The sequence below is a fragment of the Rhizobium sp. G21 genome (assembly GCF_014158035.1).
Lineage (GTDB): Bacteria > Pseudomonadota > Alphaproteobacteria > Rhizobiales > Rhizobiaceae > Rhizobium_E.
Window position 1 is genome coordinate 2,770,865 of record NZ_JACFXW010000001.1, and the last position, 54,136, is coordinate 2,825,000.

At 62.6% G+C, this 54,136-nt stretch carries 42 protein-coding genes and 10 pseudogenes (2 of these 52 cut by a window edge); 27 read left to right on the forward strand and 25 right to left on the reverse strand.

What is annotated here, in order from left to right; genetic code table 11:
* Positions 1 to 280 carry the start of a SixA phosphatase family protein gene (locus H2O14_RS14095; protein WP_182828152.1) on the reverse strand. Its footprint begins 293 nt before the window's first position, so only the first 280 of its 573 coding nucleotides appear in the window; it begins with the start codon at positions 278 to 280; its stop codon lies off the left edge, out of view.
* Between the two features lie 145 nt (positions 281 to 425).
* On the opposite strand from H2O14_RS14095, the pseudogene H2O14_RS14100 reads away from it, so the two are divergent.
* The 7 genes and pseudogenes from H2O14_RS14100 (at position 426) to H2O14_RS14130 (ending at position 9,195) form a co-directional block, all read left to right on the forward strand.
* Positions 426 to 1,255: pseudogene (locus H2O14_RS14100) on the forward strand (aldo/keto reductase).
* A 443-nt stretch (positions 1,256 to 1,698) separates the two neighbouring features.
* A complete protein-coding gene (locus tag H2O14_RS28495) occupies positions 1,699 to 2,220 on the forward strand; it encodes a calcium-binding protein (protein ID WP_182828153.1) in 522 nt (173 codons plus the stop codon).
* A gap of 115 nt (positions 2,221 to 2,335) precedes the next feature.
* On the forward strand, positions 2,336 to 4,618 hold the full coding sequence (locus H2O14_RS14110) for a rhamnan synthesis F family protein (RefSeq protein ID WP_182828154.1): 2,283 nt from the start codon (positions 2,336 to 2,338) through the stop codon (positions 4,616 to 4,618).
* Positions 4,608 to 5,861: a hypothetical protein gene (locus H2O14_RS14115; RefSeq protein WP_182828155.1), complete on the forward strand. Its 1,254-nt coding sequence runs from the start codon at positions 4,608 to 4,610 to the stop codon at positions 5,859 to 5,861. The genes H2O14_RS14110 and H2O14_RS14115 overlap by 11 nt, the downstream gene beginning before the upstream one ends.
* Positions 5,862 to 6,047: 186 nt before the next feature.
* Positions 6,048 to 7,190, forward strand: a complete 1,143-nt coding sequence (locus H2O14_RS14120) for an ABC transporter transmembrane domain-containing protein (protein WP_182828156.1) — start codon at positions 6,048 to 6,050, stop codon at positions 7,188 to 7,190.
* Positions 7,175 to 7,801: an ATP-binding cassette domain-containing protein gene (locus tag H2O14_RS14125; RefSeq protein ID WP_246697392.1), complete on the forward strand. Its 627-nt coding sequence runs from the start codon at positions 7,175 to 7,177 to the stop codon at positions 7,799 to 7,801. Before H2O14_RS14120 ends, H2O14_RS14125 begins: the two co-directional genes overlap by 16 nt.
* On the forward strand, positions 7,801 to 9,195 hold the full coding sequence (locus H2O14_RS14130) for an HlyD family type I secretion periplasmic adaptor subunit (RefSeq protein WP_182828157.1): 1,395 nt from the start codon (positions 7,801 to 7,803) through the stop codon (positions 9,193 to 9,195). The genes H2O14_RS14125 and H2O14_RS14130 overlap by 1 nt, the downstream gene beginning before the upstream one ends.
* Here H2O14_RS14130 and H2O14_RS14135 read toward each other — a convergent pair.
* Positions 9,170 to 9,943, reverse strand: coding sequence for a hypothetical protein (locus H2O14_RS14135; RefSeq protein WP_182828158.1), 774 nt, complete (start codon positions 9,941 to 9,943; stop codon positions 9,170 to 9,172). The genes H2O14_RS14130 and H2O14_RS14135 overlap by 26 nt on opposite strands.
* Before the next feature lie 78 nt (positions 9,944 to 10,021).
* Between H2O14_RS14135 and H2O14_RS14140 the strand changes: the two genes are divergently transcribed.
* Both H2O14_RS14140 and H2O14_RS14145 read left to right on the forward strand, forming a co-directional pair.
* On the forward strand, positions 10,022 to 11,263 hold the full coding sequence (locus H2O14_RS14140) for a glycosyltransferase family 2 protein (RefSeq protein ID WP_246697604.1): 1,242 nt from the start codon (positions 10,022 to 10,024) through the stop codon (positions 11,261 to 11,263).
* Entirely contained in the window at positions 11,260 to 12,540 is a 1,281-nt protein-coding gene (locus H2O14_RS14145) for a glycosyltransferase (protein ID WP_182828160.1), read from the forward strand. Before H2O14_RS14140 ends, H2O14_RS14145 begins: the two co-directional genes overlap by 4 nt.
* Before the next feature lie 4 nt (positions 12,541 to 12,544).
* Here H2O14_RS14145 and H2O14_RS14150 read toward each other — a convergent pair whose 3' ends face one another.
* Together H2O14_RS14150 and H2O14_RS14155 are read right to left on the reverse strand one after the other, a co-directional pair.
* Positions 12,545 to 13,747 carry a glycosyltransferase gene (locus tag H2O14_RS14150; RefSeq protein WP_182828161.1) on the reverse strand — a complete coding sequence of 401 codons (1,203 nt, stop codon included), beginning with the start codon at positions 13,745 to 13,747 and terminating at the stop codon, positions 12,545 to 12,547.
* Between the two features lie 64 nt (positions 13,748 to 13,811).
* The gene (locus tag H2O14_RS14155) at positions 13,812 to 14,129 is read right to left on the reverse strand and encodes a hypothetical protein (RefSeq protein WP_182828162.1); all 318 of its coding nucleotides are present in this window, start codon (positions 14,127 to 14,129) and stop codon (positions 13,812 to 13,814) included.
* A gap of 77 nt (positions 14,130 to 14,206) precedes the next feature.
* Here H2O14_RS14155 and H2O14_RS14160 point away from each other — a divergent pair, with 77 nt between their 5' ends.
* Positions 14,207 to 14,434, forward strand: a complete 228-nt coding sequence (locus H2O14_RS14160; protein WP_182828163.1) for a hypothetical protein — start codon at positions 14,207 to 14,209, stop codon at positions 14,432 to 14,434.
* On the opposite strand, the gene H2O14_RS14165 is transcribed toward H2O14_RS14160, so the two are convergent.
* The 9 genes and pseudogenes from H2O14_RS14165 to H2O14_RS14210 all read right to left on the reverse strand — a co-directional run bounded on the left by H2O14_RS14165 (position 14,412) and on the right by H2O14_RS14210 (position 25,712).
* Positions 14,412 to 15,215, reverse strand: a complete 804-nt coding sequence (locus tag H2O14_RS14165; RefSeq protein ID WP_182828164.1) for an exodeoxyribonuclease III — start codon at positions 15,213 to 15,215, stop codon at positions 14,412 to 14,414. The two genes, H2O14_RS14160 and H2O14_RS14165, sit on opposite strands and share 23 nt — an antisense overlap.
* Before the next feature lie 110 nt (positions 15,216 to 15,325).
* Positions 15,326 to 15,972, reverse strand: a pseudogene (locus tag H2O14_RS14170) (outer membrane lipoprotein carrier protein LolA).
* Between the two features lie 78 nt (positions 15,973 to 16,050).
* A pseudogene (locus H2O14_RS14175) lies at positions 16,051 to 18,731 on the reverse strand (DNA translocase FtsK 4TM domain-containing protein).
* 119 nt (positions 18,732 to 18,850) lie between these two features.
* A pseudogene (locus H2O14_RS14180) lies at positions 18,851 to 20,226 on the reverse strand (FGGY-family carbohydrate kinase).
* Between the two features lie 8 nt (positions 20,227 to 20,234).
* Positions 20,235 to 21,248: an ABC transporter permease gene (locus H2O14_RS14190; RefSeq protein WP_182828166.1), complete on the reverse strand. Its 1,014-nt coding sequence runs from the start codon at positions 21,246 to 21,248 to the stop codon at positions 20,235 to 20,237.
* Positions 21,249 to 21,264: 16 nt separating this feature from the next.
* Positions 21,265 to 22,224, reverse strand: a pseudogene (locus H2O14_RS14195) (ABC transporter permease); the annotation flags it as partial.
* Positions 22,221 to 23,723 carry a sugar ABC transporter ATP-binding protein gene (locus H2O14_RS14200; protein ID WP_182828167.1) on the reverse strand — a complete coding sequence of 501 codons (1,503 nt, stop codon included), beginning with the start codon at positions 23,721 to 23,723 and terminating at the stop codon, positions 22,221 to 22,223. The gene H2O14_RS14200 and the pseudogene H2O14_RS14195, both read right to left, overlap by 4 nt.
* A gap of 143 nt (positions 23,724 to 23,866) precedes the next feature.
* Positions 23,867 to 24,859, reverse strand: a complete 993-nt coding sequence (gene rhaS, locus H2O14_RS14205) for a rhamnose ABC transporter substrate-binding protein (RefSeq protein ID WP_182828168.1) — start codon at positions 24,857 to 24,859, stop codon at positions 23,867 to 23,869.
* A gap of 49 nt (positions 24,860 to 24,908) precedes the next feature.
* On the reverse strand, positions 24,909 to 25,712 hold the full coding sequence (locus H2O14_RS14210; RefSeq protein ID WP_182828169.1) for a DeoR/GlpR family DNA-binding transcription regulator: 804 nt from the start codon (positions 25,710 to 25,712) through the stop codon (positions 24,909 to 24,911).
* Positions 25,713 to 25,897: 185 nt separating this feature from the next.
* On the opposite strand from H2O14_RS14210, the gene H2O14_RS14215 reads away from it, so the two are divergent.
* The 4 genes from H2O14_RS14215 (at position 25,898) to H2O14_RS14230 (ending at position 30,167) form a co-directional block, all read left to right on the forward strand.
* Positions 25,898 to 27,997, forward strand: a complete 2,100-nt coding sequence (locus H2O14_RS14215) for a bifunctional rhamnulose-1-phosphate aldolase/short-chain dehydrogenase (protein ID WP_182828170.1) — start codon at positions 25,898 to 25,900, stop codon at positions 27,995 to 27,997.
* A 20-nt stretch (positions 27,998 to 28,017) separates the two neighbouring features.
* The gene (rhaI, locus tag H2O14_RS14220) at positions 28,018 to 29,307 is read left to right on the forward strand and encodes an L-rhamnose catabolism isomerase (RefSeq protein ID WP_182828171.1); all 1,290 of its coding nucleotides are present in this window, start codon (positions 28,018 to 28,020) and stop codon (positions 29,305 to 29,307) included.
* A gap of 95 nt (positions 29,308 to 29,402) precedes the next feature.
* Positions 29,403 to 29,660 (forward strand): GlsB/YeaQ/YmgE family stress response membrane protein, encoded by a 258-nt coding sequence (locus H2O14_RS14225; RefSeq protein ID WP_182828172.1) that lies wholly within the window; start codon positions 29,403 to 29,405, stop codon positions 29,658 to 29,660.
* A gap of 78 nt (positions 29,661 to 29,738) precedes the next feature.
* Entirely contained in the window at positions 29,739 to 30,167 is a 429-nt protein-coding gene (locus H2O14_RS14230) for a metallopeptidase family protein (protein WP_182828173.1), read from the forward strand.
* Here H2O14_RS14230 and H2O14_RS14235 read toward each other — a convergent pair whose 3' ends face one another.
* Positions 30,168 to 31,064 (reverse strand): LysR family transcriptional regulator, encoded by an 897-nt coding sequence (locus H2O14_RS14235; RefSeq protein WP_182828174.1) that lies wholly within the window; start codon positions 31,062 to 31,064, stop codon positions 30,168 to 30,170.
* Positions 31,065 to 31,164: 100 nt separating this feature from the next.
* Between H2O14_RS14235 and H2O14_RS14240 the strand changes: the two genes are divergently transcribed.
* On the forward strand, positions 31,165 to 32,160 hold the full coding sequence (locus tag H2O14_RS14240; protein WP_182828175.1) for an NAD-dependent epimerase/dehydratase family protein: 996 nt from the start codon (positions 31,165 to 31,167) through the stop codon (positions 32,158 to 32,160).
* Between the two features lie 23 nt (positions 32,161 to 32,183).
* Here H2O14_RS14240 and leuD read toward each other — a convergent pair.
* Positions 32,184 to 32,788: pseudogene (gene leuD, locus H2O14_RS14245) on the reverse strand (3-isopropylmalate dehydratase small subunit).
* A gap of 128 nt (positions 32,789 to 32,916) precedes the next feature.
* Between leuD and H2O14_RS14250 the strand changes: the two are divergent.
* The gene (locus H2O14_RS14250; RefSeq protein ID WP_182829383.1) at positions 32,917 to 33,795 is read left to right on the forward strand and encodes a LysR family transcriptional regulator; all 879 of its coding nucleotides are present in this window, start codon (positions 32,917 to 32,919) and stop codon (positions 33,793 to 33,795) included.
* Here H2O14_RS14250 and H2O14_RS14255 read toward each other — a convergent pair.
* Both H2O14_RS14255 and H2O14_RS14260 read right to left on the reverse strand, forming a co-directional pair.
* Positions 33,792 to 34,127, reverse strand: a complete 336-nt coding sequence (locus H2O14_RS14255) for a type II toxin-antitoxin system RelE/ParE family toxin (RefSeq protein ID WP_182828176.1) — start codon at positions 34,125 to 34,127, stop codon at positions 33,792 to 33,794. The genes H2O14_RS14250 and H2O14_RS14255 overlap by 4 nt on opposite strands.
* The gene (locus H2O14_RS14260) at positions 34,124 to 34,411 is read right to left on the reverse strand and encodes a type II toxin-antitoxin system ParD family antitoxin (RefSeq protein ID WP_182828177.1); all 288 of its coding nucleotides are present in this window, start codon (positions 34,409 to 34,411) and stop codon (positions 34,124 to 34,126) included. Before H2O14_RS14260 ends, H2O14_RS14255 begins: the two co-directional genes overlap by 4 nt.
* 310 nt (positions 34,412 to 34,721) lie before the next feature.
* Between H2O14_RS14260 and H2O14_RS14265 the strand changes: the two genes are divergently transcribed.
* The 5 genes and pseudogenes from H2O14_RS14265 to H2O14_RS14285 all read left to right on the forward strand — a co-directional run bounded on the left by H2O14_RS14265 (position 34,722) and on the right by H2O14_RS14285 (position 41,153).
* A complete protein-coding gene (locus H2O14_RS14265; RefSeq protein WP_182828178.1) occupies positions 34,722 to 35,201 on the forward strand; it encodes a formate dehydrogenase subunit gamma in 480 nt (159 codons plus the stop codon).
* Positions 35,198 to 36,754 carry an NADH-quinone oxidoreductase subunit NuoF gene (locus tag H2O14_RS14270; protein WP_182828179.1) on the forward strand — a complete coding sequence of 519 codons (1,557 nt, stop codon included), beginning with the start codon at positions 35,198 to 35,200 and terminating at the stop codon, positions 36,752 to 36,754. Before H2O14_RS14265 ends, H2O14_RS14270 begins: the two co-directional genes overlap by 4 nt.
* Before the next feature lie 262 nt (positions 36,755 to 37,016).
* The gene (gene fdhF, locus H2O14_RS14275; protein ID WP_182828180.1) at positions 37,017 to 39,899 is read left to right on the forward strand and encodes a formate dehydrogenase subunit alpha; all 2,883 of its coding nucleotides are present in this window, start codon (positions 37,017 to 37,019) and stop codon (positions 39,897 to 39,899) included.
* A gap of 172 nt (positions 39,900 to 40,071) precedes the next feature.
* Positions 40,072 to 40,930: pseudogene (fdhD, locus tag H2O14_RS14280) on the forward strand (formate dehydrogenase accessory sulfurtransferase FdhD).
* The gene (locus H2O14_RS14285) at positions 40,920 to 41,153 is read left to right on the forward strand and encodes a formate dehydrogenase subunit delta (protein ID WP_182828181.1); all 234 of its coding nucleotides are present in this window, start codon (positions 40,920 to 40,922) and stop codon (positions 41,151 to 41,153) included. The pseudogene fdhD and the gene H2O14_RS14285 overlap by 11 nt, the downstream one beginning before the upstream one ends.
* 104 nt (positions 41,154 to 41,257) lie before the next feature.
* Here H2O14_RS14285 and H2O14_RS14290 read toward each other — a convergent pair whose 3' ends face one another.
* Together H2O14_RS14290 and H2O14_RS14295 are read right to left on the reverse strand one after the other, a co-directional pair.
* The gene (locus tag H2O14_RS14290) at positions 41,258 to 41,695 is read right to left on the reverse strand and encodes a type II toxin-antitoxin system VapC family toxin (RefSeq protein ID WP_182828182.1); all 438 of its coding nucleotides are present in this window, start codon (positions 41,693 to 41,695) and stop codon (positions 41,258 to 41,260) included.
* Positions 41,692 to 41,958 carry a type II toxin-antitoxin system Phd/YefM family antitoxin gene (locus tag H2O14_RS14295; protein ID WP_182828183.1) on the reverse strand — a complete coding sequence of 89 codons (267 nt, stop codon included), beginning with the start codon at positions 41,956 to 41,958 and terminating at the stop codon, positions 41,692 to 41,694. Before H2O14_RS14295 ends, H2O14_RS14290 begins: the two co-directional genes overlap by 4 nt.
* Positions 41,959 to 42,095: 137 nt before the next feature.
* Here H2O14_RS14295 and H2O14_RS14300 point away from each other — a divergent pair, with 137 nt between their 5' ends.
* Together H2O14_RS14300 and H2O14_RS14305 are read left to right on the forward strand one after the other, a co-directional pair.
* Positions 42,096 to 42,599, forward strand: coding sequence for a hypothetical protein (locus tag H2O14_RS14300; RefSeq protein WP_182828184.1), 504 nt, complete (start codon positions 42,096 to 42,098; stop codon positions 42,597 to 42,599).
* A gap of 110 nt (positions 42,600 to 42,709) precedes the next feature.
* Positions 42,710 to 43,138, forward strand: a pseudogene (locus H2O14_RS14305) (chemotaxis protein CheW); the annotation flags it as partial.
* A 241-nt stretch (positions 43,139 to 43,379) separates the two neighbouring features.
* Here H2O14_RS14305 and H2O14_RS14310 read toward each other — a convergent pair.
* Together H2O14_RS14310 and H2O14_RS14315 are read right to left on the reverse strand one after the other, a co-directional pair.
* Positions 43,380 to 44,625: pseudogene (locus H2O14_RS14310) on the reverse strand (AGE family epimerase/isomerase).
* Between the two features lie 35 nt (positions 44,626 to 44,660).
* Positions 44,661 to 45,829 (reverse strand): annotated as a pseudogene (locus H2O14_RS14315) (M20 aminoacylase family protein).
* Positions 45,830 to 45,982: 153 nt separating this feature from the next.
* Here H2O14_RS14315 and H2O14_RS14320 point away from each other — a divergent pair.
* Both H2O14_RS14320 and H2O14_RS14325 read left to right on the forward strand, forming a co-directional pair.
* On the forward strand, positions 45,983 to 47,077 hold the full coding sequence (locus H2O14_RS14320; RefSeq protein WP_409526953.1) for a D-alanyl-D-alanine carboxypeptidase family protein: 1,095 nt from the start codon (positions 45,983 to 45,985) through the stop codon (positions 47,075 to 47,077).
* On the forward strand, positions 47,077 to 48,252 hold the full coding sequence (locus H2O14_RS14325; RefSeq protein ID WP_182828186.1) for a CobW family GTP-binding protein: 1,176 nt from the start codon (positions 47,077 to 47,079) through the stop codon (positions 48,250 to 48,252). Before H2O14_RS14320 ends, H2O14_RS14325 begins: the two co-directional genes overlap by 1 nt.
* A gap of 15 nt (positions 48,253 to 48,267) precedes the next feature.
* On the opposite strand, the gene H2O14_RS14330 is transcribed toward H2O14_RS14325, so the two are convergent.
* From H2O14_RS14330 to H2O14_RS14345, 4 genes are all read right to left on the reverse strand, one after another.
* Positions 48,268 to 48,903: an exopolysaccharide biosynthesis protein gene (locus H2O14_RS14330; RefSeq protein WP_182828187.1), complete on the reverse strand. Its 636-nt coding sequence runs from the start codon at positions 48,901 to 48,903 to the stop codon at positions 48,268 to 48,270.
* 11 nt (positions 48,904 to 48,914) lie between these two features.
* Positions 48,915 to 49,226 carry an ATPase inhibitor subunit zeta gene (locus H2O14_RS14335; RefSeq protein ID WP_182828188.1) on the reverse strand — a complete coding sequence of 104 codons (312 nt, stop codon included), beginning with the start codon at positions 49,224 to 49,226 and terminating at the stop codon, positions 48,915 to 48,917.
* Between the two features lie 44 nt (positions 49,227 to 49,270).
* Positions 49,271 to 49,582 carry a hypothetical protein gene (locus H2O14_RS14340; RefSeq protein WP_182828189.1) on the reverse strand — a complete coding sequence of 104 codons (312 nt, stop codon included), beginning with the start codon at positions 49,580 to 49,582 and terminating at the stop codon, positions 49,271 to 49,273.
* Positions 49,583 to 49,698: 116 nt separating this feature from the next.
* Positions 49,699 to 49,863: a hypothetical protein gene (locus H2O14_RS14345; RefSeq protein WP_182828190.1), complete on the reverse strand. Its 165-nt coding sequence runs from the start codon at positions 49,861 to 49,863 to the stop codon at positions 49,699 to 49,701.
* Between the two features lie 861 nt (positions 49,864 to 50,724).
* Here H2O14_RS14345 and H2O14_RS14350 point away from each other — a divergent pair.
* The gene (locus tag H2O14_RS14350; RefSeq protein WP_210275452.1) at positions 50,725 to 51,387 is read left to right on the forward strand and encodes a hypothetical protein; all 663 of its coding nucleotides are present in this window, start codon (positions 50,725 to 50,727) and stop codon (positions 51,385 to 51,387) included.
* A 203-nt stretch (positions 51,388 to 51,590) separates the two neighbouring features.
* Positions 51,591 to 54,136, forward strand: partial view of an ATP-dependent chaperone ClpB gene (clpB, locus tag H2O14_RS14355; protein WP_182828192.1) — the 5' portion only. The gene runs 58 nt beyond the window's last position; 2,546 of the gene's 2,604 nt are visible here — the first part of the coding sequence; the start codon lies at positions 51,591 to 51,593; the stop codon falls past the right edge of the window.

Sequence of the window (54,136 nt, forward strand, 5' to 3'; positions counted from 1 at the left end):
TCCGTGCGCCCGCAACGCCCGGCAGCAGTTTTCGCACCAGCGACCAGGTGTCCTCCGTGCGCCGCGCCGGAGAGACGAGGATGCGGTCCGGCGCCAATCGACGCTTGGCGAGATAGGCGCCGATCAGGGGCGCGGCCCGGCGGCCGCGATCGGCCAGGGGTCTGGCGCTATCCTCGACGCCATCGGGCCAAGCGGATTTCGCGTGGCGCAGAAGAATCAGGCGCTTTTCCGGGCGACCCGCACGAGCGAGCGGCGATGTTTCAGCGGGAACCTCGGTCATGGGTCGATCGTTTGTCGCTGCCACTGGTTGGTTTGCCGGAAATAAAGCCTATATCGTGACGCGCGGCAAGGCGGGCGCGCTCGCGCCGCCGAGATCCGCTTTCCCGGCGGCGGACAGGTCCGGCGCATGAGGCAAGGAGAACGAGATGACGCACAATCCCCTTATGACATTGAATGACGGCGCGAAGATCCCGCAGATCGGGCTCGGCGTCTGGCAGACGCCGAACGACGGCGCGGCGGACGCGGTGCGCACCGCCATCGAGGCCGGCTATCGTCATGTCGATACCGCGGCGATCTATGAAAACGAACAGGGCGTCGGCGACGGCATACGCCAATCCGGTCTGCCGCGCAGCGAGCTCTTCCTCACCACCAAGCTCTGGAACGACCGGCAGGGCTATGACAGCGCGCTCCGCGCCTTCGACGAAAGCCTGAAGCGGCTGAAGACCGATTATGTCGATCTCTATCTGATCCACTGGCCGTCGCCGCATCGCGGTCAATATGTCGAGGCCTGGAGGGCGCTGGCGCGCCTGAAGGAAGAGGGCCGGGCGCGCTCGATCGGCGTTTCCAATTTCGCAGCCGAACATCTCGACCGCATCATCGCCGAAACCGGCGTCACCCCGTGCTCAACCAGATCGAGTTGCATCCGGATTTCCAGCAGAAGGCGTTGCGCGAAAAACACGCCTCACTCGGCGTCGCGACCGAATCCTGGAGCCCGCTCGGCCAGGGCGCACTGCTGGATCATCCCGTCATCGCCGCGATCGCCGAAAAGCACGGCCGCAGCGCCGCCCAGGTAATCATCCGCTGGCACATCCAGTCCGGGCTGATCGTTATCCCTAAATCCGTCACGCCGAGCCGAATCGCTGAAAACATTCAGGTCTTCGATTTTGTCCTCGATGATTCGGACGTGGCGAAACTCCTCGATCTGGATTCGCCGGCGGCGCGAATCGGTCCCGATCCGATCACTGCGACGTTTTGACGAATTTTAGCCTGAGAGCAGCCGGGCAGGCCCGTCGAAAGGCGGCGTCTGCCCGCGTCTTTCCGGAATTCGGAAACTTTGCGAGACGTCGCCTTACGCCTTCGCCTCGTGTTGGCCGGGTGTCAAAGCTCGGGGCGAGACGCCGTTTCCGGGAATGAGCCACGCTCGGTTTTGTGCGGTGCATAAGAAAAATTGGCTGTTGTTGCAGACGCACAACAGTGCGCCAATTGACCGGTCTCTTCTTCAGTGTGTTCAAGTTCATTGCTGAATCTACTTGCTTTTCTATGCTTCAGGTAGACGCTTCGCAAATAGTAGGGGCGCGGATTGGGAAAGCATTAATTTTCAGTTTCAAAGATCCTATGATTTTTGCATTTGCATTTTAGGGATACCTATGCAACTTTCGGCCTGCGTAAACGGCGCTCAAGCAGGAAAAGGGGGCAACGATGGCCACACTTAAGGGTAACAACAAAGACAACAAGCTGAACGGCACCAACAAAGACGACAAGATCTGGGGTAAAGGCGGCAAGGACATCATCAAGGGCAAGGCCGGCGATGACAAGCTGTACGGCGACTCCGGCAATGACCAACTGTCCGGCGAAGGCGGCGATGACCGGCTGTTCGGCGGTTCCGGCAATGACAAGCTGTTCGGCGGCGACGGCAATGACGTCCTCGTTGGCGGCTCGGGCAACGACACCCTCAACGGCGGCGCAGGCAAGGACGATTTCGTCTTCGGCAAGAAGGGCGGCAACGACACGATCACCAAGTTCGAACTTGGCAAGGACGTGATCCAGATCGCCAAGGGCGTGGCTGGAATCAAGAAGGTCGGCGACATCCTCAAGCTCGCCAAGGAAACCAAGGGCGGCGACGTCGTGATCAACCTCGGCAAGGATGGCAAGATCACCATCAAGGACACCGACCTTAAGAAGCTCAAGGACAATCCGGACAAGTTTTTCGACGTCGTCTGAGAACGCCGTCAATTCTCGTCTTGTAAAAGGGGCTCTGCCCCCTTTTTTATTGTGACGGTATTTTATAAATTTCCGTCGGCTTGTGCCCAAGGAAAGCGGAGGCGAGTGAATCAGCATGGCGGGTGAAGACCAAGGCGACGATCTCGCAGCGCAGACCGGGAACGCATTCCTGGACGCCCGCGCCCAGTCGCGCAGATATCTCTTTCTGTCGTCTTCGGAGATTTCCGCCCTCTTTCAAGGCGGCTTCATCGATCCCGCCTTTTTTCGCCGCCGTTACAATCTCGCGCTCTCGGATGATGCTGTGCTTGACCATTTCAAATGGCGTTCGTCCAGCGATGGTCGTTCCTATTCCGCCAAGATGAATGTTCGGGCCTATCTGGACGCCTATCCGGAGGTGGAAGAGAGCGGAATGTCGCCTATCCTGCATTACCTCCGCGAGGGTCAAGCGAAGGGATTCGGCATCGTCGCCCATCCGGAAGCCGAAAAGCCCGGTCCAATGACTCTGCGTGTCAATAAAAAAGGCCTGAAGCGCCTGATTTCATCAGGGCACATCAACTCGAACTACTATCGAACCCGGTACGGCGCCGGCATTTCCGACGATGAAGTCGTCTCGCATTTTCTCAACCGGTCCGCCTATGACGGCCGCTCATATTCGGCGAAATTCGATTCGATCGGATATCTGCGCTCACACCCGGACGTGATCGCCGCCGAGCATTCGCCGCTCTGGCACTATGCGTCAAAGGGCCAGGATGAGGAGCGCGGGATTGCCGACGCCTGGCGCGAGTTTTCCTGGATTCCGGACGACATCGAATATGCCGAGCCTGACGATGCCGCGCAATCGGACGCTTCCCCGCATATCGCCATCCATCTGCACATCTTCTACCGCGATTACCTCAAGCGGTTCTTCGACCTCTTGAGCAATGTCCGCTTCGAATTCGATCTGTTGATCTCGACGCCGTTCGAGGACATCGAAGAGTCCAGTCGTCTCTTCTATGACCTGCCGAATGTTCGTCTCGTCGAATGCCGTGTCGGAGAAAATCGTGGTCGGAATTTCGGGCCGATGCTGGTCGATTTTCGAGAAGACTTGCAAGAATACGATTACGTTCTTCACCTGCATTCGAAAAAATCGCTCTATGCTGGCGGCGAACAGGCGGGTTGGGCAAGTTATGCGCATACGTTCCTGCTGGGCGATCATCACGTCGTCTATCGTCATCTTCAACTCATGCAGAACGATCCCTCCATCGGTCTGCTGGCCCTGACGCCGTTCCACAAGCTCCCGCACTGGGCAAATCATACGCTGAAGAACAGCCAATCGGTTCGAGATCTCTCCGCGCGCCTGGGATTTGAGCCCGAATTCGGCTTTCACAGCTATCCTATGGGAGGTATGTTCTGGATGCGTCCGTCTGCGCTGAAGTCTTTGCTGGACTATCCCTGGAGTTATTCCGATTTTCCTGCGGAACACGGCCAGACCGATGGTGCGCCGCAGCATGCGTTGGAGCGATGCGTCGGCTCGATCTGCCGATCGTCGGGTTCGAACCTGCTCTATTACGAGCCGTGGTCGAACCGCTACGGGCTCGATCGTTACGACGAACTGGCGATTTACAAGAAGGAAAACAAGGCGAACCTCATTCGCCTCGCCTCCCACGCCGATGTCGTTTCGAGCGACGTCTTCGACACGATCGTCTATCGGCGCAGCATGGATGTCGAAGTCGGCAAGCGCGCGGTCGGTCGACGTCTCGTCGATCTCGGGCTGATCGGCAGCGTCGACGATTTTGTTTCCCTCCGCAACAGCACCGAACTGGAGCTCCGCCTGGAGCAGAATTTCGTCGGCGACGTCGGACTGGAGCAGATTTATCATCGGCTCGTCGCTGTTCTGGGCGTCGGCAGTCCAGACCCGGCGGAGCTCTCTGAGTCCGAATTCGAGGCTGATCTGGCCGACCAAAAGCCTCGCCTCTCCATCGTCGACGCCCTCAACACGATCGGCCGGCGCACGAGGCTCATCTTTACCAGCGATTCCTATTACACCCGGGAACAAATCGGGCGCCTGATCACGAAAGCAGGCATTCATGCGGCGCACGAGGTCTTCGTGTCGTCGGCTTTGCAAGCGCGAAAGGACACCGGTCGCATATGGGGTCATGTCGCGCGCGCGATGAATGTCGAGTCGAACCAGATCCTGCACCTCGGCGACAATCTCGTCTCAGATGTCCAGATCGCGACCGACCACGGTGTGGGAACCTATGCCGTCCTGCATCCGCTCGACAAGTTTCGCGCTTGCACCAACCGCCGGATCGACCTCGAGCAGATGAGCGGAGCCTTGAGGGCGCATTGGCTGAGGATCGCCGAAGCCGTCGGCTGCGATCCATTTTATGACCACGAGGTTCCGATCCATGTTGACTGACGACGGCTTGCAAGATCTCGAAAATTACTTCGTTTTTTCTCTGGCACCTCTCCTCAACGCTTATTTCGCGGCCTTGGCGACCGAGGCGTCTTCCCTCGCGGACGAGACAAGCGATCAACCGACCATCTTCTTCATCTCTCGGGAAGGTCAGTTTCTGTCTCGCGCCTTCACTGCTTTCTGCGAGGCGCGCGGCCTGTCCCTGCGGTCACGGCCGTTGATCGCGTCTCGGACGCTGTTGATGAAAATGGTCTTTTCGGATGCGATCGGCGAGTTGTCGGCAGGTCTCAGCTATCATGGCTCGGTATCGGGATTTTTCAGCGATCGACTATCGATCACGTCCGGACAATTGGAGCGGATCGGCGTCTCCCCGGCCATCGCTGCCGGGCAGTTGTCGCTTCCCGCCGATGCCGACTGGTTGGCGCATATTCTGGCGAACCATGCTCCGGGCCTCGGTGATTTCCTCAAGGGCCGCCGCGAGGCCTATACCGCTTATCTCAAAGAATCGGGCTACTTTGACGGACCTGGATTGATCGCGGATGTCGGCTATAGCGGCACGATCCAAAAGCTTCTTCACCGGCTCACCGGCCGGAACTGCGCCGGTTTCTACTGTATCGGTTCCGACGCGCTGACGTCGCCGCAGTCGAATTTCGATGGACGCAGGAAAGCCCTGTTCGAGCGGCAAGGGCGATTCGGCGACGGCAATCCCTTTCTCGACAGCACGCTGATCTTCGAAGTGCTGATGTCCGCCGACTATGGCCAGGTCGACGACATCACACCGACCGCCACGGCGCCGGGATACCGCTTCGAATTCGGGGCGAAGAGCAGATCGCAGCATCTCTTTCCCCTGCTGGCGCTTGGACAAGAGGCCGTTTGTCGTGAACTGGGCGCCTGCGGAGATATCTCGCTCGATGACCTTCTCTCGGACGACTTCAAGGAGAACGTCCGTGTCCTGTTGCTGACTCTGCTGACCAATCGTCAGTTGGCCCCGGTGATGATCCAGCAAATCGCAGAGGTCGACGATCGCATGGGCGGCGAAGGCTTCATCAATCCCTGGACATTGCTGCCGCCGCTCCGGAAAAAAGTAGAAACGGGATCGTTGAGGCTTAATTTTATCGCTTTTATGAAGACAGAGACGGGATCGGAAGTATGTTCTTGCGAACGAACAAGCTTTTATCGTCGCAAGTCGCCGTCTGCGCAACGCTTTGACGAATATGCTCACATAGACGGAACTTTTGTGGTATGAACTTTGCGGTTGCCCGTCGCACATCGTGGTTTGGGGCAGCTTCGCGATCGATGAGAGGCCCTGTTCTAGGGCTGTTGGGAATTCCGATGGCGCGCCTGCGGGCCGGCATCGGTTGAATGGCAGAAAGAACGTCAGGACTTCGATGATGCGGCCTTCGTCGAACCTGCACAGGGTTTTGAGGCGTTTATGAAGAGTTTGAATCCGAAGACCGACGCTGCGTCGATGTTTCACTATGTCCGAAGCAATATGTTGCGCGGATTTCTCTATGCGGCCTTCGTCAGTTTCTTCATCAACTTCACGATGCTGATCGGTCCGCTGTTCATGATGCAGGTGTATGAACGCGTCATCCCGTCACGCAGCTACGAAACGCTTTATGGCCTCATCGTCATCGGCGTGTTCGGCGTGATTCTGTTCGGCGTCCTCGACTTCATCCGAAGCTGGACCTACGCCGTCATGGCGGATGTCTTCGCGCGTCGCCTCAATCTTCCCGCCCTGCAGGCCGGGGTTCTCCGATCCATTCAGGGCGGCGCCGGAGAGGGCGGCGCGGTCATCAAGGACATCGCCGAATTACGCGCCTTCATACAGGGCGGCGCGATCTCTGCGCCGATCGATGCGTTCTGGTCGATCGTTTTTCTGATCGCGCTCTACTTTCTTCATCCCGTCTATCTTGCGGTCGCCATCATCTATATTCTGGTGATGCTGTTTCTCAATTTCATCACCGACCGGGTGACGCGTCAGGCTATTCAGGACGCAAGCAAGGCGCAGCAACGACATCTTCAGGACGTGGCGAATTCACTTCGCCATGCCGAAGTCATCGAAGCGATGGGTATGTTGCCTGCGCTGGTGCGGACCTGGCGTCGATCGCAGGAAGAAATGCTCGACATGGGACATGTCTCGAGTGTTCGCAACCGGATCGTCGTCGCCATCACCAAGAGCCTGCAGAAGAGCTTGACCATGATCGTGGTCGCCACCGGCGCCTTTCTCACGCTCGCCAACGCCGTCGGCCACTCGGTGCTGTTCCCTGCGATGATCATGACGTCGCAGGCCGTCAGCCCGTTCGTCAACATGATCGAATCCTGGCGTTCCTGGGTGAACGCCTTCGATTCCTGGGGTCGCATCCGCTTGCTGATCGAAGGTTATGAGAACGAGCGGCAGACCATGCCGGCGCCGGCAGGCGACGGCGATCTCGATATCGACAACCTCGTCTATATGCCGGATGGGCGGGACACGCCCGTTCTGCGCGGAATCTCTTTTTCGATAGCCCCGGGCGAAGTTCTGGCATCGTCGGTCCGTCGGGCGCGGGCAAATCCACCTTGGCCCGCTGCTTGACCGGGATCATCAAACCCAGCATGGGCGGCGTCTATCTCGATGGTCACTCCACCTATCTCTGGGAGCGCGGCTCCTTCGGTCGAGCGATCGGTTATCTGCCGCAAAACCTTTCTCTTCTCGACGGGACCGTGCGCCAGACGATCGCGCGGATGCGCGACAGCGACCCAAGAGACGTGATTCGCGCGGCGCAGCTCGCCGGCATTCACGAACTGATCGGTCGGCTCCCGTTCGGCTATGACACGCCCGTGGCCGAGACAGGCCATCTGATGTCGGGCGGACAGATGCAGCGGCTCGCCTTGGCCCGCGCCCTCTATGGCGACCCAAAACTCATTATTCTCGACGAGCCGAATTCGAACCTCGATTCCGTCGGCGAGCAGGCTCTGATCCGCGCCATTCAAACCTGCAAGGCCCGGGGCGCAATCGTTGTCATCATTGCGCATCGGCCTTCGGTCATGGCGGCCACCGACAAGATGGTCGTGATCGAAAACGGCGCGGTGACGCAGTTTGGCCCGCGCACGGAAGTCATCGCCATGATCACGCCGGATGCGCGCTCGCGGGCGGAATCGCGTCGCCGCGAGATCAGCAATTCGAACATGCCGGGAGAAGCCTGATGTCGTCAGCCTCCATCACCATCGATAAGACGGAATATCGTGTGCTCGGCCATCAACCCGCCTCCAATCTCAGCGATTGGGACGATGTGGTGCTGGAAGAATCCGTCAAGAAATCTTCGCTGCGGGGCCCTATCGTTTATGGCGGGCTGACGCTGCTGATCGCAATCGGAGGATTTTTTGGCTGGGCCAGCTATGCCGAGATGGCGCAAGCATCCGCCGCCTCCGGCAAGATCATCGTCGAGGGCAAGACGAAGACGATCACCCATCTCGAAGGCGGCACGCTGCAGTCCCTCGTGGTGAATGATGGCCAACATGTGCGCCAGGGCGACCTTCTGGTCAGGCTCGACGTCACGAGAAGCGTCGCCCAACTCGTTCGCCTCAAGCAGGATCTGGTCGTCCAGACCATCAAGCTGCAGCGTCTGTTGAGCGAGAAGGACGAAAAGAACGATTTCGTCTTTTCCGCTGCGCTGCCGGCCGGCGTGGAGCGAACGGTCATCGACCAGATGATCAGCGTCGAACAGAAGCTGTTCAAGGAACGGCGCGATCAGTTCCTCAATCAGTTGGCCACCGACAGATCGATGGTTCAGCAGCTTCAGAGTCAGCGCGTCGCTCTATTGGCCCGCAAGGAAGCGCTGGCGAAGCAGCTGGATTTCGTCACCGCTGATTTCAAGGCGCTGGAGAAGCTGCAAAAGAACCAGTTGGCGACCCGCACCAACGCCAATGAGAAACAGTACCAGATGCTGGATCTCAAGACGCGGCTTTCGGACAACGACTTCGATCTCGCCGACAATGTGCAGCGCGAAATGCAGGCTGAACTCGGCCTCTCGAATCGCCGCATGGAGTATTTCAAGATCATTTCCGAGCAGATCCAGGAAGCGCAGGCCGAGATCGCTCGTATCCGCCAGGAAATTGTCTCGGCGGAAGACGTCGTCGCAAAAGCGGAGATCCGTTCGCCCCAAGACGGCATCGTCGCCAATATCAAGGTCAGAACGCCGGGCTCCGCGGTCCCTGGCGGTCAGCCGATCCTCGATGTCGTTCCTGACGATCAGCTGATGCTGGTCGAAGGGCGGGCGCGAGCCTCCGACATCGATTCGCTGCGGGTCGGGGCCAAGACCGAAATCCGGCTGTCGGCGTTCGGGGCAGCCGAGACGCATCCTCTGGTGGGACGTATCACGTATATCGCGCCGGACAGTATCGTCGACGAGAAAACCAGCGAGACCGTCTATGTGGTGCAAGCGGTCATCGACAAGGAATCGATGGCGAAGCAACCTAACCTGTTTCTCTATCCCGGCATGAACGCGGACATGTACATCGTCAACGGGACGAGAACCGCGATCGCCTATCTCACCGGTCCACTGATGCGCGGTTTCAACAAGGCTTTCCGTGAGCAATAAGGCCTCCGCCGACCCCGGGACCAATGCGCCTGCCGAGGTGATGCGCATCGGGGAGCGTGTCCTGCTCTTCCCGAGCGCAGGTGCTTTGACACCCGTGCTGGAAACACTGTCCGAACGCCTTCTCGAGCTCAGGGCAGGAGCTTGCGCGTTCACCGCCGCAGTTCTTCGCTCGCCGCTGCAAGACGATCACGGATCCGCTATCCGCCTCTGTGCCGATTTTCGAAAATTTTCCGCGTTGATCGGTCTCGCCGACCATGAAACGGCGAGCCTGTTGAGATCCGTTTTCGGATTTGCCGGACCAATGCTGCAGCTCGACCGCGACCCATGCTTCAAGGCGCTCTTCGAAGGCCTTCTCGCCGGTGAATTGCGGAAAGCCACGCTCGCCCTCGATGTCTTCGGCGAGCAGGATTACGGGATCGTGTCTTTGCCGGGGCGGCTTGACGTTGAAGACGGAGCTCTCCTGATTGCCGTCGATGACGGCTTGGAAATTCTGCGGCTCGGCGCGCCGGAACGACGTTTGTCCGCGCCACAGTCCGACAAGCGCATCGCCGCCATTCAACGACGCCGGTCTTTTGCGGAAGGCCGCTACTTGTTGATCGGGTCGAGGGAACTGTTCGACGCCACGGTCAAGACACAAGTTTATCCGGATTTTCCAGCGCAGACGGAGCCTTGGCCGAACGGCGATCTCGATAAACTCGCTTTGCTCCAGGCTGCGGACGAGACTCTTGCCGGCGAGATCGATCTTCATCGCGGCCGCACGACCAGGAGCGGCCAGGCGACGGATTGGGGCGCGAGTCTGGCTTTCACGCTGGAGGCGTGCGTGTCGATGCCGCATGGGCTTCTGATCGCCGGCTGGTGTTTTGATCCGGAAGAGCAGATCGAGGACGTCGTCGCCATCGATTATTCACTCGCGGATCCGGTTCTGTCGGATCAATGGCTCCTCACATCCGGGTCGGAAAAGATTTTCGGCGCCGAACGTGAGGGTAAACATGTCTCGGTCTTCGTCGGTCGGAAAGACGGCGCGCCCGCCTGTCAGGCCGTCACATTGCGACTTGGTCTCAAAAATGGCGGCGCCGTGTTCGTCAGCCCGGCATTGTTCGCGCGCGATCTCTCGACCCAGCGCGCGGCGGCGCTAAGCGTTCTGGCCAAGCAAGGCAGGAATGCGCGCGCCCTGTTCGACCATGTTTATCATCCGGCGCTCGCGCCGTTGCAGCAGACGCTGCTCGAGCGGCAGGAGGTGCTGGATATCTTGGATTTCGGGCGACGGTCTTCACGAAAAGCATCGCTGCTGATTCCGCTTTATCGCGACCTCTCCTTTATGCGGTCGCAATTGATGGCTTTCGCCCGAGACGCGGAGCTGGCGCAATCGGCCGAGATCATCTTCGTCGTCGACGATCCCCCGCTCGCCGATAGGGTGGCCGCCCTGATCGAAGGCGCGGCTTTCGTTTACGATCTCGACCTCAGAGTGGTGACGCTCAAGCAGAACGGCGGCTATGCGCAAGCCAACAATATCGCCGCTTCCATCGCCGAGGGCGAAACGCTCGTCCTGATGAATTCCGATGTCGTGCCCGATAAAGCGGGCTGGCTGGACCTGCTGCGAGACAAATTGGAGCCTATGCCGGCCTATTCGGCGGTCGGACCGAAACTTCTGTATGCAGACGGGTCGATCCAGCATGTGGGCATGCGTTTCAAACGATTTTCCGACGGCCTTTGGCGTAATTTTCACGATTGGAAAGGCTTTGCGCGTTATTTCCCGCCAACGCTGGTCGAGCGGCGCGTCGATGCGCTTACCGGCGCATGCCTGGTGATCCGAAAGAGCGACTTCCTCGCCGTCGGCGGCTTTTCCACCGATTATATCGGCGGCGACTTCGAAGACAGTGATCTCTGCCTGTCGCTCACCGCGCGAGGCGGTGAGATGGTCTGCGTTCCACGAGCCGAACTCTTCCATTTCGAACGGCAGTCGATCGGAGCGGAAGGTCCGTCCGAAAGGCCGGAAAGCGTCTACAACCGCCTTTTGCACACGCATCGCTGGAACGATGTCCTCGAAACGCTGGGAGCCGACGCATGAGCGCCCAAACGCTCCGTATCCTCCAGATCGCCCACAATCACCCGCTCTTTCCGGCGGGCGGCACCGAGGCGGTTGCGATGTCGCTGCATCGGCAGGCGCTCGCCGAGGGGTTGGACAGCTGGTTCCTCGGTGCGCTCGACAAGGATCTCGCCGTCCCGCACCCGGGAACGCATATGATGGCGCTGAGCGACGATCAGCGGGAAGCGGCGTTGTTCACCGACAGTTTCGATTATTTCATGCTCGCACAGCCCGATCACTTCGGCTTCCTGCGTGAGTTCGGCGATTATCTGGAAGCTCTCCAGCCCGATGTCGTCCATTTTCACCACGTCATCAATTTCGGCCTCGAGGCGCTGTTCGCGGCGCGACGGCGGCTCCCGACCGCCCGGATCGTCCTGACGCTGCACGATTACTATTTGATCTGCGCCAACAACGGCCAGCTCTTCAAGCATCATGACCAGACCCGATGCGACGGGCCGAGCCTGATCCAATGTCGCAAATGTCTGCCGTCGATCAGCCCAGAGCGACTGAAGCTTCGGCAAATCGATGTCGCCGCGGCGCTGTCGGTCTGCGACGCGCTGGTGTCGCCGTCGATGTTTCTCAAGGACAAGATCGAAGGCGTCTTCGATCTCGCCCAGCCGGTGACGTTCATCGAAAACGGCTATCTCGGTTCGGCGGACGTCCCGGACTCGCCGGAGGCGAAGGGTGGGACGACGGTGTTCGGCTATTTCGGCAATGTCTCGGCGATCAAGGGGCTCGATCATCTGCTCGAGGCGCTGGCCATGCTCAAGGCCGCCGGCGTGACAGGCTTCCGCCTGCACGTGCATGGATCCCAGCTCTACAAGGATCCTGACTTCCAGGCGCGGCTCGACGCGGCGTTGGCCGAGATCAAGGGTGACGTCCGGTTCTTCGGCGCCTATCGTCCCGAGGACCTGCCCATGCTGATGGCGGATGTCGATTGCGTGGTCTTCCCGTCCATCTGGTGGGAAAACGCGCCGCTGGTGGTCTATGAAGCTTTGCACCACGCCAGAGAGATCATCGCCTATCCCCACGGCGGCGCCGCGGAAATTCTCGCCCGGCATCAGGCCGGCAGGTTGGCCCGCAGGTCCGACGTCGCCTCGCTCGCTGCGGCGCTGCGGGCGTTTCTCGACCGCGGGACCGAAGCCGTTTCGGTCGCACCGCGCCGCCTCCCCGGACCGGCGGATCTTCTCCACGCGCATCTGGCGCTTTATCGCGACGGCGCTTCCACCGAAAACAGGCTGTCGACCGCCGCCCTGTGACGATTCAAGGCATGGTCGGCATCCCACCGCGCGAGGATCGTCTCGCGCGCTTTGCGGCGCATACGGTCGACGCCGTCACCGCCGTCCAGCGCCCGCAGCGCCGCGCCTCGGCGATCGCCGAGGGATCGAAGAAATCCGCCAGAAACCCGTTCTCCCCGTCGGTGACGAATTCGCGCACCGGCGCCGTGTTCGAGCCGATGAAGGCGCAGCCCGTCGACAGCGCTTCGAGCGCCGACCAGGACAGCACGAAAGGCACGGTCAGGTAGATATGCGCGGCCGAAACCTGCAGCACCCGCCGATAACTGTCATAGGGCAGGGAGCCGACGAAATGCGCGCGCGCCATATCGAGATCGGCCTCGGCCATCACCTCGTCGAAATGCGCTTCCGTGTCGTGCCCCGAGCCGTAATAGACCGTGCGGTCGCCCACCACGATCGCCTCGACCCGCCGATCCCGTTTCTGAAGCTTTTCTAGAGCGCCGATGAACGGCTTGAAGCCGCGAAATGGATCGGATCCCCGCGCCACATAAGTGACGACGCGGTCGCCATGTCGGAACGTCCGGCCGGCTGGCGTCGTGTAGGTCGCATCGGGATCGGGCTTGAGAAGGTCGGTGTCGACGCCGTCGGGGAGCACCTGGATCGCCGATCGGATCGCTGCCGGGAATTGCGACCTCTGCCACTCCGTCGGCGATATCATCAGGTCCGCCCGCATCAGATCCGACAAGATCGGCATATTGAGAAGGCTGGTCAGGAAGCGGTTCACGTAGCCGCGATCGCCCTCCAGAAACTCCGTGCTCTCGGCGTTGTTGTTGTAGAACCACTCGCAATATTTGACATATTTGGCGTCGGGAAACACATCCTGCACGAATGCGCCGGTGCCCCAGCCCGTATGGCCATAGACGATGTCGGGGATCCAGCCATCGTCTCGAAGCATGAGCGCCCGTTTGACGACGCTCGCCGATTCCCGGATATATTGTTCGGTTTCGAACAAAGAATGATGTTCGGGGCGATCGACCTCGACCTCCTGCCCATATTCGACCATCCGCACGCCGTCGACCGGCGGATTGCTCCGCCCGTCCTTCAGTCCGCGATGAAGCGCGATCACATCATGGCCGCGGGCCACGTAATCGCGCGCGATCCGCGCGAACTGCCCCGGAAAATAGTGATGGATGAACAGGATCTTCATGGCGATCGCCTTGTTGGCAGTCATCTGGGGCGGCAATTCTCCCGGTCTTCACGCTTCGTCCAAAGGCGCGCTCGAGACGAAACGACCGTCAGAAAATGCCGAACAGACGCTTGCGCTTCTTCGGGCTCATCTCAGCCGTCAGCTTGCGCAGCGACTCGTCGATGCGCATGATGAACACTTCCGTGGCGTCCAGCCGGCTTTCGATGGCGATCAGTCGGTCGGCGACATTATCCGGCAGATCTACAGAAGCCGCAGGACGGGCCTGATGCGCTTCGATCTGCTCCGCGACCTGCTCCGACAGCGAGTCGATCTCCTCCTTCAACTGCTGGATCGCCGCGTCATACTGCTCTCCGAAGGCATGCAACAGCGTATCGATCTTGCGATCGTCGCTCGACGCGATCGGCAAAGGCGCCTCCCCGAGCGGACCGATTGCGCAATCACCATCAAGCCGTCCAAAGAGGTGATATGCGGCGCGAGCACGACATGAAACGCGTGATCGCCCTTGCCGATCTCCGCGTCGACCAGATCGACGCGCTCGATATTGGCGACGCCGCTGCCGACCACCTGCTGGCCGTACATGACCCGGATGACGAGATGCTCGTCCGGGTTATCCTCGTTGAACGCCCAGCCAACCAGCTTCCCATCAACCAATTCGTCCGCGCGGCCTGTCAACATGGCGTCGCTCTCCTCAGAATGTCAGATTTGCAATGACCGGCACATGATCCGACGGCTTGTCCCAGCCGCGGGCGTCGCGCAGGATCTCGACGCCGGTCAGGTGCGGAGCGAGGTCGGGGGACGACCAGACATGGTCGAGCCGGCGGCCACGGTCGGAGGCGGCCCAGTCGGCGGCGCGGTAGCTCCACCAGGTGTAGAGCTTGGCGGGTTCGGGCATATGCCGGCGCATCAGGTCCACCCAGCCGCCCCGAGCGATCACGTCGAGCAGGCCTTCGGTCTCCACCGGCGTGTGGCTGACGATCTTCAGCATCTGCTTGTGCGACCAGACGTCGTGTTCGAGCGGCGCGATGTTGAGGTCGCCGACGAGAATGCTGGAGACGCCGGGCTCGCCATCGGCCCTCATCCCCTTCATCTCCTCGATATAGTCGAGTTTGTGGGCGAATTTCGGATTTTTCACTGCATCCGGTTCGTCGCCGCCGGCCGGCACGTAGAAATTATGCAGCCGGATGCGTTTGCCGCCCGCCTCGAACAGCGCCGAGACATGGCGCGCATGGCCGACATTGCCGTGGTCGCGGCGATCGATCTCCGACAGCGGCAGTTTGGAGATAATGGCGACGCCGTGATAGCCCTTCTGGCCATTGATCGCCTGATGTCGATAGCCACGGGCGTTAAAGGCCTCGGCGGGAAACAGCTCATTGGCGCATTTGGTTTCCTGAAGGCAGAGAATGTCGGGATTCTTCTCGTCGAGCAGTTTCTCGACGATCGGCAGTCTCAGTCGGACGGAATTGATGTTCCAGGTGGCAAGCGTCAGCGTCATAAAGATTCGTCCGTTTGTTTTGGCCGGACACTAAACGAACGGCCCGAAAATCCCAATCGATTTTCAGGCCGTCGACGCGATATGCTTCGTCACATCAAGTAAGAAGGCGTTCAACGTTGCTTGGCGAGGATTTCCGGCGGCATGCGGAACACGCGATCGTCGAAGGACAGGCCCGTCTGCACATTGAAGATCATCACGGACGTGTCCTTGCCCTGATTGTCGGTGATGGTCCACTGCCGGAGGTCATAGGTCTTGGGATCGAACATCATGGTGATGGTCGAGTCGGCGAAGAGAGAGCGGTCGCCGAGCTTGATGGTGATGAGATCGGGCTCTTCCTTGACGCCGCGCACCATCTTTCCGGTCAGGTCGATCTTGTTGTCGAGCAGCAAAGCGAGCGGTGTCTTCGACAGCGGATAGAGATCCCAGGTCTTCAATTTGACATTGCCGATCGCCACGTTGCGGCCGTCGGAGATCACCCGCATCGGCGAGGGGTTCTCATAATTGAAGCGGATCTTGCCGGGCCGTTCGAGAAAGAACTTGCCGCCGGTCTGCTCGCCGCGCGGGCCGAACTGCACGAATTCACCCCCATGGTCTTCACCGAGGAAAAGTGGTCGGCGATGGTTTGCGCGACCGACTTGGATTGGGCGGCGGCGAAATCGACAGGCGACAAAGCCAGCAAAGCCGTAAAGCCCAGGCTCGCCAGCACGGAGCGGCGGCTGGCGGTCTTGAGCGGCGTTTGAAGCGTCTTGCGCGTCATTCTGGTCTCCTTTTTGGCCTTTTCTCCATAGAAAGTGCGGCGCCTTCAAGGCGTTCCGCACAGGATGCGAAAAAGCGCCTAGCGTGCGAGGACGTCGTCCTCGGTGGGCACGAGGATCTCGCGCTTGCCGGCATGGTTGGCGGGTCCGACGATGCCCTCCTTCTCCATTCGTTCGATGATCGAGGCGGCGCGGTTGTAGCCGATTCCCAGGCGACGCTGGATATAGGACGTCGAGGCCTTGCCGTCGCGCAACACCACGGCCACCGCCTGGTCGTAGGGATCGTCCGATTCCGCCATATTGCCGGTTCCGGCGGGTCCATGGCCGCCCTCGCCATCCTCGTCCTCGTCTTCGGTGATGGCGTCGAGATATTGCGGCGACCCTTGAGTCTTCAGGAAGGCGACCACATCCTCGACCTCGCCGTCGGAGACGAAGGGGCCGTGAACGCGCTGAATGCGTCCGCCGCCGGCCATATAGAGCATGTCGCCCATGCCGAGCAGCTGTTCGGCGCCCTGTTCGCCCAAAATGGTGCGGCTGTCGATCTTCGACGTCACCTGGAAGGAGATGCGAGTGGGGAAGTTGGCCTTGATCGTGCCGGTGATCACGTCGACGGAAGGACGCTGGGTGGCCATGATGACATGGATGCCGGCGGCGCGGGCCATCTGGGCCAGCCGCTGCACGGCGCCCTCGATATCCTTGCCGGCCACCATCATCAGGTCGGCCATTTCGTCGATGATCACCACGATATAGGGCAGCGGCTTGAGGTCGAATTCCTCACTCTCATAGATCGCCTCGCCGGTCTGGCGGTCGAAGCCGGTCTGCACCGTGCGGGTGATCTGCTCGCCTTTTCGTGCGCCTGGGTCACGCGGGCGTTGAAGCCGTCGATATTGCGAACGCCGATCTTGGACATCTTCTTGTAGCGCTCTTCCATTTCGCGCACCGTCCATTTCAGCGCCACGACGGCCTTCTTCGGATCGGTGACGACGGGCGAGAGCAGATGCGGAATGCCGTCATAGACGGACAGTTCGAGCATCTTGGGATCGATCATGATCAGGCGGCACTGTTCCGGCGTCATCTTGTAGAGCAGCGACAGGATCATGGTGTTGATGGCCACCGACTTGCCCGAGCCGGTGGTGCCGGCGACGAGCAGATGCGGCATCTTGGCGAGATCGGCGATCACGGGTTCGCCGCCGATCGTCTTGCCGAGCGCGACGCCGAGCTTGGCCTTGGAGCCGTCGAAATCGCGCGAGGCGAACATTTCGCGAAGATAGACCATCTCTCTGTTGCGGTTCGGCAGTTCGATGCCGATGGCGTTGCGGCCGGGCACGACGGCGACGCGGGCGGCGATGGCGCTCATCGAGCGGGCGATGTCGTCGGCCAGCCCGATGACGCGGGAGGATTTGATCCCCGGCGCCGGCTCGAGTTCATAAAGCGTCACCACCGGGCCGGGGCGGACATGGATGATGTTGCCCTTGACGCCGAAATCGTCGAGCACGCCTTCGAGAATGCGGGCGTTCTGCTCCAGAGCGTCGGTCGACAGCGTCGCGTCGCGCGCCACGTTCTTCGGCTCTGCGAGCAGACCGATCGGCGGCAGGTCGAAGCCGTTGTCGGTGCGGGGCGCGGGCTGGATGGAGCGCGCGGCCATGCGCGGCTGCGGCGCACGGGCGGCTTGCGGCTGCGGGGCTGGCTGTATCGGCGCCGGGCGGCGGGCGCCGCGCGGTTCGGCCTTCACAGTCCAGTCGCCGTCGTCGTCGTCCTCGTCGTCCGCCAGCAGGCCGGCGGGACGGTGGCGGTCGAGCTCCAGCGCGTCGTCGTCCTCTTCCTCGTCGTCATCGTAACCGGCGTCGAGCGGCGGCGAAGAGATGATGCGGCGGAGATAGGGGCGCTTGTCTTCGCTGAGATCCGGCTCCACCCGTCCGCCCGCCGATTGCAGGCCGAATTCCTCGTCGTTGAGATCGAAGGGATGCTCGATGTCGCGGCGCGATTGCGGGCGTCCCTGCTTGCCGGCCATCCGGCGCATCCGCGCCTTGAGCGAAAACATCGCATGCGCCGCATAGCCGCGGATGAAGGCGAAGGCGCTTTCGCGCTCGTCGTCTTCCTCGATCAGGCTCGCCTGTTGCGACGCGCGGGCATGCCGGATCGGCATCACGGCGCGGGCTTCGTCTTCCTCGTTTTCTTCCGGCTCTTCGGTGACGATCAGATTGGCGGCGAAGGCGAGCAGGCCGAAAGCGGGCGCGGCGCAGATCGTTCCGATCACGGCGGCGAGGGCGCCTTGCGGATAGGCGCCGATGAACAGGCCGGGAAATTTCAGGATCATGTCGCCGAACACGCCGCCGAGCCCGTTGGGAATCGGCCATGTCGCCGGCGCCTGGAAGCACGACAGGGCCCCCGCCGCCAGCACAGAGCCGGCGAACCAGGCCGCGCCGCGCTTGATCAACCGGTAGACCGGCACATTGAGGATCATCATCAGCGCCCAGGCGAAAACGGGCAGCAGCGCCATCACCGAGGCCAGGCCGAAGAACTGCATCATCATGTCGGCGAAATAGGCGCCGCCGGAGCCGAGCAGATTGGTCGGCTCGCGGGACGTGGCGTTGGAATAGCTGGGGTCCAGCACGTCCCAGGTCGACAGCGCGGTGACGGCCAGGCCGAGAAGGCCGAGCAGCGCGAAGCCCGACACCGCCTTGGTCTGTCGCCAGAGGAAGGAGGTCAGGATAAAGCGCAGGGAGCGGTTTTCGTAGTCCGCCGGGATGCTTCTCGCCATGGATGTCGACTCGCCGCGTTCGCAAATGCCGTTCACGGCCGCTGAGAAACGCGGCCAGATTGCTCGAACTTTAGCGGCAGAGAGTTAATCGAGCATTAACCATGGGTGTTCGGCGGGCGTTAACCCTCATGCTTGTCCACGGTTTCGCGCCAGCGGCGGGCGTATTCGACAAGGCGCGGGTCGGGGGCGGGCGCCGTCTTGCCTGCCGCCTTCATCCGACCGGCGCGACCGAGCGCGAGCGCTGCGGCGCCGGCGCTGGTGCCGGTCGCGCCGGCGCCGCCGGTTTCCACCGCACGGCCCGTCGCCGCGCCGAGCATGTCGAGATAATCGGCGTTGGCGGCAAACGGGCCCTCGACGATGCTCGGCCCGTCCGCGCCGATCAGCTCCAGGCAGACGCCGGTCATCAGGCCGAGATAGAGCGAGGCCGCATAGAGCCGGGCTCCGGGCGTGAGCGCCTCGACCGGATGCGTCCAGCCGCCCTTGCGGCCGATGAAGGGGCCGGTGTCCATCGGCTTGGAGGGCAGGAACATCAAGCCGCCGTCGAGCACGGCGCGCTTGTCGTCGTCCCCCACCTTCGCCTGCGGATCCGCCTCCAGCGCAGCGAACGCCCGGCCGCCCATGAAGCGGGAGGAGGGGACCGGGTCGCCATAGGCGTTGACATTCATCAGCGTGTCGCGCGCGGGGTCGAGCTCAATCTTTCGTCCGCCGATCGCAAAGCAGATCACCCAGGTTCCGGTCGACACCACCGAGAAGGGCGCGGCCCGCGCCTTGAGATGGGTCAGCAGCGAGGCGTTGGAATCATGCAGGCCGCCAAACACCGGCAGACCCTCGGCGAGCCCCAGCTCGGCGGCGGTCTCGCGCGTCAATCCGCCCACCGGCTCGAAGGCGTCGCTCATCGGCGGCATCATCAGGCGCCAGTCCATTTTCTCGACCAGCGAGGAATAATCGCGCGCATGCGGATTCCAGAGATCGGTATGGGCACCGAGCGAGGTCATTTCGCTGACGCGTTGGCCGGTGAGCCTGAAAGCCCAGTATTGCGGATAGGGGATGATCGTCGCCACCCGTGCGAAGTCTTCCGGATAGCGCGTCTGCTGCCAATAAAGCTGCGCGCCGACATTCAGCCCCGCCGCCAGCCGGGGCGAACCGGTCTCGTCGAAGCCGGGGCGGATCGCGTCATAGTCCGCCGCCGTCTCGTCGACGCCGTGATGCTCGTAATCCAGCATCGGCAGCGCGAGGTCGCCCTTGTCATCCAGAAGGATGATCGAGGCGCCATGGGCGCTGATCGAGATCGCATCGATCCGATGGTTCCGCGCGAGCTCAGTCAGCGCTTCCTTGATGAAGCGCCAGAGCCCGTCGATGTCGTGATGCGGGTAGGGGGCTCGTCGATCACCCGGTTGGGCGCGCGCCTGACATCGCTTTCCCTGCCTTCCACGAGATCGAACAGCGCCAGTTTGGCGTTGGTCTTGCCGATGTCGATGACCGCGATATACCGCATGGCTGACCTCAGGCTTTGGCGCGGCGCCGGCCGAGCCGAGCGATCAGCGTCGGCATGGCGATCACCAGGATCAGCATCAGGCCGATGAAGATCGACATCACGATGCCCGGCACATTGAGCAGGCCGAGGCCGAATGTCACCAGCCCCATGATCACCGCGGCCAACACCACGCCGAGGATCGAGCCCGAGCCGCCATTGATGTTGATCCCGCCGAGCACCACCATGGTGATGGCTTCGAGTTCGAGGCCGGTGGCGATCGACGGCCGCGTCGAGCCGAGCCGGGCGGTCAGGCAGACGGCGGCGAGGCCCGCCATCAGCCCGGTCAGCGCGAACAGGATGAATTTCACACGGTTCACCTTCACGCCCGAAAACATCGCCGCCGTCTGGTTGTTGCCGATCGCAAAGACGGTGCGGCGAAAACTCGTCCGGTGCAACAGGACATGGAAGAGGATGGCGAGGCCGACGAACAGCACGAGCTCGAAGGAGAACACCCACCAGACATAGCCCTGGCCGAACCAGGAGAATTCTTCAGGATAGCCGGTATAGGCCTTGTCGCCGAGAATGATGAAGGAGACGCCGCGAAACAGGCTCATCGTGCCGATGGTCACCACGATCGAGGGCAGGCCGAGGCCGGTGACCAGATAGCCGTTGATCATGCCGCAGACCAGGCCGGCGGCCAGTCCCACCGCCACGAGTTCATAGGGACCGGCGCCCGCCTTGAGCGCTGCGCCCATCAGCGTCGAGGCGACCGCGATGATCGAGGCGACAGACAGGTCGATTTCGCCGGAAATGATCACCAGCGCCAGCGCCAGCGCCACGATCGCCTTTTCGGTGAAGTTGAAGGTGGCGTCCGACAGGTTCCAGGGATCGAGGAAATAGGGCGAGGCGAAGGAATTGACGATGAAGATCGCCGCCATCACGGCGAACAACAGGCTTTCCCAGCTCCTGACCGCTCGTTGCCCCGGCGTTCTCAGCCGGTCGGGAATAGTCCGTGGCGTCATGGTTTCGGCAGCAGTGCTCATGCGACGACCTCCGCGCTTTTAGGATGACGCGCCCCTTCTTGCGTTCGGCGCGGGCGTTGAAGGCGACGGCGAGGATGATCACGGCGCCGGAGATCGCCAATTGCCAGAAGGGCGAGATGTTGATGACCGGCAGCGCATTCTTGATCACGCCGAGAAACAGCGCGCCGAGCACCGCGCCCGCGACCGAGCCGATGCCGCCGGCGATCGAGACGCCGCCGATCACGCAGGCCGCCACGACGTCGAGTTCGAAGCCGAGCGCGATATCGACATAGGCGACCGCATAGCGCGCGATCCAGAGATAGCCTGCCAGCCCCGACAGCGCGCCCGCGACGATGAAGGCGATGAAGCGGGTGCGGCCGGGATCGATGCCGGCATAGATGGCGGCATTGGCGTTGCCGCCCACCGCATAGAAGGCGCGGCCGGTGGTGGTGCGGCCGAGCATAACCGTTATGATGGCGATGACGACGAGCGACGACAGGCTGAGCAGCGACAGGCCGAACAGATGGTCGCGCGGCAGCGCCTTGAAGGCGTCGGTCATCTCATGCGCATTGATCCATTTGCCGTTGGTCAGGAGGAAGATGACGCCGCGATAGACGGTCATGGTGCCCAGGGTCACGACGATCGGCGGCATGTCGAGTTTCCAGACCAGGAGGCCGTTGACCGCGCCGAGCGCTGCGCCGAGCGCAATCGCGATCAGCACGATCACCGGGATCGGCAGGCCGGGAAAGGCGTTGTTGAGCATGGCCGCGACCATGCCGGTCAGCGCCAGCGTCGCGGCTGTGGAGAGATCCACGCATCTGGTCAGGATCACCGCCATCTGGCCGAGCGCCAGGATGATCAGGATCGAGGTGTCGGCATAGACATTGCCGAGGCTCGCCGGCGAGATGAAGGAGGGAAAGCGGGCGGCGATCAGCAGCGTGAGCGCGGCGATGGCGATCATCAGCTGAATTTCGCGCTGGCGGAGCAATTTGATCATGCCGCGTCTCCAATGCCGGCGGCGGCGCGCACCAGGGCTTCGGCGGTCAGTCCCTCACGGGCGTATTCGCCGACGATGCGGCCTTCGCGCATCACGATCACCCGGTCGGCCATGCCGAGAATTTCAGGAATCTCCGAAGACACCATGATCACCGACAGGCCTTCGGCGGCCAGCTCGCTCATGAATTCATGCACGGCGGCCTTGGAGCCGATGTCGATGCCCTTGGTGGGTTCGTCGAGAATGATGACTTTGGGTTTGGTGGCCAGCCATTTGGCGATGACCACTTTCTGCTGGTTGCCGCCCGACAGCGTGCCGACGGGCTGGTCGAGCGAGGCGGCGCGCAGATCGAGCCGCTGGGTGTAGTCGCGCGCCAGCTTGAACTCTTCGGCGAGCCGCAGGAAGCCGCGCCGCGAGGTGCGCGACAAGGACGGCAGCGTCACATTCTCGAAGATCGGCATGGCGGTGATCGCGCCCTGGCGGCCGCGCTCCTCCGGCACATAGACGATCCCCTTGGCGATCGCCTCGTCGGGGCTGCGGATCACGGCGACATCGCCATCGATGCGGATCGCGCCCTTGGATGGTTTGGTCACGCCGATCAGAGACTGCATGAATTCCGAACGGCCGGCGCCGACCAGCCCGTAAAAGCCGAGGATCTCGCCGCGCCTGAGTTCAAAGCCGATGCCGTCGAATTCGGTCGGATGACAATAGCCGGCCACCGTCAGCACCGAAGGGCCTGGTTCGACCGTCTTCTTGGGAAAGACCTGGCCGATGTCGCGGCCCACCATCATCCTGACCAGCTGGTCCTGGCTCGCGTCGCGGATCAGCCCTTCGCCGACCATCTGGCCGTCGCGAAAGACGGTGTAGCGGTCGGCGATCTTGAAGATCTCGTCGAATTTGTGAGTGATGAACAGGATCGCCTTGCCGTCGGCCTTGAGACGCTCGACCAGCTCATAGAGCTCGTGGATTTCCTTATGCGACAGCGCCGCCGTCGGCTCGTCCATGATCACCACGCGCGCGTCGACCGACAGCGCCCGCGCAATGGCGACCAGATGTCTTGAAGCGATGGAGAGATCGCGGAGCCTGACGCGCGGATCGAAACTCGCGCCGGCGCGGCCGAGCAGCGTTTCGGCCTCGGCATACATCTTCTTCCAGTCGATCAGGCCGAAGCGGTTCTTTGGCGCATGTCCGAGAAAGATGTTTTCGGCGACCGAGAGTTCGTCGAACAGCACGGTTTCCTGGTGGATGGCGGTGATGCCCTGCCTCAACGCCGCAAACGCGCTCGGCAGTTCAGTCGGCATGCCGTTGATCTCGATGGCGCCGTCGTCGGGCTGGTAGATGCCGGTCATCACCTTGACCAGCGTCGATTTGCCGGCGCCGTTTTCGCCGATCAGCGCCGTGACCTGGCCGGGATGCAGCGCGAGATCGACATTGGAAAGAGCGCGCACGCCGGGAAAGGATTTCGAGATTCCCTTCAGCCGGACCGTCGGTGTGTTGAGCATGGCGACGACATTCATGAGAGCTGAACCGAAAGAGAAAGAGCGACCGGCGCGGCGCGCAATCAAGCCCGCCGTCGTCTTGGGATCAACCGTTCCCGCTGGGCTCGAAGGCCCGGCGAGAACAGCGTCTTGGTGAGGTTGCCGGATCAGAAGATCTTGGCGAATTCCTCGACATTCTTGGCGTCGTAGACGAACGGGTCGGCCATCGCACCTTCTCTGTTGTCGTCGAGCTTGACATTGCCCATGCGGCCCATCGGGATTTCCGCGCCGGCGTCCGCCTTGGCCTTGCCGGTCACGAGATTGTAGGAAATCATCGTGGCGGCGTAGCCGAGATCGATCGGGTTCCAGATCGCGAAGGACTTGGAGGCGCCCGACTTCACATGGCCGGCCATTTCCGAGGGCAGACCGAGGCCGGTGACGTTGATTTTGCCGGTCATGCCGGCGTCTTCCACGGCCTGGGCCGCGGCGACGATGCCGACGGAGGTCGGCGCGATGATCGCCTTGAGGTTGGGATAGGCTTTGATCAGGCCTTGCGTCTCGGTGTAGGACTTGTCGGTCTTGTCGTCGCCATAGACGGTGGTGACGATGTTGATGCCCTTGTAGTTCGGCAGCACCTTCTTCATTTCCTCGATCCAGGTGTTCTGGTTCGTGGCGGTGGCGGTGGCCGAGAGGATCGCGACATCGCCGCCCTCGGGCAGATTGTCGGCGGCCATCTTCACGCACATATTGCCGATCAGGGAATTCGACGACGGATTGAGATGCATCATCCGGCCCTCGGGCGCGACGCCCGAATCCCAGGAAATCACTGTGATGCCGCGATCCATGGCCTTCTTCAGCGCCGGCGCCACGGCGTCACGGTCATTGGCGGAAATGGCGATGGCGTCGACCTTCTGGGCGATCAGCGAATTGATCACTTCGATCTGGCCTTCGGCGGTGGTGTCGGTCGGGCCGGTATAGATGATGTCGACATCGCCGAGTTCCTTGGCCGCTTCCTGCGCGCCCTTGTTGGCGGCGTCGAAGAAGCCGATGCCCAACGCCTTGACGACGAGAGCGATCTTCTTGTTTTCGGCATGCGCGACATTGGCGATGAGGGCCGTGGAAATGGCCGCCGTCACCAGCAGTTTCTTCAGAATACCCATGATGTCTCCTCCCTTGGGTTTCAGTTCCTCCTCCGCGCGCGCCGTCTCCTCACGACGCGGCGGATGATTTCTCGTTCGATCTCTCCTGCGCCACGATCAGCGTGACGCCCGCCTGCTCCAGCATGGCGGCGTGGCGGTCCTCGATGCCGGCGTCGGTGATCACGGTGGCGATCCGCCTGAGATCGCAGAGGATCAGGCTCGACCGTTTGGCGAATTTCGAGGAATCCACCAGCACGATCAGTTCGTCGGCCTGGTCGATCAGTTTCTGCTCCGCCTGGATCAGCAGCGGATCGGCCTCCATCAGGCCGAGCGCGCCGAGCCCCTGTGCGCCCATGAACATGCGCTGGGCGTAGAAATTGCGGGTCACGTCATTGTCGAACGGCGAGAGAATGATGTTCTGCTCGCGATAGATCACGCCGCCCGACAGCATCACCGTGTTCTTGGAGTTCTTCAGCAGATGCTCGGCGATCGGAAACGAGTTGGTGAACACCTGCAGCCGCCTGTTGACGAGGAAATGCACCATCTGGAACGTCGTTGTGCCGCCATTGATGATGATGGCGTCGCCATCGTCGCACAGCGCCACCGCTTCGCGGGCGATTGCTTGCTTCTGACGGGAATTGATCGTTTCGTTGACGCTGAAGGGGCGTCCGGCAAGACCGACGAATTGCGGCGGATGCAGCGCTTCGGCCCCGCCGCGCACCCGGCGCAGCTTTTTCTGGACATGCAGGGCGGCGATGTCGCGGCGGATGGTCGCCTCGGAACTGTCCGTGAGTTCCACGAGTTCCGGCACGGTCACCACGGGCTTTTCCTGCACCGCTGACATGATGATCCTGTGGCGTTCCTTCTCGTGCATCGGCTCTCCCCTTCCCGGTTAAGTTTTCATTGATTGTCGTCAGTGTCAATCATGTTCGATCATATTATTTCATTGTGCGACGCAATATGACTGTAAATGATCATTTTTGATTGACAAATCGACCGAGGTCCTGTGAATTCGGCGCAAACGATCCGCGCCGGCGCGGACCTAGTGGAGGAAACATCATGAGCACACAAGCAGGCGGCGCGCGCCTCGCCAATCTTTGGGACAAGGCCAAGGCGGAGGCGATGAGCGAGCCGGAGCGGTTGATCTATCGCTCCAACCTCCTGGGGTCGGACAAGCGCATCACCAATTACGGCGGCGGCAACACCTCCGCCAAAGTGATGGAAAAGGATCCGCTCACCGGCCAGCTGGTGGAAGTGCTCTGGGTCAAGGGCTCGGGCGGCGATGTCGGCACCATCAAGCGCGACGGCTTCGCCACGCTCTATATGGACAAGCTCGAAGCCCTGAAGGGCCTCTATCGCGGCCTCGCCTTTGAAGACGAGATGGTGGATTACCTGCCGCATTGCACCTTCGCGCTCAATCCGCGCGCCGCCTCCATCGATACGCCGCTGCACGCCTATGTGCCGAGAAAACATGTCGATCACATGCATCCCGACGCGATCATCGCCATCGCGGCGTCGGAAAACTCCAGGCAGTTGACCGAGGAGATTTTCGGTGGCGAGATCGGCTGGCTGCCCTGGAAACGGCCCGGCTTCGAGCTCGGCCTCTGGCTCGAAAAATTCTGCCGCGAGAATCCGACGGCGCGCGGCCTGATCCTCGAAAGTCATGGCCTGTTCACCTGGGGCGATACCGCGGAAGAGTCCTATCTGACCACGGTGGAGATCATCAACAAGGCGATCGCTTGGCTCGAAGCCAGGATCACCGGCCCGGTGTTCGGCGGCGCGAAAAGCCAGCCGTTGCCAGCCGACGAACGCCGCAAGGTCGCCGGCGCCCTGATGCCGGTCATCCGCGGCATGATTTCGGCCGCCGAGCCCAAGATCGGCCATTTCGACGATTCGCCCGCCGTGCTCGAATTCGTCTGCTCGCATGAGCTCGATGCGCTCGCCGCACTCGGCACATCCTGCCCCGACCACTTCCTGCGCACCAAGATCCGGCCGCTGGTGATCCACTTCGATCCCGCCAATCCGGATGTCGCCGCAGCTCTCGCCGGCCTCGACGGCGCCGTCGCCGCCTATCGCGAGGATTACAAGGCTTACTACGAGCGCTGCAAACATGACAATTCGCCCGCCATCCGCGATCCCAATGCGGTGGTCTATCTGGTGCCCGGCGTCGGCATGCTCACCTTCGCCAAGGACAAGGCCACGGCGCGCATTTCGGGAGAATTCTACGTCAACGCCATCAATGTCATGCGCGGCGCGTCGTCTGTCTCCACCTATGTCGGTCTGCCCGAGCAGGAAGCCTTCGACATCGAATACTGGCTGTTGGAAGAGGCCAAGCTGCAGCGCATGCCCAAGCCGAAATCGCTCGCCGGCAAAGTCGCGCTGATCACCGGCGGCGCGGGCGGCATCGGCAAGGCCACCGCCGAACGCTTCCTGAAGGAAGGCGCCTGCGTGGTGCTCGCCGATATCGACCGGACCGCGCTCGACGCCGCGCAAGCCGATTTTACCAGCCGGCACGGCAAGGATCAGGTGCGCAGCGTGTTGATCGACGTCACCACAGAAGCGCAGGTCGCGGCCGGTTTCGCCGACGCCGTGGCGGAATTCGGCGGGCTCGACATTCTCGTTTCGAACGCGGGTCTGGCGTCGTCGGCCTCGATCACCGAGACCACGCTCGATCTCTGGAACAAGAATATCGACATTCTCGCCAAGGGCTATTTCCTGGTGTCGCGGGAAGCCTTCAAACTGTTCGAGACCCAGAAGATCGGCGGCAACATCGTTTTCGTCGCCTCCAAGAACGGGCTCGCCGCCTCGCCCAACGCCGCCGCCTATTGCACGGGCAAGGCCGCCGAGATCCATCTCGCCCGCTGCCTGGCGCTCGAAGGGGCCGAAAAGGGCATCCGCGTCAACACCGTCAATCCCGATGCTGTGCTGCGCGGCTCCAAGATCTGGACGGGCGAATGGAAGGAGCAGCGCGCCGCCGCCTACAACATGTCGACCGATGATCTCGAGGCGCATTACCGCGCCCGCTCGATGCTGAAACTGTCCGTCTATCCCGAAGACATCGCCGAGGGCATATATTTCTTCGCGTCTTCGGCATCTTCCAAATCAACTGGTAATATATTGAATGTAGATGCTGGTAACGCCCAGGCGTTTACGCGCTGAGGGGATCGGGAGACAGGCGGATGGGAATCTTGGCGTCCAATGTCGTTGACAGCGACAATCACAAATATGTCGGCGCGCTCCGCCGCGAATACAATCATCTCGGCGAGCTGCTCGCCCGTCGCGGCATCGACATCGACTGGGTGAAGAGCAAGGTCGCCGCTTATGGCGTCGCCGTGCCCTCCTGGGGCGTCGGCACCGGCGGCACCCGCTTCGCCCGCTTCCCCGGCCCCGGCGAGCCGCGCGGCATCTTCGACAAGCTCGAAGATTGCGCCGTGATCCACCAGCTCACCCGCATCACGCCCACGGTGTCGCTGCATATCCCCTGGGACAAGGTGGAGGATCTCGCGGCCCTCAAGCAGAAGGCCGACGAGCTCGATCTCGCCTTCGACGCGATGAACTCCAACACCTTCCAGGACCAGCCCGACCAGGCGCGGTCCTACAAATACGGCTCGCTCAGCCACACGGACGCCTCGACCCGCGAGCAGGCGATCGAGCACAATCTCGAATGTATCGAGATCGGCAAGGCGCTCGGCTCCAAGGCGTTGACCGTGTGGATCGGCGACGGCTCGAATTTTCCGGGCCAGGTCAATTTCACCCGCAGCTTCGAGCGCTATCTCGACTCGATGAAGGCCATCTATGCCGGCCTGCCGGACGACTGGCGGCTGTTCACCGAACACAAGATGTTCGAACCCGCCTTCTATTCGACGGTGGTGCAGGATTGGGGCACCAATTTCCTCATCGCCCAGGAGCTCGGCCCCAAGGCGCAATGCCTCGTCGATCTCGGTCACCACGCGCCCAACACCAATATCGAAATGATCGTCGCCCGGCTGATCCAGTTCGGCAAGCTCGGCGGCTTCCATTTCAACGATTCGAAATATGGCGACGACGATCTCGACACCGGCTCGGTCGATCCCTACCGGCTGTTCCTGGTGTTCAACGAACTGGTTGACGCCGAAGTCAACAAGGTCAAGGACTTTCGGCCGGCGCATATGCTCGACCAGAGCCACAACGTCACCGACCCGATCGAAAGCCTGATCGCCAGCGCCACCGAAGTCAGCCGCGCTTATGCCCAGGCGCTGATGGTCAATCGCGACACGCTGTCCGCCTGCCAGGACAACAACGACGCGATCATGGCGACGGAAACGCTGAAGAGGGCCTTCCGCACCGATGTCGAGCCGATCCTCGCCATGGCGCGGCTGGAGCGCGGCGGCGCGATCAACCCGATCGGCGCCTATCGCGCCTCCAACTATCGCGCCAAGGTGGCGGGGGAGCGCCCTGTGGTCACGTCCGGCGGCGGCGGCATCGTCTGACCCCTGTTTTTCCGGCTTTTGGTCGACCGAAGCCTGATTGACAGCGGCTTCGGGACGCGCCACCTATGATCCATCGGGATCATGGGAGGGCGCGCATGGGCGTCGGTAGTCTTCTGGTTTTCCTCATCATCGGCGCGTTGGCCGGTTGGCTCGCGGGGCTTCTCGTCAAGGGCGGCGGTTTCGGCCTGCTCGGCAATATCGTGGTCGGCGTCGTCGGCGCGGTCATTTCCGGCTTCCTGCTGCCCTATCTCGGCTTCGGCATGGGCGGCGGCTTCTTCTGGTCAGTGATCCACGCCACCATCGGCGCCGTGATCCTGCTGGTCATCCTCAGGATCATCCGCACGGGAACCTGAGCCGAGCGCCGAAACTGACGATTTTCATACTCGCAAAAGCGAAAGCCTGGCTTTATATACGGGCCGACAGGAGTGATCATGGCGAGTATAGACCAGACGGATATTTGGCGGGACGCCTATGCCCCGTCGCTGGAAGCGATCGAACAATTGGCGCGCGAGGCCTATGGGCAGTTGCCCGACGATTTCCGCGCGCTCTGTCAGGATCTGATCATCCAGATCGCGGATTTCCCGTCCGACGATATTTTCGAGGACATGGCGCTGGAGACGCCGTTCGACCTGCTCGGCCTGTTCGAAGGCCGCGGCGTCACCGAACGGTTCTCGGTCGAAAACGGCGAATTGCCCAATCGCGTCACCCTCTATCGCCGTCCGATCCTCGATTACTGGGCCGAGAACGAGGAGACTCTGGGCGACATCATCGCCCATGTGCTGATCCACGAGATCGGCCATCACTTCGGCCTGTCCGACGAGGACATCGAGGAGATCGAGGCGTCGGTTTCCGAGGCGTGATCACGGCTCGGCGCATTCGGCCGCATAGGCCTTAAGTTCTCCTTGCAGGAAATCCAGTGCGCGGCGGATGCGCCGGTTGGTCTTCAGTTCCTGATGCGCCGCCAGCCAGAGCGGCAGGCGCGGAAGCGGCAGATCGGTAAGAAGCCTTTGGAGATCGGCGTCGCGGGCGGCGATCGCCAGTTGCGCAAAGCCGATGCCGCCGCCGGCGCGCACCAGTTCCCATTGCGCCACTTCGTCATCGGTGCGGAAGCCGAAATCGCTCCTGTTCATCGTCAGACCGAAATGACCCATCGCGTCGAGAATGCGGGTGACGCGGTCATAACCGACCAGATCATGCTCCCCGAATTCTTTCAGCGATACGGGCGCGCCGCGCCGCGCGACATAGTCGCGATGCGCGAAACAGCCCAGAGCGAGGTCGCCGATCTTCTGGGCGATCAGGTCGTTCTGCGCCGGCCGCGCCATGCGGATGGCGATGTCGGCGTCGCGGGCCAGAAGATTGGCGATGGCGTTGTCGGACGCGAGTTCGATGTCCAGCCCGGGCTCGGCCTGTTTCAGGCGCGCCAGCATCGGCGGCAGCACATAGGTCGCCATTACCTGGCTTGCGGTGATCCTGACTGGTCCGCTCACCCGGTCGCTCTGGCCCGCCGCCCGCAAGAGGAGGTGATCGACGTCGCTGCGGATCGAGCGGGCGTCTTCGAGCAGCGCCATTCCGGCTTCCGTCAGCCGCATGCCGGCGCGGCCGCGGCTGAACAATGTCAGCCCGAGCTGGCGTTCCAGTTCGTCGATATGCCGGCCGAGCGCGGGTTGGCTGACGCCGATCCTGCGCGCCGCCGCAATCAGGCTGCCGCTTTCCGCCACGGTGACGAAGCTGCGGATCAGATTCCAGTCGAGATCCATCTATTCACTTTCGAATAGAAACTATAGTTTTCTATTGATTTAATATAACACAGCCGATCGCTATCTTCCAGTCGTCACGCACCGACCAGGAGAAAACATCATGCGCGTCGCCGTTCTCGGAGCCAATGGAAGAATAGCCCATGCCGTAGCCCGCGCCTTTCTCGCGCATGCCCATCAGGTCATCGCCGTCACCCGTTCCGGCGTCTGCCGCGGTCTGGTCGGCAGCGTCGATTGCCGCGCCGCCGATGCGATGGTGGAGGACGATCTGATCGCCGCCACGCGCGGCGCCGATATCATCTTCAACGGCCTCAATCCGCTCTATCATCAATGGCCGCGCTACGCCCTGCCGATGGCGCGCAATGTCATGGCGGCCGCCCGCGCCCATGGCGCGCGCCATCTCTTCGTCGGCAATGTGTACAATTACGGCTATCGCATTCCGATGCAGGCCGATGAGCAGACGCCCTTTTCACCCGACACCGAGCATGCGCGCATCCGCATCGCCATGGAGACGTTGTTCGCGGAAGAGGCCGAACGGTCCGGCGTCCAGACGGTCGTCCTGCGCGCCGGCGATTTCTACGGAACGGTCGGCGAGGGCGCGTGGTTCGACCAGGCCCTGATGGCCAGGATCCGCAAGGGCGTGCTGCAATGGCCGGGCGACATGGATATTGCCCACGCCTTCGCCTATCTGCCGGATCTCGCCGAAACCTTCGTGCGGCTCGGCGAACGCATGGCGGAATTGCCCGCCTTCGAGACCTTCAATTTCGAAGGGCATACGCTCACCGGCCATGCGTTTCACGCGCTCACGCAGCAGGCGCTCGGCCGGCCCGTGACGTTCAAGCATATGTCCTGGCTGCCGATGCGGCTCGTCGCGCCCTTCACGCCGGTGGTCAAGGCGCTGCTGACGATGACCTATCTCTGGCGCCGACCGCATTCGCTCGACGATGGCAAGCTCCGGCGTTTCCTCGGAGCCATTCCGAGCACCGAGCCCGTCGAGGCCATCCGGCAGGCGCTTCTCGACCAGGGAATCACGGTCGCGTCAGACGCAAAAACGGCCCGCCTCAGCGAGCCGTCTCCGGTTCTTCAAGCTATGCGCTAGAGCAAACCCAGCGGAAAGCGCGTTTACGCCCAGGGGCGCGAAGCGGCGTTCGACTTTTCGAAAGCGTCGATCGAGGCGGCCTTTTCGAGCGTCAGCCCGATGTCGTCGAGACCGTTCAGCAGGCAATGCTTCTTGAAGGCGTCGATGTCGAACTTGATGACGCCGCCGTCGGGACCGCGGATTTCCTGGGCGGCCAGATCGACCGTCAGCGTGGCGTTGGCGCCGCGCGAGGCGTCGTCGAGCAGCTTTTCCAGTTCTTCCGGCTTCACCACGATCGGCAGGATGCCGTTCTTGAAACAGTTGTTGTAGAAGATGTCGGCGAAGCTGGTGGAGATCACGCAGCGGATGCCGAAGTCGAGCAGCGCCCAGGGCGCATGTTCGCGCGAGGAGCCGCAGCCGAAATTGTCACCGGCCACCAGGATTTCGGCCTTGCGATAGGCCGGCTTGTTCAGCACGAAATCGGGGTTTTCAGAGCCGTCTTCCTTGAAGCGGGCCTCGGCGAACAGACCCGAGCCCAGACCGGTGCGCTTGATGGTCTTCAGATAATCCTTGGGGATGATCATGTCCGTGTCGATATTGACGACGGGATAGGGGCGGCGATGCCGGTCAGCGTGGTGAACTTGTCCATGGGTCTGGCCTTCTGACGATGGGTCTTCGTTTAGTTCAGCCCTCTAGCGCAGATCGCTTGGCTTTTGAAGGAAAATCTTGCAAACCGGTCGGACGCCCGGCCGCATCCTTTCGGGCGAAGAGGCCGAGATGATCGACAAGCTGCAATTCTTTCTGACGCTGGCGCGCGAGCAGCATTTCGGCCGCGCCGCCGAGGACTGCGGCGTCACCCAGCCGACCCTGTCGGCGGCGATCCGTCAGTTGGAAGGCGAACTCGGCGTCATGCTGGTCAATCGCGGCTCGCGCTATCAGGGTCTTACGCCCGAGGGTCAGCGGGTGCTCGAATGGGCCCGCCGCATCGTCGGTGACGCCCGCACCATGAAGGAGGAGATGCGGGCGGCGCGCACGGGTCTTTCCGGCCATGTGCGCATCGCCGCCATCCCGACGGCGCTGTCTCTAATCCCCAAGCTGACGGGCCCGTTTCAGGAAAAACACCCGGCCGTCACCTTTTCGGTGCAGTCGGCGACCTCGCTCAAGATCCTCAGCCAGCTCGACAATCTCGAAACCGATATCGGCATCACCTATCTCGACAACGAGCCGCTCGGCCGCGTGGTCAGCGTTCCCCTGATCGAAGAGCGCTATCACCTCGTCGTATCGAAACGCGCGCCCGAGGCGAGCCGCGCCAGCATCACCTGGCGCGAGGCGTCGGAACTGCCGCTGTGCCTGCTCACCGCCGACATGCAGAACCGCCGCATCATCAACAAGCATCTGGGCGAAGCCGGCGCCAAGGTCGAGCCGCGGCTCGAAACCAATTCGATGATCGTGCTGTTCACCCATGTGCTGACCGGCCAATGGGCGTCGATCATGCCGGAGGAAGCCGCCCGCTCCTTCGGTTTCGCCGACCAGGTGGCGATCATCCCGCTCACCGATCCCGCACCCACGCATCTCGTCGGTCTGGTGGCGCTGGAGCGCGATCCCAACACGCCGCTGGTCTCGGCGCTGATCAATGCGGCGCGGGGGCTGCGTTAGGGGCCGCCATTTTGCATCGCCGCCTCATCGAGATCGCGCACGTCGAAAGTGATTTCTCGGCCGGCATGAAAGATCCGCAGGATATAAACTGTCCGTTCTTCGATGGTGAAAGCGATGCTAGCCCTGCGCTTGAAGCCGGTGATCCGCAAGCCCGGCCGCAAATCGTCGCGGGATGCGCCGCGTTGGGGAAAGCGTGACAAGCCGTGGCAAAATTGTTCGATTGTCGCGACGTAGCGGCGGGCGATGTCCGGCCCGGCCTTTTCAATCAAATAGACAAGCAGATTTTCAAGATCGTCACTCGCTTCAGGGGCGAAAATGACGCGATATCTCACGGCTCCGATGTCTCCCGCAGCAGCGCCGCCACCTTGGCGTCCAGGCGTCGTCTCACCTCGTCCGCCGTCAATCCCCGTTCTGGATCGCTTTTCATTTTGTCGTAGGTGGGAGTGACGTCTTCTATCAGCCAGCGCTCGACCGCGACGTCTCGCTCTGCCAGGTACCGCAGGCTATCGTCAATTACAGCGCTGGCGTCCTGATATTGCCCGGACGCGACCTTTGTCTCGACCATATCCGCCACATCCTGCGGCAAGGTGATGTTGAGAGATTGCTTTGCGGCCATTGATGTCGTCCTTCCTTGCACTTTATAGCAGCGTTTTGCCGATCAAGCCACACTGTTGCGCCTGGGCGTGGGGCCTGTTTCGGTCGAGATGCTTACACCATGCGGCTTTGATAGAAATTTCCTATCGATCCACGATTCCCCCTTATTGACCTCGGGCCGTTCTTTCGTCACCCTCCGATGTCAGCGATTGCCTGGCCGACAGAGTTCCGGTCGGGCGGCCTGTGTTCCGCACAGGCTCGGTTGGAGGCGAGGAGGGGGCCGGACGGCTTTCGCCCTGCCGGACGCGGCGATCTGAACCGGCGAGGACCGAATGAATATCCATGTAAAGCCCGATGGCGTCACTGAGGCGGCGCTTGAAATCGTGCATCGGCTGAAGGGTCTCGAAGGCCCGTTGCTGCCGATCCTGCACGCCGTGCAGGAAGAATTCGGCTATGTGCCGGAAGACTGTCTGCCGGTCATCGCCCGCGAACTCAATCTGTCGCGCGCCGAGGTTCATGGCGTCGTCACCTTCTATCACGAATTCCGCCATCAGCCGGCCGGCCGGCATGTGCTGCGGCTCTGTCGCGCCGAAGCCTGCCAGTCCATGGGCGGGCGCGAGATCGCCGATCATGCCTGCCGCGAGCTCGGCCTCGACTGGCACGAGACCACGCCCGACGGCAAGGTCACGCTGGAGCCGGTCTATTGCCTCGGGCTCTGTTCCACCGCCCCCGCCGCGCAGCTGGACGGGGCGCTGCATGGCCGCCTGACCAAGGACGAGTTGTCCGCCCTTATCCAGGAGATCAGCGCATGACCGTCAAGATCTATGTCCCCCGCGATTCCGCAGCCCTCGCCCTCGGCGCCGAAAAGGTCGCCCAGGCGTTTCATGCCGAAATCGCCGCCCGCGGCCTCGACGCCGTCATCATCCGCAACGGCTCGCGCGGCCTGCATTGGCTGGAGCCGATGGTGGAAGTCGCCACGCCGGAAGGCCGCATCGCCTATGGTCCGGTCAAGGCCTCCGATGTCGCCGGCCTTCTCGACGCCGGCCTGATGACCGGGGCGGAGCATCCGCTCTGTCACGGGCGCACCAAGGCCATTCCCTTCCTGAAAAACCAGACGCGGCTGACCTTTGCCCGTTGCGGGATCATCGATCCCCTGTCGCTCGACGATTACCGCGCCCATGCGGGCCTGGCCGGGCTGGAAAGAGCCGTCAAACTCGATCCCTCCGACATCGTCCGCGAAGTCACCGAATCCGGTCTGCGCGGCCGGGGCGGCGCCGGCTTTCCCACCGGCATCAAGTGGAACACGGTCGCCCAGGCCCAGGCCGACCAGAAATACATCGTTTGCAACGCCGACGAAGGCGACAGCGGCACGTTCGCCGACCGCATGATCATGGAAGGCGATCCCTTCGTGCTGATCGAGGGTATGGCGATCGCCGGCCTCGCGGTGGGCGCGACGCGCGGCTATATCTACACCCGCTCGGAATATCCCAACGCCATCCTGATCATGCGCGAAGCCATCGAGATCGCCCGGGACGCCGGCGTGCTCGGCCCCTCCGTGCTTGGATCCGGCAAGGCCTTCGACATGGAAGTCCGGGTCGGCGCGGGCGCCTATGTCTGCGGCGAAGAGACGGCGCTGCTCAATTCGCTCGAAGGCAAGCGCGGCGTCGTCCGCGCCAAGCCGCCGCTGCCGGCGCTGCAGGGTTTCTTGGGACGTCCGACCGTGGTCAACAATGTCATCTCGCTTGCCTCCGTGCCGGTCATTCTCGATCGCGGCGCGGCCTTCTACAAGGATTTCGGCATGGGCCGTTCGCGCGGCACGATCCCGATCCAGATCGCCGGCAATGTCAAATATGGCGGCCTCTATGAGACGGCCTTCGGCCTGTCGCTCGGCGAAATCGTGCTGCATATCGCCGGCGGCACGGCCACCGGCCGCCCGGTCAAGGCCGTGCAGGTCGGCGGCCCGCTCGGCGCCTATTTCCCGACTGATCTCTTCGACACGCCCTTCGACTACGAAGCCTTCGCCGCCAAGGATGGGTTGATCGGACACGCCGGCATCACCGTGTTCGACGACAGCGCCGACATGCTGGCCCAGGCCAAATTCGCCTTCGAATTCTGCGCGGTCGAATCCTGCGGCAAATGCACCCCCTGCCGCATCGGCTCCACCCGCGGCGCCGAAGTGATCGACAAGATCCTGCAGGGAATCGAGGTCGAGAAGAACATGGCGCTCGTTAAGGATCTCTGCAACACGATGAAATTCGGCTCGCTCTGCGCGCTCGGCGGCTTCACGCCCTATCCGGTGATGAGCGCGATCACGCATTTCCCGGAGGATTTCGCGCCAGTTCCGATGCGGGAGGCGGCGGAGTGATGCGCCATAGCTTCCACATCCCGGGGAGCGCCCCCTCTGGCCTGCCGGCCATCTCCCCTCAAGGGGGAGATCGACCCGCGGCCAGCGCTTCGCCCAAGATCTCAGCTCGCAAGCATGTGCGCAGTTCTGCGACGCTCATGATGGCCGGCGGCGGCCGCTTCTTCCAATCTCCCCGTGAGGGGAGATGGCCGGCAGGCCAGAGGGGGTAGCCCCTCACGCCGGCGTCAATCCACTTTCCAGACCTTCAACCAGGAGGCCTTCCATGCCCCTCGTTTCTGAAATCGACTACGGCACCCCGGCGTCCAGGTCCGAAAAGACAGTCACGCTGACCATCGACGGCCAGACGATCAGCGTGCCCGAGGGCACGTCCATCATGCGCGCCTCGATGGAAGCCGGCATTCAGGTGCCGAAACTCTGCGCCACCGACATGGTCGACGCCTTCGGCTCCTGCCGCCTCTGTCTGGTGGAGATCGAGGGCCGCAACGGCACGCCGGCCTCCTGCACCACGCCGGCGGTGGACGGCCTCGTCGTTCACACCCAGACTTCGCGGCTGAAGGACATCCGCAAGGGGGTGATGGAGCTCTATATCTCCGATCATCCGCTCGACTGTCTCACCTGCGCGGCCAATGGCGATTGCGAGTTGCAGGATATGGCCGGCGCGGTCGGTCTGCGCGACGTGCGCTACGGTTATGAGGGCGACAATCACGTCAAGGCGCGCTCGACTGGCGGCGAGGTCAACGCCCGCTGGATGGCCAAGGACGAGAGCAATCCCTATTTCACCTATGACCCTTCCAAATGCATCGTATGTTCGCGCTGCGTGCGCGCCTGCGAGGAAGTGCAGGGCACGTTCGCGCTGACCATCGAGGGCCGCGGCTTCGACAGCCGCGTGTCGCCCGGCATGCATGAGCAGTTCCTGAATTCCGAATGCGTCTCCTGCGGCGCCTGCGTGCAGGCCTGCCCTACCGCGACGCTGACGGAAAAGTCGGTGATCGAGATTGGTCAGCCCGAACATTCCAAGGTCACCACCTGCGCCTATTGCGGCGTCGGCTGTTCCTTCAAGGCGGAAATGCGCGGCGAAGAACTGGTGCGCATGGTCCCTTGGAAGGATGGCAAGGCCAATCGCGGCCATTCCTGCGTCAAGGGCCGTTTCGCCTATGGCTACGCCACCCACAAGGATCGCATCCTCAATCCGATGATCCGCGAAAAGATCTCCGATCCCTGGCAAGAAGTCACCTGGGCGGAGGCCTATGCGCATGTCGCCTCGGAGTTCCGCCGCATCCAATACCAGTATGGCCGCGAGTCGATCGGCGGCATCACCTCGTCGCGCTGCACCAATGAAGAAACCTATCTGGTGCAGAAGCTGATCCGCGCCGGCTTCGGCAACAACAATGTCGATACCTGCGCCCGCGTCTGCCATTCGCCCACCGGCTATGGCCTCGGCCAGGCCTTCGGCACTTCAGCCGGCACGCAGGATTTCGACTCGGTCGAACACACCGATGTCGTCATCGTCATCGGCGCCAATCCGACCGAAGGCCATCCGGTGTTCGGCTCGCGCCTCAAGAAGCGCCTGCGCCAGGGCGCCAAGCTGATCGTCATCGATCCGCGCAAGATCGAGCTCGTCTCCTCGCCGCATGTGAAGGCGGACTATCACCTGCCGCTGAAGCCCGGCACGAACGTCGCCGTGGTGACCTCGCTCGCCCATGTCATCGTCACCGAAGGCCTGTTCGATGAGGCCTTCATCCGCGAACGCTGCGACTGGTCGGAATTCGAGGACTGGGCGGAGTTCGTTTCCGACGAGCGCCATAGCCCTGAAGCGCTCGCCGCCGTCACCGGCGTCGATCCGGAACTGGTGCGCGGCGCAGCCCGTCTGTTCGCCCGCGGCGGCAATGGCGCGATCTATTACGGTCTGGGCGTCACCGAACACAGCCAGGGTTCCACCACCGTCATGGCCATCGCCAATCTCGCCATGGCCACCGGCAATATCGGCCGGCCGGGCGTCGGCGTGAACCCGCTGCGCGGCCAGAACAATGTCCAGGGCTCCTGCGACATGGGCTCCTTCCCGCATGAACTGCCGGGCTACCGGCATGTGTCCGACGACGCCACCCGGTCCGTGTTCGAAAAACTCTGGGGCGTTACGCTCAGTAACGAGCCGGGCCTGCGCATTCCCAACATGCTGGACGCCGCCGTCGAAGGCACGTTCAAGGGCATCTATATCCAGGGCGAAGACATTCTGCAGTCCGACCCCGACACCAAGCATGTGTCGGCGGGTCTGGCGGCGATGGAATGCGTCGTGGTTCAGGATCTCTTCCTCAACGAGACGGCCAATTACGCCCATGTCTTCCTGCCCGGCTCGACCTTTCTTGAGAAGGACGGCACCTTCACCAATGCCGAGCGCCGCATCAATCGCGTGCGTAAGGTCATGAGCCCGAAAAACGGTTACGCCGATTGGGAAGTCACCCAGCATCTCGCCCAGGCGATGGGTCTCAACTGGACCTACCGCCATCCCTCCGAGATCATGGCCGAGATCGCCGCGACGACGCCCAGCTTCGCCGGCGTCAGCTATGATTACCTCGAAAAGATGGGCTCGGTGCAGTGGCCCTGCAACGAGAAGGCCCCCGAAGGTTCGCCGATCATGCATGTCGACGGCTTCGTGCGCGGCAAGGGCAAGTTCATCCGCACCGAATATGTGGCGACCGACGAGAAGACCGGCCCGCGCTTCCCGCTGCTGCTCACCACCGGCCGCGTGCTCAGCCAGTACAATGTCGGGGCGCAGACGCGCCGCACCGGCAACACCGCCTGGCATCCCGAGGACCGGCTGGAAATCCATCCGCATGACGCCGAAAATCGCGGCATCCGCGAGGGCGACTGGGTGCGTCTGGCCTCGCGCGCCGGCGAGACGTCACTCCGGGCGCTGATCACCGACAAGGTCGCTCCGGGCGTGGTCTACACCACCTTCCATCACCCGGTGACCCAGGCAAACGTCATCACCACGGATTTCTCGGATTGGGCGACCAATTGTCCGGAATACAAGGTGACGGCGGTGCAGGTGTCGCCGTCGAACGGTCCGTCGGAATGGCAGGAAGACTATAGCGAACTCTCCAGGCTCAGCCGCCGCATCGCCGGCAAGCTGGAAGCTGCGGAGTAAGGTTAGTGTTTGCGGATAGAGTTCACCCCCTCTGCCCTGCCGGGCATCTCCCCTCAAGGGGGAGTTCGGCAAGAGGCGTGGACACCGCCCTGCGCTTGCGCCTGCTCCTGAGCAACGAACTTTTGAGATGCCCGCCGAGAGAGCCCCAGCCAATCTCCCCCTTGAGGGGGAGATGTCCGGCAGGACAGAGGGGGTATGCCCCTTGCCTGAAGCGCTTGACCCCTCCCGCCGCGTCCCCGACCTCATCTTCCGGAACGACCGCTTCTCGCAAGATCACCGCATCGTCGCCGAAGAAAGCGCCGTCGCTCTCTCCTATGGCGGCTCCACCGAAGCGGTGATGATGGCCACCCCCGCTGATCTCGAGGATTTCGCCATCGGCTTCTCGTTATCGGAAGGCTTTGTCACTGATATCGGCGAGATCGAATCGATCGCCATCGAGCCCGCCTCAGGCGGCGTCGACCTGCAGATCGCGCTCAGCGACGATCTGGACCTGACGCTCCGCGCCCGCCGCCGGGCCAAGGCCGGCCCTGTTGGTTGTGGGTTGTGCGGGGTGGAATCGATCGAGGAGGCGCTGAAGCCCGCCGCCGACGTCTCCACCGCCAGCCTCCGCCTCGCGCCCGCCGACATCGCTCGCGCCATGGCGGAACTGACGCCGCGCCAGCCGCTCAACGCAGAGACCCGCGCGGTCCACGCCGCGGCCTTCTACATTCCCGGTCAGGGCCTCGTCGCCGTGCGCGAAGATGTCGGGTCACAACGCGCTCGACAAGCTGATCGGCGCGCTGGCCCGAGCCGGCGTCGATGGCGCATCCGGCGCTGTGATCATGACCTCGCGGCTCTCGGTCGAGCTGGTTCAGAAGACGGCCAAGCTGGGCTCGGGAGCGCTTATCGGCATTTCCGCCCCCACCGCTCTGGCCATCGACATGGCCGCCCGCGCCAGCATGACGCTCGTGGCGCTGGCGCGCGGCGAGGATTTCGACATTTTCACCGGCCAAGACCGGATCATCACGGGAGACAAAGCCGATGCAGCCTGACAAGCTCGTGCGCATGGCCAACCAGATCGCCACTTTCTTTCTGTCGCAGCCCGAAGCCGAGCGCGCCCCCGGCGTCGCTGCGCATATCAACAAGTTCTGGGAACCGCGCATGCGCCGCGCCTTTCTCGACCATGTCGACGACGGCGGCGAGGGGCTGTTGCCGCTGGTCATCGAGGCGGCAAAACTGGTCAAGCGTCCGGAGCCGCTGAAGGCGGCGGGGTGATCAATCCCGCTGCGCTGTTGCCGACATAATCTGTCTCCACTCTGCACCAACGCTCGACATCCTCTGGGGCGTCGAACGGAGAGACTCGCGGCGCAATGTTCGCACTATGCGATGGCCTCAACGCCAATCACCTCAATCTCGAACGCACTGAAATGCCGCATATTTCGTGTGACGACGGTAAGTTGGTGATATTTCGCCGTTCCGGCGATCATCGCATCTGAAGCGCCAGGATTGAAACCATCGGTGATAGCCTTGGCTTCGAATTCTCCGGAAACCCTGGCCACGGCTGCATCGACCGGCAAGATGAAATCTCCGAGCTTCGTGACGAGCGATTGCAGCCATTGTTCGAGGCTGCGGGCCTTACGTACAGCGCCCTTGCCCTCCAATAGTCGAACGCCTTTTTCAATTTCGTGGATCGACACGGCTGAGATGAAGATCCGGCTCTCCCGCGCTTCCGCCCAGACAACAAAACCTTCCGGCACATTCACGCGCCCCGGAGCAAGCAGGGAGAGCACATCGGTATCGAACAGATAGCCGCTCAAAGATCGATCTCGCGGGAAGGCATTCTGTTCCGTGAGAAAATCTCGTCGTCGAGATCGATATCGACCGGAAAGCGCTTGAGGTGATCGACCAGACTCGGGCGGTCCGCATCCAGAGCGCGCCTCGCCGCCTCCGCCGCCTCCAGGCTGACCAAAACCGCGGCAGGTTTACCGTGCCGAGTGATGGTCACGAATACGCCGGACGCCGCCTCATCCACCAGTCCCGACAGAGCCGCCTTGGCTTCCTTCACACCGACACTGGCCATAGAACTATCTCCGCTGTGACCACAAGAGACCACAATATAGTCTTCTTGCGTGCAATTCACAACGCCCATGTCCACCACACTCCTGTCATGCTAGGAGGCGCTAAACCACGACCTTCCTCAAGTCCGAGACCACCTCCATGCCCGCCGCCCTCTATTCCGATCTCACCGCCGACCTCCGCTCACTCCTGACCGAACTCGCCCAGACGCCCGAGCGCTTCCAGAGTTGGGACGTCCATATTGAGCTGGCCGCCGCGGGCGGGTTGGTGGTGTTGCAGACCAAGCGGGCCAAGGGCGTGGTCGACAGTTTGTTCTGGGGCCGTCCGCCCAAGGCTGCGGAGAACCGCCAGCTGCCCGAGGCGGCTGCTCACGCCGCCATCGACCGCTTTCTCGGTCTCGGCGCGCATCTCGCCCTCGCCGACGCCTTGCCGGCCGGCGTGACGCTCGACGAGAATTTTCCGCACTGCGCAGTCCGGCTTGCCTATCGCAAGAAGGCCGCGGCGAAATCGCGCTCGCTGTCGATGATCTTCATCGGCTTCAATGTTGCGGACGATGCGCAAGCCTATGCGACGCAAGCGGGCGAGACCCTGCCTTTGGCCTCGGCCCGACCGCTGATGACCGACAGACTTCATGAGTGGCGATAGCCGCCAGCCGCAAGGCCCCCGCGCCAGCCTTGCGCCAGTTTTGCCCGCTATAGCGATAGAACAATATCATCTGTCGTCGCGGGGGTCGGGGCGTGAGCATCAATATCGGTATGAGCGGATCTTTGGAAATCATCGCCTTCAGAGTCAATGACCAATCCTTCTGCGTGAAGACCGGCTCGATCCGGGAAATTCGCGGCTGGGCCCCGGTCACGCCCATCCCGCATTCGCCTTACGAAGTGCTGGGCGTCATCAATCTGCGCGGCACGGTCATTCCGATCATCGATCTCGCCGTCAAACTCGGCATGCCCGGCACCGAAGCCTCCGAACGCAGCGCCATCATCGTCACCGACGTCAACAAAATGACCGTCGGCCTCTTGGTCGAAGGCGTTTCCGACATCCTCACCGTGCCGGCCGACAGCCTGCAGCCGATCCCGACCAGCGCCGGCCAGAGCACCGCTTTTGCAGACGGCATTCTGGCGCATCAGAACCAGATGATCTGTTTCCTCAATCTCGAAAACCTGTTCTCCAGCACGCTCGCCTATGAAGGCGGCGGGGGCAGTTGCCGCAGGCGGCAGGCGCCGGCGGCTGGGAAGAGTTCTGATCGGATAGCTTTGGCTTATGGAATACCGATCGCCGATCTCGCAAGAGGTCGGCGATTTTGCATTTTAGCAACCTCTCCTTCGTCACCCTCGGGCTTGTCCCGAGGGTCTAAGACATCGAACGAAATCAAGACGTTGCAGATGCTCGGGACAGGCCCGAGCATGACGACGGAGGGGGCTTTTACTCTTCCGTCACCGTCAGCCCGACCTGCTCGTCCAGGATCATCCGGGTTAGCGAGCCATCGGCGGGATAGAGCGGGATCAGGCAGGCCTGCAGCGCATGGTAAATGTCGCCATTGCCGGGGAAGATCTCATGCGCCGGCGTAAGCGTCTCGGTCAGTTCCTCATGCCAGCCGCCTCTCGCGTGATCGAGGTGGTTCATGGCGATCTTGTTCCAGATCAGCCGGTAGCAATCCTCATGCATGTCGGAGGGCACATGGCGGATGAGATAGGCGGCGGCGGCGGCGCCTTCGCACATTGGCCACCAGAGTTTCATGCGTTTGGCCGGCTGGCCCTCCCAATCCAGCGTGTAGAAGAAGCCGCCATGCTTGCCGTCCCAGCCGAGCGCCATGGCCTGGGCGAACAATGCCTGCGCCGCCTCGGGAATCCAGTCGAGCTTGCGGTCGCCGAGCGCATAGAGCTGCAGGATCAGCCGCGCCCATTCCAGAGCATGCCCCGGCGTCGTGCCGGAGGGCCGGAACATCTCGTTCCCCGGTAATCCTTGAGAAGCGTCCAGTTCTCGTCGAAATGTTCGCCGACCACGAAGCCCGCTTCCCGCGCCTTGCGGTTGATGATCAGATCGGCGATGCGCTCGGCCATCTTCAGATAGCCCTCGTCCTCGGTCGCCTCATAGGCGGCCATCAGCGCTTCGGTGAGATGCATGTTGGAGTTCTGGCCGCGATAGCCGGCAACCGGCGTCCAGTCGGCTGAAAATTCCTCCGCGATGGCGTGGCGTGGCTTTCTTCCCAGAATTTGGTTTCGAGAATGGTGGTGACATCCTCCAGCATCGGATCGGCGAGCGGATGGCCGACCAGCAGCGCCGAGGAGGCGGCGAGCAGCACGAAAGCGTGGCCATAGCCCTGCTTGGTGGCGTCGACGGGGCCGTTGTCGTCCACCGACCAGAAATAGCCGCCATGTTCCGCATCGCGATGCCGCTCCCAGATGAAGCGCATGCCGTGATCGATGAGATCGGCGCAGCCGGGGCGGCCCATCAGATGGCCGATCACCATGCAATGGACCATGCGGGCGGCGAGATGGACGGGGCGGACGGGATTGTCGGCGTTGAGCACCGCGCCGTCAGGGCCGAATTCGAAAAAGCCGCCGTTCGGATTGATCGAGCGGAACTGGAAATAATCGAACAGCTTGCCGGCTTCCGCCTTCAGCCAGTCGCGATGGGTGGGCAGATCGAGCCAGCTGGTCGCGCTCATGGTCGGGGTCTCCTCCCTAAATAGTCTTTTTGGTTTCAGCCGAGTTCGGCCAGTCGCGTTTCGGCGAGCTTCACCCAATAGGACACGCCATAGGGGATGATCTCGTCGTTGAAATCGTAGCGTGGATTGTGAAGCCCCGCGCTGTCGCCATTGCCGATGAAGATGAAATTGCCGGGCCGGGCGTTGAGCATATAGGAGAAATCCTCCCCGCCCATCATCGCCGAGCCCTCGCCGTCGACATTCGGCGCGCCGGCGATCTCGGTTGCGATGCGCACGGCGGCGTCGGTCTGTGCGCCGTGATTGACGGTGACCGGGTAGCCGGTATGCACCCGCACGTCGGCTTCCGCGCCGAGCGCGACCGCCACGCCCTTGACGATCTCCTTCAGCCGCGTCTGCGCCTGGCTGCGCTGCTCGGCGTTCAGCGTGCGGATCGTGCCGCCGAGATGGGCTTCGTCGGGGATGACGTTCATCGCCGTGCCGGCGTTGAATTTCGTGACCGTCACCACGGTGGATTCGAACGGATCGGTGACGCGCGAGACGATGGTCTGCAGCGCCGAGACGATCTGGGCGGCGATGACGATCGGATCGACGCCGCGATGCGGCAACGCCGCATGCGCGCCCTTGCCGCGCACGGTGATCAGGAATTCGTCGGTCGAGGCCATGATCGGCCCCTTGCGGGTGGCGAATTTGCCGATCTCCAGGCCCGGCAGATTGTGCATGCCATAGACTTCGGCGATGCCGAAACGCTCCATCATGCCGTCGCGCACCATGGCGTCGCCGCCGCCGCCGCCCTCTTCGGCCGGCTGGAAGATCACCGCCACGGAACCAGCGAAATTCCGCGTCTCGGCGAGATAGCGGGCCGCGCCGAGCAGCATGGCGGTGTGTCCGTCATGGCCGCAGGCATGCATCTTGCCGGGCGTTTTGGAGGCCCAGGGCTTGCCGCTGATCTCGGTCATCGGCAGCGCGTCCATGTCGGCGCGCAGGCCGACCACCGGACCATCTCCTTGGCGCCCTTGATCAGCCCGACCACCCCGGTGCGGCCCAGGCCCTCGACCACCTCGTCGACGCCGAAGTCGCGCAGTTTGGCGGCGGCGAAAGCGGCCGTCCGCACCACGTCGTAATTCAGTTCCGGATGTTCATGAATGTCGCGGCGCCAGGCGGCGATTTCCGCCTGCATTTCGCCGGCGCGGTTGAGGATGGGCATTCCAGGCGATCCTTTCTCGGAGCGTCGACGCGCGGGGAGGCGCGAAAATGACCGGAAGAATAAAATACTTCTGCCATCTCCTTGCCATATAGGCTAAATACCGCCCGGTAAAGAAAGTTCTATGATGGCGATCGACGAGGCGAAGACGCGATGATGGCGGATGTCCGGCAAGGCGTGAACAGACTGCTCGCAGTGACCTTGGGTTTGGGCCTTGCCCTGGGCGGAACGCTGGCCGAAGCCGGTCCGCATATCCTGGTCGACATGAAGAGCGGCAAGGTGATCGAACACGAAGACGCCTTCCGGAAATGGTATCCCGCCTCGCTGACCAAGCTGATGACGGCCTATGTCGCTTTCCGCCAGATCGAGGCCGGCCGGGCCTCGCTGTCGACGCCGGTGGTGATGAGCAAGCTGTCGGCCGCCCAGCCCGCCTCGAAAATGTATCTCAAGGCCGGCGATTCCATGACGCTCGACGACGCGCTCAAGCTGCTGCTGGTCAAATCGGCCAATGATATCGCCTTCGCCATCGCCGAAAATCTCGGCGGCTCGGTGGAGAATTACGTCGGCATGATGAATGCCGAGGCCGCCAATCTCGGCATGACCTCGTCGCATTTCATCAATCCCAACGGCATGCCGGGCAAGGGCCAATACACCACCGCCCGCGATCTGGCGATCCTGACGTTGACGCTGCGCCACCGCTATCCGCAATATGCCGGCTATTTCGGCATCGAGGGCCTGCAGGTCGGCAAGAAGCAAATCCCCAATTACAACAAGCTGATCGGCCGCTTCGACGGCGCCGACGGCATGAAGACCGGCTTCATCTGCGCCTCTGGCTTCAACCAGGTCTCGACCGCCACCCGCGACGGCCGGCAGGTGCTCTCGGTCGTGCTCGGCTCCGACAGTCTGGTGGCGCGCGCCGAATTGTCGGCCTCGCTGCTCGAAAAGGGCCTGTCGATCAATTCCGACGGCGGCATGCCGCGCATCGACCGGCTGCCGGCCTACGGCGCGGGTCGCGAGGCGGTCAGCGACATTTCCGACGACATCTGCCCCAAGAAAGGCAAGAAGAAGGTGCGTTCGGAAGGCCATGACGATGTCAGCATGAAGGTCAAGTCGCCCTATCTGAAGCCGATCGGCCGGCCGCTGGTGCTGTCGCTCGTCACCATCACGCCAGCGGGCAAGCCGGCCACGAGCGCGGCCGGCGATGATGTCATCGCCAATATCCCGATCCCCGAGCCGAGGCCGATCAACTGATGGCCGCGCCTGCCGATCGCATCCCGGTCTCGATCCTGACCGGCTTTCTCGGCGCGGGCAAATCCACGCTGCTCAACCGGCTGCTGAAGCAACCCGAGATGGCCGACGCCGCCGTGATCATCAACGAATTCGGCGAAGTCGGCATCGATCATCTGCTGGTCGAAGCCTCCGATTCGGTCGTCGAATTGTCGAATGGCTGCCTGTGCTGCACGGTGCGCGGCGAGTTGACGGACACGCTCATGAACTTCCATGAAGCGATTGTGAGCGGCCGCATGAAACCGCTCTCGCGCGTGGTGATCGAAACCACCGGGCTCGCCGATCCCGCCCCGGTCATCCAGTCGATCATCGGCCATCCCGATCTCGCCCGCGTCTTTTCGCTCGACGGCGTCATCACCGTGGCGGATGCGGTCAACGGCGTCTCGACGCTGGAGCGGCATGAGGAAGCGCGCCGCCAGGCGGCGCTCGCCGATCGGCTGATCCTGTCCAAGAAATCGCTGGCCTCGGACGAGGCCGCCGCCGCACTGATCGCGCGGCTGCGCGGGCTCAATCCGCGCGCCGAACTGATCGACGGCGATTCCGCCCGCGCCAGCGCCTACGACACCTTCTCCGCCGGCCTGTTCGATCCGCGCACCCGCACCGCCGACGCCGCCCGCTGGCTGGCCGACGCCGCTCAGGACGATGATGATCATGTCTGCGACGATCATTGCGGCCATGATCATCACCGGCATCTCCGTCATCATAATGACGACCACCCTCACCACGGCGAGCACGACCATCATCACGGCGCTCACCACCATCACGATCAGGCGATCCGATCCTTTTCGATCACCCATGACCGGCCGATCGATCCTGCCGCCATCGGCATGTTCGTCGATCTGCTGCGTTCTGCGCATGCGGAAAGGCTGTTGCGGATGAAGGCCATCGTGCAGCTGAGCGACGATCCCGACCGTCCCTTGGTGCTGCATGGCGTGCAATCGGTGTTTCATCAGCCGGAGCGGCTGGCGTCCTGGCCCGGCGGGGACAGGCGCACCCGCATGGTGCTGATCACCCAGGATCTCGACGAAGACTTCGTCCGCTCGCTGTTCGACGCCTTCACCGGCCGCCCCCGGATCGATCGGCCGGATCGGCAGGCGCTGGAGGACAATCCGCTCGCCATTCCCGGTCTGCGGCTCTAGGCGCCCGAGCGCGGATCAACCGAACAGATAGAGCGTGGCTTCCGCCGCGCCATAGACCAGCGCCGCGGTGGCGCCCAGCGCCACCAGCGTCATCGCCAGCCCGCCGATCACCGCCAGTCCATCGCGCTGGATCAGCGCCGTGGAGATCACCATCAGCGCCAGCACCGGCAGGAAATTGCCGAAGGGAATGGGCAGCGCCACCGCCACCGCCAGCAGGAACACCGGCAGGCCCAGCATCCGCTGCACGCCGAGCCCCGTCAGGCCCTTCATCCGGTCGCGCTTCAGGAAGCGTTCGACCCGCGCCATGATCGGCGCGGTATAGCGGAAGGTCACGTCCAGCACGCGGGCTGAAATGCGCCGCCGGCCGAGAAAGCCCGGCAGCCAGATATGCCGCGCGCCCGCCATGATCTGCAGCGACACCAGCGCCAGCACCGTGCCGAACACCACGCCGAACGGGCCGGGGATCGGGCAGAGCGGCGGCAGCGACAGGATGAGGATGGTGAAGGCGATGCTGGTGCGGCCCATGGCCCCCACCACCTCGTCGAGGCTCAGGCTGCCATCGGGTGTCGCCGCGGCGCGCGCCACCAGACGTTCGAGCGTCTCGGTGGCCACGCCGCGGCGGGGCGGTTGCTGTTGTGTCGTATCGTCCATTCCGTCGCCTGTCAGTCGGTGCACCAGGTCTCGCGAAGCGCCTGCTTGTGACAAGTCCTGAGGGCGCTTTCGAGTTCCCTTTCGTCGATCGCGACGCCGCGTTCGGCGAAATCCGCCTTCAGTTGGCGCAGCACATCGGCGTCGCCGGGCTCTTCGTGATCCACGGCATGCAGCATCTCGGCATAGGCCGCGATTTCCCATCCCGACAGTGACAATCTGTCAGCCGCCCAATGGGCGATCAGCGCGTTGCGGCGCGCGCGGATATTGTCGTTGTCTACGTCATCAGCGGGTTCGCGACGAAGCGCGGCGGTATGAGGGGGCATCATTGTCTCCAGGGAATGCATGTCGATCTCCATGAAAGCGGGCGTCAGGCTTCACCCGCCTCTTCGCCGGATTCGCCCTTCATCAGCGAAAGCGCGGTCTGGCAGGAGGCGGGCCCGTCGGCGAGCAGGGATTCGGGCGAAGTCAGGCCGGTGGCGACGCTGAAGGCGGTGGTGGCGGCCCACCAGTAGTCGCCGGAGGCCTTCTGGATCAGTTGCGGGCCGATGGCGCCGGCGCAATCGCGGACGATCGCCGCAGTCTCGGGCGCGGATTTCAACCCGGCGATCTTGCCGTCGAGCTCCGCTGTCAGCGGATCGATGACGAAGAAGGCGATCAGTGCGGCGATGAAGTCGGACATTCAGTTTTTCCTTTCGGGCCTCTCCGGCGCGGCCTTGGGGCTCTGCGTCGCGGATGGAGGTGGGGGATGAGTTTGAGGCGCATTCCGCGCGCAGGCCTGCTCTGGCCCGCGGCCGGTCAGAGCCGCGCGGCGCTGGCCGGCTGGCGATAGATAGTCGCGGGAAACCGTCCCGACGCCTGACGCGGCTCGGAGCCATCCAGCCCAGGGCGGGCGGGCAGGGGATTGCGAGCGCCTGTGGTCAGGGGCGCGCGGACATGCGTCGTCATGGGGAAAATGGTCATGGCCCAGATCCTCTCGCCGGCAATCGCTGTCGGTAAGGTCCGACATCGTAAAAGCGCCGGCGGCTTCTACCAGAGGGGCCCGGACCAGGGTCGAGCCTAATCTGGGGAGTGATTCCGGCCTTTTCTAGACGGGAATGCGGAAAATTTTCGGATTTTGGGGGAGGACTGGTATTGGCGCGGTTGGCGCCCCGATCGCCCTTCTCCCCGCTAATCGCGGGGAGAAAGTGGCGGCAGCCGGATGAGGGCCCGTGCAGGCGGTCAACCGTATACAGACTAAAACCCTCTCCTCCGTCATGCTTGGGCTTGTCCCAAGCATCTACAACGGCATGATTTTGTTCACTGTCTTGGATCCTCGGGACAAGCCCGAGGATGACGACGGAGCGGAGGAAAACCCCTCCCCAACCCCTCCCCACAAGGGGAGGGGCTCGCGCCGCCTCACCCGCCGAGCCAAATCGGCCTCTCGTCCGCAGCGTGACCTGTGGCGCGCCGGCGGCAGCCCCGAGTTAAGCCCCTCCCCTGTGGGAGGGGTGGGGGAGGGCCTTCCTCAAAAAATCACCCTCCCGAAAATATTTTCATCCCCCACCATCCCACGCCCCTTATCCTCGTCTCGTCCCATCATCGGCTACACCGCGAGGCGTCGCGGCGAGATGGGGCCGGCGCTGGGGAAAGGGGGACGACGTGAACTCTCTTTCTCCGGGGCTTCGAGAAACGACGACCCCCGAAGACTGGGGACCTGGGCGTGAAAGCGTCCCCCAGAGTGGCGTCTCGCTAGGGACGTCATAGTAGGCCCGCTTCAGAGGCGGATTACCCGCAGGCTCGACCTGCGGCGACGAGCGTCAAGTTCGAGGCACAAACCGCCGAATGCGGGGCGCGATGAGCGTCATATTAAACTCACTTAACGAGGCGTTCTTCGCGCCCCGGCCGAGCCCTCATGGGCGAAGCGAGACAATGACGGACAACTCCGGGCGGGATGACGCGGCGGAGCGATTTGGCGCGCGGAACAGCCGCCTTTGCAAAGGATTGCGGATCATGCCTGATCATGACGATGAGCATATGGAAGACTTTCTGCTGGCGGTGGACCGTAGGATGACCGCACGCCATTGCCGTTTTTTCCAAAAGCCGTGTCGTAGCCGCTACTGCCGGCGCGCCCAGTCATGCCAGAGCATCCAGAGTCCGGGCGCTCGATTGACCTGTCATTCCGACAGTCAGTTCGCCTCGAACCTCAACCGTGTCAGGCTCATCATTCTCGATATTTTTCGAGCGCGTCATCAGATCATTCGCCGGCCCGACCTCTGGGAGGAATTTGCGGAATACAGGGGTATTGTGCTGGCCATGACGACTCTCCATCCGCGGAGCCCGCAATACCGGCGCTTCGAGGCCTGGCGCTCGAATTTTGAAAGCCTGGAAGCGCGCCGTGCGGCCGGCGAATTCGACAAGCCCATCGACACGCAGGCGATCCTCGCCGAGGCCAGGGCGGAACTCGCCGAAACCGAGAGAATGTTGAAGAAATACAATATCGACTGATCGCCGGGCCGCGCCTTCTTGACGAAGCGCAAGCCTCGCAAAACAAACAGCAAACATGGTCTTTTCCGCCCTCTTTATTTTGATCGGGGTCATTCCCATATGCGGCTCAAGAAGCGAAAGACTTCCCGGGCTCGCCACGTATGGGGGCTCGATCCTGACAGACGCCGCGCGCCTCAAGGGCGCGGCGGGAAACGGAGACGATCATGGACTTGCAGAAATATTCCGAACGCGTGCGCGGCTTTCTCCAGAATGCGCAGACCTTTGCGCTGGGTGAAGGCAATCCGCAATTCACCGCCGAACATGTGCTGAAGGCGCTGCTCGACGACGACCAGGGCATGGCGGCCTCGCTGATCACGCGGGCCGGCGGCGATCCGAAGATCGCTAAGCTCGCCAATGACGAGGCGCTGCGCAAGCTGCCGAAGACTTCCGGCGGCAATGGCCAGATCTCGCTGTCGCAGCCGCTCGCCCGGGTGTTCAACACGGTGGAAGATGTCGCCAAGAAAGCCGGCGACAGTTTCGTCACCGTCGAACGCCTGCTGGTGGCGCTTGCGGTTGAAACCTCCGCCTCGACCGCCGACACGCTGAAGAAGTCCGGCGCCACCGCGCAGGCGCTCAATCAGGTGATCAACGACATCCGCAAGGGCCGCACCGCCGATTCGGCCAATGCCGAACAGGGCTTCGATTCGCTGAAGAGATACGCCCGCGACCTCACCGCCGAGGCCCGCGAGGGCAAGCTCGACCCGGTGATCGGCCGCGACGACGAAATCCGCCGCACGATCCAGGTCCTGTCGCGCCGCACCAAGAACAATCCGGTGCTGATCGGCGAGCCGGGCGTCGGCAAGACCGCCATCGCCGAGGGGCTTGCGCTGCGCATCGTCAATGGCGACGTCCCGGAAAGCCTCAAAGAGAAGAAGCTCATGGCGCTCGACATGGGCTCGCTGATCGCCGGCGCGAAATTCCGCGGCGAATTCGAAGAGCGGCTGAAAGCCGTGCTCAACGAAGTGCAGTCTGAGAACGGCGAGATCATCCTGTTCATCGACGAGATGCACACGCTGGTCGGCGCCGGCAAGGCGGATGGCGCGATGGACGCCTCCAATCTCTTGAAGCCCGCTTTGGCGCGCGGCGAGTTGCATTGCGTCGGCGCGACCACGCTCAACGAATATCGCAAGCATGTCGAGAAGGACGCCGCACTCGCCCGTCGCTTCCAGCCCGTTTTCGTCGAGGAGCCCAAGGTCGAGGATACGATCTCGATCCTGCGCGGTCTCAAGGAAAAATACGAGCAGCATCACAAGGTGCGGATCTCCGATTCGGCGCTGGTGGCTGCGGCGACCCTGTCCAACCGCTACATCACCGACCGTTTCCTGCCCGACAAGGCCATCGACCTGATGGACGAAGCCGCCTCGCGTCTGCGGATGCAGGTGGATTCCAAACCCGAAGAGCTCGATGAACTCGATCGACGCATCATGCAGCTGAAGATCGAGCGCGAAGCGCTCAAGAAGGAAACCGACCAGGCCTCGCATGACCGGCTGGAAAAGCTGGAAGCGGATCTGACCGGTCTCGAGGAACAGGCCGATGCGCTGACCGCCCGCTGGCAGTCGGAAAAGCAGAAGCTCGGCCTCGCCGCCGATCTCAAGAAGGCGCTCGACGACGCGCGCAACGAACTCGCCATCGCCCAGCGCAAGGGCGAGTATCAGCGCGCCGGCGAGCTGGCCTATGGCACGATTCCCGCGCTCGAAAAGCAGTTGGTCGACGCCGAAAATCGCGAAGGCCAGGCAGCGGCCATGGTGCAGGAGGTGGTCACCCCCGACCATATCGCCCATATCGTCTCGCGCTGGACCGGCATTCCGGTCGACAAGATGTTGGAGGGCGAACGCGACAAGCTGCTCCGGATGGAAGACATGCTCGGCGCCACGGTCGTCGGCCAGGGCGACGCGGTGCAGGCCGTCTCGCGCGCCGTCCGCCGCGCCCGCGCCGGCCTGCAGGATCCGAACCGGCCGATCGGCTCGTTCATCTTCCTCGGCCCGACCGGGGTGGGCAAGACCGAACTGACCAAGTCGCTGGCCCGCTTCCTGTTCGACGACGAGACCGCGATCACGCGCATGGACATGTCGGAATATATGGAGAAGCACTCCGTCTCGCGTCTGATCGGCGCGCCTCCGGGCTATGTCGGTTACGAGGAAGGCGGCGCGCTGACCGAAGCCGTGCGGCGCCGGCCCTATCAGGTCGTGCTGTTCGACGAGATCGAAAAGGCCCATCCCGACGTCTTCAACGTCCTGCTGCAGGTGCTCGACGACGGCCGCCTGACCGATGGTCAGGGCCGCACCGTCGACTTCAAGAACACGATCATCATCATGACCTCCAATCTGGGCGCGGAATTCCTCACCCAGCTCGGCGAGAATGACGAGGTCGACAGCGTGCGCGAGATGGTCATGAATGTGGTCAAGGCTTCGTTCCGGCCGGAATTCCTCAACCGCGTCGACGAGATCATCCTGTTCCATCGCCTGCATCGCAAGGAGATGGGCGCGATCGTCGAGATCCAGCTCACCCGCCTCGCCAAGCTCTTGGCCGACCGCAAGATCGTGCTGGAACTCGGGCAGGACGCCCGCGCCTGGCTGGCCGACAAGGGCTACGACCCGGTCTACGGCGCGCGTCCGCTGAAGCGGGCGATCCAGCGCTATGTGCAGGATCCGCTGTCGGAGCGGCTGCTGTCGGGCGAATTCGCCGATGGATCCAAGATCCATGTCGCGGC

Excerpts from the sequence above, each read along its gene's own strand:
- H2O14_RS14350 (WP_210275452.1), top strand. The coding sequence starts at position 50,725 with ATGCGGGGCGCGATGAGCGTCATATTAAACTCACTTAACGAGGCGTTC.
- H2O14_RS14215 (WP_182828170.1), top strand. The coding sequence starts at position 25,898 with ATGAGCACACAAGCAGGCGGCGCGCGCCTCGCCAATCTTTGGGACAAG.
- H2O14_RS14270 (WP_182828179.1), top strand. The coding sequence starts at position 35,198 with ATGACCGTCAAGATCTATGTCCCCCGCGATTCCGCAGCCCTCGCCCTC.
- H2O14_RS14145 (WP_182828160.1), top strand. The coding sequence starts at position 11,260 with ATGAGCGCCCAAACGCTCCGTATCCTCCAGATCGCCCACAATCACCCG.
- H2O14_RS14225 (WP_182828172.1), top strand. The coding sequence starts at position 29,403 with ATGGGCGTCGGTAGTCTTCTGGTTTTCCTCATCATCGGCGCGTTGGCC.
- H2O14_RS14115 (WP_182828155.1), top strand. The coding sequence starts at position 4,608 with ATGTTGACTGACGACGGCTTGCAAGATCTCGAAAATTACTTCGTTTTT.
- H2O14_RS14210 (WP_182828169.1), bottom strand. The coding sequence starts at position 25,712 with ATGCACGAGAAGGAACGCCACAGGATCATCATGTCAGCGGTGCAGGAA.
- H2O14_RS14135 (WP_182828158.1), bottom strand. The coding sequence starts at position 9,943 with ATGAAGATCGATCTCGCCGGCAAGAGTCTCGTCCGCAGCCTGGAGCAA.
- H2O14_RS14110 (WP_182828154.1), top strand. The coding sequence starts at position 2,336 with ATGGCGGGTGAAGACCAAGGCGACGATCTCGCAGCGCAGACCGGGAAC.
- H2O14_RS14265 (WP_182828178.1), top strand. The coding sequence starts at position 34,722 with ATGAATATCCATGTAAAGCCCGATGGCGTCACTGAGGCGGCGCTTGAA.
- H2O14_RS14165 (WP_182828164.1), bottom strand. The coding sequence starts at position 15,215 with ATGACGCTGACGCTTGCCACCTGGAACATCAATTCCGTCCGACTGAGA.
- rhaS (WP_182828168.1), bottom strand. The coding sequence starts at position 24,859 with ATGGGTATTCTGAAGAAACTGCTGGTGACGGCGGCCATTTCCACGGCC.
- H2O14_RS14345 (WP_182828190.1), bottom strand. The coding sequence starts at position 49,863 with ATGACCATTTTCCCCATGACGACGCATGTCCGCGCGCCCCTGACCACA.
- H2O14_RS14340 (WP_182828189.1), bottom strand. The coding sequence starts at position 49,582 with ATGTCCGACTTCATCGCCGCACTGATCGCCTTCTTCGTCATCGATCCG.
- H2O14_RS14320 (WP_409526953.1), top strand. The coding sequence starts at position 45,983 with ATGGCGGATGTCCGGCAAGGCGTGAACAGACTGCTCGCAGTGACCTTG.
- H2O14_RS14235 (WP_182828174.1), bottom strand. The coding sequence starts at position 31,064 with ATGGATCTCGACTGGAATCTGATCCGCAGCTTCGTCACCGTGGCGGAA.
- H2O14_RS14285 (WP_182828181.1), top strand. The coding sequence starts at position 40,920 with ATGCAGCCTGACAAGCTCGTGCGCATGGCCAACCAGATCGCCACTTTC.
- H2O14_RS14130 (WP_182828157.1), top strand. The coding sequence starts at position 7,801 with ATGTCGTCAGCCTCCATCACCATCGATAAGACGGAATATCGTGTGCTC.
- H2O14_RS14335 (WP_182828188.1), bottom strand. The coding sequence starts at position 49,226 with ATGCCCCCTCATACCGCCGCGCTTCGTCGCGAACCCGCTGATGACGTA.
- H2O14_RS14295 (WP_182828183.1), bottom strand. The coding sequence starts at position 41,958 with ATGGCCAGTGTCGGTGTGAAGGAAGCCAAGGCGGCTCTGTCGGGACTG.
- H2O14_RS28495 (WP_182828153.1), top strand. The coding sequence starts at position 1,699 with ATGGCCACACTTAAGGGTAACAACAAAGACAACAAGCTGAACGGCACC.
- H2O14_RS14325 (WP_182828186.1), top strand. The coding sequence starts at position 47,077 with ATGGCCGCGCCTGCCGATCGCATCCCGGTCTCGATCCTGACCGGCTTT.
- H2O14_RS14160 (WP_182828163.1), top strand. The coding sequence starts at position 14,207 with ATGAAACGCGTGATCGCCCTTGCCGATCTCCGCGTCGACCAGATCGAC.
- H2O14_RS14150 (WP_182828161.1), bottom strand. The coding sequence starts at position 13,747 with ATGACTGCCAACAAGGCGATCGCCATGAAGATCCTGTTCATCCATCAC.
- H2O14_RS14190 (WP_182828166.1), bottom strand. The coding sequence starts at position 21,248 with ATGAGCACTGCTGCCGAAACCATGACGCCACGGACTATTCCCGACCGG.
- H2O14_RS14240 (WP_182828175.1), top strand. The coding sequence starts at position 31,165 with ATGCGCGTCGCCGTTCTCGGAGCCAATGGAAGAATAGCCCATGCCGTA.
- rhaI (WP_182828171.1), top strand. The coding sequence starts at position 28,018 with ATGGGAATCTTGGCGTCCAATGTCGTTGACAGCGACAATCACAAATAT.
- H2O14_RS14330 (WP_182828187.1), bottom strand. The coding sequence starts at position 48,903 with ATGGACGATACGACACAACAGCAACCGCCCCGCCGCGGCGTGGCCACC.
- H2O14_RS14250 (WP_182829383.1), top strand. The coding sequence starts at position 32,917 with ATGATCGACAAGCTGCAATTCTTTCTGACGCTGGCGCGCGAGCAGCAT.
- H2O14_RS14230 (WP_182828173.1), top strand. The coding sequence starts at position 29,739 with ATGGCGAGTATAGACCAGACGGATATTTGGCGGGACGCCTATGCCCCG.
- H2O14_RS14120 (WP_182828156.1), top strand. The coding sequence starts at position 6,048 with ATGAAGAGTTTGAATCCGAAGACCGACGCTGCGTCGATGTTTCACTAT.
- H2O14_RS14260 (WP_182828177.1), bottom strand. The coding sequence starts at position 34,411 with ATGGCCGCAAAGCAATCTCTCAACATCACCTTGCCGCAGGATGTGGCG.
- H2O14_RS14200 (WP_182828167.1), bottom strand. The coding sequence starts at position 23,723 with ATGCTCAACACACCGACGGTCCGGCTGAAGGGAATCTCGAAATCCTTT.
- fdhF (WP_182828180.1), top strand. The coding sequence starts at position 37,017 with ATGCCCCTCGTTTCTGAAATCGACTACGGCACCCCGGCGTCCAGGTCC.
- H2O14_RS14300 (WP_182828184.1), top strand. The coding sequence starts at position 42,096 with ATGCCCGCCGCCCTCTATTCCGATCTCACCGCCGACCTCCGCTCACTC.
- H2O14_RS14140 (WP_246697604.1), top strand. The coding sequence starts at position 10,022 with ATGCCGCATGGGCTTCTGATCGCCGGCTGGTGTTTTGATCCGGAAGAG.